The sequence below is a fragment of the Pseudomonas lactucae genome (genome assembly GCF_036688725.1).
GTDB lineage: Bacteria > Pseudomonadota > Gammaproteobacteria > Pseudomonadales > Pseudomonadaceae > Aquipseudomonas > Aquipseudomonas lactucae.
Window position 1 is genome coordinate 1 of record NZ_JAQQPT010000031.1, and the last position, 57,671, is coordinate 57,671.

At 54.7% G+C, this 57,671-nt stretch carries 42 protein-coding genes and 15 pseudogenes (1 of these 57 running past the window's edge); 32 read left to right on the forward strand and 25 right to left on the reverse strand.

Features of this window, described 5'->3' with window-relative positions; translation table 11 throughout:
• Both V6M90_RS27525 and V6M90_RS27530 read right to left on the reverse strand, forming a co-directional pair.
• On the reverse strand, positions 1–182 hold a 182-nt coding region (locus V6M90_RS27525; protein ID WP_332847444.1), incomplete at its 3' end, for a hypothetical protein.
• Positions 143–383: pseudogene (locus V6M90_RS27530) on the reverse strand (transposase domain-containing protein); the annotation flags it as partial. The pseudogene V6M90_RS27530 and the gene V6M90_RS27525, both read right to left, overlap by 40 nt.
• Before the next feature lie 1,549 nt (positions 384–1,932).
• Between V6M90_RS27530 and V6M90_RS27535 the strand changes: the two are divergent.
• Together V6M90_RS27535 and V6M90_RS27540 are read left to right on the forward strand one after the other, a co-directional pair.
• A complete protein-coding gene (locus V6M90_RS27535; protein WP_332847445.1) occupies positions 1,933–2,616 on the forward strand; it encodes a response regulator transcription factor in 684 nt (227 codons plus the stop codon).
• A gap of 117 nt (positions 2,617–2,733) precedes the next feature.
• Entirely contained in the window at positions 2,734–3,825 is a 1,092-nt protein-coding gene (locus V6M90_RS27540; RefSeq protein ID WP_332847493.1) for an IS630 family transposase, read from the forward strand.
• Positions 3,826–3,910: 85 nt separating this feature from the next.
• Here V6M90_RS27540 and V6M90_RS27545 read toward each other — a convergent pair whose 3' ends face one another.
• From V6M90_RS27545 to V6M90_RS27555, 3 genes are all read right to left on the reverse strand, one after another.
• Positions 3,911–4,108, reverse strand: coding sequence for a hypothetical protein (locus V6M90_RS27545; RefSeq protein WP_332847446.1), 198 nt, complete (start codon positions 4,106–4,108; stop codon positions 3,911–3,913).
• Positions 4,109–4,258: 150 nt separating this feature from the next.
• Positions 4,259–4,657 carry a hypothetical protein gene (locus tag V6M90_RS27550; RefSeq protein WP_332847447.1) on the reverse strand — a complete coding sequence of 133 codons (399 nt, stop codon included), beginning with the start codon at positions 4,655–4,657 and terminating at the stop codon, positions 4,259–4,261.
• 124 nt (positions 4,658–4,781) lie between these two features.
• The gene (locus tag V6M90_RS27555; protein WP_332847448.1) at positions 4,782–5,078 is read right to left on the reverse strand and encodes a hypothetical protein; all 297 of its coding nucleotides are present in this window, start codon (positions 5,076–5,078) and stop codon (positions 4,782–4,784) included.
• A 1,009-nt stretch (positions 5,079–6,087) separates the two neighbouring features.
• Here V6M90_RS27555 and V6M90_RS27560 point away from each other — a divergent pair.
• A complete protein-coding gene (locus V6M90_RS27560; protein WP_065939436.1) occupies positions 6,088–6,525 on the forward strand; it encodes a hypothetical protein in 438 nt (145 codons plus the stop codon).
• A gap of 294 nt (positions 6,526–6,819) precedes the next feature.
• On the opposite strand, the gene V6M90_RS27565 is transcribed toward V6M90_RS27560, so the two are convergent.
• Positions 6,820–7,299, reverse strand: a complete 480-nt coding sequence (locus tag V6M90_RS27565; protein ID WP_332847449.1) for a hypothetical protein — start codon at positions 7,297–7,299, stop codon at positions 6,820–6,822.
• Between the two features lie 1,316 nt (positions 7,300–8,615).
• A pseudogene (locus V6M90_RS27570) lies at positions 8,616–9,505 on the reverse strand (LysR family transcriptional regulator).
• 115 nt (positions 9,506–9,620) lie between these two features.
• Here V6M90_RS27570 and V6M90_RS27575 point away from each other — a divergent pair.
• The 4 genes and pseudogenes from V6M90_RS27575 to V6M90_RS27590 all read left to right on the forward strand — a co-directional run.
• A pseudogene (locus V6M90_RS27575) lies at positions 9,621–9,815 on the forward strand (muconolactone Delta-isomerase); the annotation flags it as partial.
• 62 nt (positions 9,816–9,877) lie between these two features.
• Positions 9,878–10,783 carry a catechol 1,2-dioxygenase gene (catA, locus tag V6M90_RS27580; protein ID WP_332847494.1) on the forward strand — a complete coding sequence of 302 codons (906 nt, stop codon included), beginning with the start codon at positions 9,878–9,880 and terminating at the stop codon, positions 10,781–10,783.
• 309 nt (positions 10,784–11,092) lie between these two features.
• Positions 11,093–12,433: an MFS transporter gene (locus V6M90_RS27585; protein WP_332847495.1), complete on the forward strand. Its 1,341-nt coding sequence runs from the start codon at positions 11,093–11,095 to the stop codon at positions 12,431–12,433.
• 70 nt (positions 12,434–12,503) lie between these two features.
• Positions 12,504–13,760, forward strand: coding sequence for an OprD family porin (locus V6M90_RS27590; protein WP_332847450.1), 1,257 nt, complete (start codon positions 12,504–12,506; stop codon positions 13,758–13,760).
• A gap of 13 nt (positions 13,761–13,773) precedes the next feature.
• On the opposite strand, the gene V6M90_RS27595 is transcribed toward V6M90_RS27590, so the two are convergent.
• Entirely contained in the window at positions 13,774–14,019 is a 246-nt protein-coding gene (locus tag V6M90_RS27595; protein WP_065939440.1) for a DUF2790 domain-containing protein, read from the reverse strand.
• A 107-nt stretch (positions 14,020–14,126) separates the two neighbouring features.
• Between V6M90_RS27595 and V6M90_RS27600 the strand changes: the two genes are divergently transcribed.
• A complete protein-coding gene (locus V6M90_RS27600; protein WP_065939441.1) occupies positions 14,127–15,074 on the forward strand; it encodes a LysR family transcriptional regulator in 948 nt (315 codons plus the stop codon).
• A 250-nt stretch (positions 15,075–15,324) separates the two neighbouring features.
• Here V6M90_RS27600 and V6M90_RS30295 read toward each other — a convergent pair whose 3' ends face one another.
• Complete coding sequence (locus V6M90_RS30295; protein WP_408637338.1) at positions 15,325–15,603, reverse strand: helix-turn-helix domain-containing protein; 279 nt, start codon at positions 15,601–15,603, stop codon at positions 15,325–15,327.
• Between the two features lie 102 nt (positions 15,604–15,705).
• Between V6M90_RS30295 and salA (V6M90_RS27605) the strand changes: the two genes are divergently transcribed.
• Entirely contained in the window at positions 15,706–17,001 is a 1,296-nt protein-coding gene (gene salA / locus V6M90_RS27605) for a salicylate 1-monooxygenase (protein ID WP_332847451.1), read from the forward strand.
• Positions 17,002–17,139: 138 nt separating this feature from the next.
• Here the strand turns inward: salA (V6M90_RS27605) and V6M90_RS27610 are convergent, their stop codons facing one another.
• Positions 17,140–17,304 carry a hypothetical protein gene (locus V6M90_RS27610; protein ID WP_168166812.1) on the reverse strand — a complete coding sequence of 55 codons (165 nt, stop codon included), beginning with the start codon at positions 17,302–17,304 and terminating at the stop codon, positions 17,140–17,142.
• Between the two features lie 705 nt (positions 17,305–18,009).
• Between V6M90_RS27610 and V6M90_RS27615 the strand changes: the two are divergent.
• Both V6M90_RS27615 and V6M90_RS27620 read left to right on the forward strand, forming a co-directional pair.
• Positions 18,010–18,234 (forward strand): annotated as a pseudogene (locus V6M90_RS27615) (HVO_A0114 family putative DNA-binding protein); the annotation flags it as partial.
• A 5-nt stretch (positions 18,235–18,239) separates the two neighbouring features.
• Positions 18,240–18,608, forward strand: coding sequence for a hypothetical protein (locus V6M90_RS27620; RefSeq protein ID WP_332847452.1), 369 nt, complete (start codon positions 18,240–18,242; stop codon positions 18,606–18,608).
• 136 nt (positions 18,609–18,744) lie between these two features.
• On the opposite strand, the pseudogene V6M90_RS27625 reads toward V6M90_RS27620, so the two are convergent.
• A pseudogene (locus tag V6M90_RS27625) lies at positions 18,745–19,507 on the reverse strand (IS5 family transposase); the annotation flags it as partial.
• Between the two features lie 187 nt (positions 19,508–19,694).
• Between V6M90_RS27625 and V6M90_RS27630 the strand changes: the two are divergent.
• The 3 genes and pseudogenes from V6M90_RS27630 to V6M90_RS27640 form a co-directional block, all read left to right on the forward strand.
• Positions 19,695–19,883 (forward strand): hypothetical protein, encoded by a 189-nt coding sequence (locus V6M90_RS27630; RefSeq protein WP_332847453.1) that lies wholly within the window; start codon positions 19,695–19,697, stop codon positions 19,881–19,883.
• Between the two features lie 349 nt (positions 19,884–20,232).
• Positions 20,233–20,436, forward strand: a pseudogene (locus tag V6M90_RS27635) (IS5/IS1182 family transposase); the annotation flags it as partial.
• Positions 20,421–20,998 (forward strand): annotated as a pseudogene (locus tag V6M90_RS27640) (chromosome partitioning protein ParB); the annotation flags it as partial. The pseudogenes V6M90_RS27635 and V6M90_RS27640, both read left to right, overlap by 16 nt.
• 50 nt (positions 20,999–21,048) lie before the next feature.
• Here V6M90_RS27640 and V6M90_RS27645 read toward each other — a convergent pair.
• Entirely contained in the window at positions 21,049–22,842 is a 1,794-nt protein-coding gene (locus tag V6M90_RS27645; RefSeq protein ID WP_332847454.1) for a rhamnogalacturonan lyase B N-terminal domain-containing protein, read from the reverse strand.
• Positions 22,843–23,071: 229 nt separating this feature from the next.
• Between V6M90_RS27645 and V6M90_RS27650 the strand changes: the two are divergent.
• The 3 genes and pseudogenes from V6M90_RS27650 to V6M90_RS27660 all read left to right on the forward strand — a co-directional run.
• Positions 23,072–24,000, forward strand: a pseudogene (locus tag V6M90_RS27650) (IS5 family transposase).
• Between the two features lie 405 nt (positions 24,001–24,405).
• Positions 24,406–24,663, forward strand: a complete 258-nt coding sequence (locus tag V6M90_RS27655) for a DUF2958 domain-containing protein (RefSeq protein WP_332847455.1) — start codon at positions 24,406–24,408, stop codon at positions 24,661–24,663.
• Between the two features lie 383 nt (positions 24,664–25,046).
• A pseudogene (locus tag V6M90_RS27660) lies at positions 25,047–25,451 on the forward strand (TrbI/VirB10 family protein); the annotation flags it as partial.
• 2 nt (positions 25,452–25,453) lie between these two features.
• Here the strand turns inward: V6M90_RS27660 and V6M90_RS27665 are convergent.
• Positions 25,454–25,531: pseudogene (locus V6M90_RS27665) on the reverse strand (Lrp/AsnC ligand binding domain-containing protein); the annotation flags it as partial.
• Positions 25,532–25,593: 62 nt separating this feature from the next.
• Between V6M90_RS27665 and V6M90_RS27670 the strand changes: the two are divergent.
• Positions 25,594–26,740 (forward strand): annotated as a pseudogene (locus V6M90_RS27670) (IS3 family transposase).
• Positions 26,741–26,950: 210 nt separating this feature from the next.
• Here V6M90_RS27670 and V6M90_RS27675 read toward each other — a convergent pair.
• Positions 26,951–27,355: a PA0061/PA0062 family lipoprotein gene (locus V6M90_RS27675; protein WP_065939453.1), complete on the reverse strand. Its 405-nt coding sequence runs from the start codon at positions 27,353–27,355 to the stop codon at positions 26,951–26,953.
• Between the two features lie 678 nt (positions 27,356–28,033).
• On the opposite strand from V6M90_RS27675, the gene V6M90_RS27680 reads away from it, so the two are divergent.
• On the forward strand, positions 28,034–29,059 hold the full coding sequence (locus tag V6M90_RS27680; protein WP_332847456.1) for a LacI family DNA-binding transcriptional regulator: 1,026 nt from the start codon (positions 28,034–28,036) through the stop codon (positions 29,057–29,059).
• Positions 29,060–30,291: 1,232 nt separating this feature from the next.
• Here the strand turns inward: V6M90_RS27680 and V6M90_RS27685 are convergent.
• A pseudogene (locus tag V6M90_RS27685) lies at positions 30,292–31,451 on the reverse strand (IS3 family transposase).
• Positions 31,452–31,550: 99 nt separating this feature from the next.
• Between V6M90_RS27685 and V6M90_RS27690 the strand changes: the two are divergent.
• A complete protein-coding gene (locus V6M90_RS27690) occupies positions 31,551–31,775 on the forward strand; it encodes a hypothetical protein (protein WP_141696531.1) in 225 nt (74 codons plus the stop codon).
• 186 nt (positions 31,776–31,961) lie between these two features.
• On the opposite strand, the gene V6M90_RS30300 is transcribed toward V6M90_RS27690, so the two are convergent.
• Both V6M90_RS30300 and salA (V6M90_RS27700) read right to left on the reverse strand, forming a co-directional pair.
• Entirely contained in the window at positions 31,962–32,159 is a 198-nt protein-coding gene (locus tag V6M90_RS30300; protein ID WP_408637342.1) for a hypothetical protein, read from the reverse strand.
• 182 nt (positions 32,160–32,341) lie between these two features.
• Positions 32,342–33,625, reverse strand: a complete 1,284-nt coding sequence (gene salA, locus V6M90_RS27700) for a salicylate 1-monooxygenase (protein WP_065939458.1) — start codon at positions 33,623–33,625, stop codon at positions 32,342–32,344.
• 139 nt (positions 33,626–33,764) lie between these two features.
• Between salA (V6M90_RS27700) and V6M90_RS27705 the strand changes: the two are divergent.
• Positions 33,765–34,652: pseudogene (locus V6M90_RS27705) on the forward strand (LysR family transcriptional regulator).
• 500 nt (positions 34,653–35,152) lie between these two features.
• On the opposite strand, the gene V6M90_RS27710 reads toward V6M90_RS27705, so the two are convergent.
• From V6M90_RS27710 to V6M90_RS27725, 4 genes are read right to left on the reverse strand one after another with little or no spacing between them, the layout of a single operon-like run.
• On the reverse strand, positions 35,153–36,193 hold the full coding sequence (locus V6M90_RS27710; RefSeq protein WP_332847457.1) for a FecCD family ABC transporter permease: 1,041 nt from the start codon (positions 36,191–36,193) through the stop codon (positions 35,153–35,155).
• Positions 36,190–37,098, reverse strand: a complete 909-nt coding sequence (locus V6M90_RS27715; RefSeq protein WP_408637343.1) for an ABC transporter substrate-binding protein — start codon at positions 37,096–37,098, stop codon at positions 36,190–36,192. The genes V6M90_RS27710 and V6M90_RS27715 overlap by 4 nt, the downstream gene beginning before the upstream one ends.
• Before the next feature lie 52 nt (positions 37,099–37,150).
• Positions 37,151–37,930: an ABC transporter ATP-binding protein gene (locus tag V6M90_RS27720; RefSeq protein WP_065939461.1), complete on the reverse strand. Its 780-nt coding sequence runs from the start codon at positions 37,928–37,930 to the stop codon at positions 37,151–37,153.
• Positions 37,930–40,005, reverse strand: coding sequence for a TonB-dependent receptor (locus V6M90_RS27725; RefSeq protein WP_408637340.1), 2,076 nt, complete (start codon positions 40,003–40,005; stop codon positions 37,930–37,932). Before V6M90_RS27725 ends, V6M90_RS27720 begins: the two co-directional genes overlap by 1 nt.
• Positions 40,006–40,334: 329 nt before the next feature.
• On the opposite strand from V6M90_RS27725, the gene V6M90_RS30305 reads away from it, so the two are divergent.
• From V6M90_RS30305 to V6M90_RS27760, 7 genes and pseudogenes are all read left to right on the forward strand, one after another.
• Positions 40,335–40,604 (forward strand): His/Gly/Thr/Pro-type tRNA ligase C-terminal domain-containing protein, encoded by a 270-nt coding sequence (locus tag V6M90_RS30305; protein ID WP_083236387.1) that lies wholly within the window; start codon positions 40,335–40,337, stop codon positions 40,602–40,604.
• Between the two features lie 398 nt (positions 40,605–41,002).
• Positions 41,003–41,200 (forward strand): hypothetical protein, encoded by a 198-nt coding sequence (locus tag V6M90_RS27735; protein ID WP_332847460.1) that lies wholly within the window; start codon positions 41,003–41,005, stop codon positions 41,198–41,200.
• Between the two features lie 326 nt (positions 41,201–41,526).
• Positions 41,527–42,498, forward strand: a complete 972-nt coding sequence (locus V6M90_RS27740) for a CobW family GTP-binding protein (RefSeq protein ID WP_332847461.1) — start codon at positions 41,527–41,529, stop codon at positions 42,496–42,498.
• Complete coding sequence (locus V6M90_RS27745; protein WP_332847462.1) at positions 42,491–43,513, forward strand: WD40 repeat domain-containing protein; 1,023 nt, start codon at positions 42,491–42,493, stop codon at positions 43,511–43,513. Before V6M90_RS27740 ends, V6M90_RS27745 begins: the two co-directional genes overlap by 8 nt.
• Positions 43,514–43,538: 25 nt before the next feature.
• A pseudogene (locus tag V6M90_RS27750) lies at positions 43,539–43,909 on the forward strand (hypothetical protein).
• Positions 43,910–43,912: 3 nt separating this feature from the next.
• Positions 43,913–44,095 (forward strand): DUF1289 domain-containing protein, encoded by a 183-nt coding sequence (locus V6M90_RS27755; protein WP_332847463.1) that lies wholly within the window; start codon positions 43,913–43,915, stop codon positions 44,093–44,095.
• Between the two features lie 243 nt (positions 44,096–44,338).
• On the forward strand, positions 44,339–44,710 hold the full coding sequence (locus tag V6M90_RS27760) for a histone-like nucleoid-structuring protein, MvaT/MvaU family (RefSeq protein ID WP_083236389.1): 372 nt from the start codon (positions 44,339–44,341) through the stop codon (positions 44,708–44,710).
• A gap of 878 nt (positions 44,711–45,588) precedes the next feature.
• On the opposite strand, the gene V6M90_RS27770 is transcribed toward V6M90_RS27760, so the two are convergent.
• The 3 genes and pseudogenes from V6M90_RS27770 to V6M90_RS27780 form a co-directional block, all read right to left on the reverse strand.
• Positions 45,589–47,082: a methyl-accepting chemotaxis protein gene (locus tag V6M90_RS27770; protein ID WP_332847464.1), complete on the reverse strand. Its 1,494-nt coding sequence runs from the start codon at positions 47,080–47,082 to the stop codon at positions 45,589–45,591.
• A 114-nt stretch (positions 47,083–47,196) separates the two neighbouring features.
• Complete coding sequence (locus tag V6M90_RS27775; protein ID WP_332847465.1) at positions 47,197–48,027, reverse strand: ABC transporter ATP-binding protein; 831 nt, start codon at positions 48,025–48,027, stop codon at positions 47,197–47,199.
• A pseudogene (locus tag V6M90_RS27780) lies at positions 48,024–49,510 on the reverse strand (ABC transporter permease); the annotation flags it as partial. The gene V6M90_RS27775 and the pseudogene V6M90_RS27780, both read right to left, overlap by 4 nt.
• Positions 49,511–49,937: 427 nt before the next feature.
• Here V6M90_RS27780 and V6M90_RS27785 point away from each other — a divergent pair.
• Positions 49,938–50,762, forward strand: coding sequence for an alpha/beta hydrolase family protein (locus tag V6M90_RS27785; RefSeq protein WP_332847466.1), 825 nt, complete (start codon positions 49,938–49,940; stop codon positions 50,760–50,762).
• Here the strand turns inward: V6M90_RS27785 and V6M90_RS27790 are convergent.
• Complete coding sequence (locus tag V6M90_RS27790) at positions 50,731–51,933, reverse strand: MFS transporter (RefSeq protein ID WP_332847467.1); 1,203 nt, start codon at positions 51,931–51,933, stop codon at positions 50,731–50,733. The genes V6M90_RS27785 and V6M90_RS27790 overlap by 32 nt on opposite strands.
• A gap of 250 nt (positions 51,934–52,183) precedes the next feature.
• Between V6M90_RS27790 and V6M90_RS27795 the strand changes: the two genes are divergently transcribed.
• From V6M90_RS27795 to V6M90_RS27805, 3 genes are all read left to right on the forward strand, one after another.
• On the forward strand, positions 52,184–53,218 hold the full coding sequence (locus tag V6M90_RS27795; protein WP_332847468.1) for an ABC transporter substrate-binding protein: 1,035 nt from the start codon (positions 52,184–52,186) through the stop codon (positions 53,216–53,218).
• Positions 53,219–53,337: 119 nt separating this feature from the next.
• Complete coding sequence (locus V6M90_RS27800; RefSeq protein WP_332847496.1) at positions 53,338–55,542, forward strand: TonB-dependent receptor; 2,205 nt, start codon at positions 53,338–53,340, stop codon at positions 55,540–55,542.
• A gap of 11 nt (positions 55,543–55,553) precedes the next feature.
• Positions 55,554–57,671, forward strand: partial view of an exo-rhamnogalacturonan lyase family protein gene (locus V6M90_RS27805; protein WP_332847469.1) — the 5' portion only. Its footprint extends 636 nt past the window's final position; only the first 2,118 of its 2,754 coding nucleotides appear in the window; the start codon lies at positions 55,554–55,556; the stop codon falls past the right edge of the window.

The following is a 57,671-nucleotide window of genomic DNA, read 5'->3' on the forward strand; positions in this document are numbered from 1 at the left end:
TCTGTTTCATCATCGAAAAACTCGGCGACTGGTGTCTGGAGATTTTGCCAAATCAGGAAGTCTTTTTCAGAGTTTCCCAAGTTGATGGTTTTTCCGTCGATCTCTGAACCTTCGTATGCGATCCATAACCCCCACCTACCCATCAGTGGTTTAACCGCGGCATTTCTGTCGAGCAGTTCCACGGCAACAAGACTTCATAATCTCTAAGCGATGAAGCCAGGTAGCCGCTCCAGTGCGTGGCGCAGCCACGTATAGGGCTCCTGGCCGTTTTTCAACCAGGTTGTAGATCTTCGCGCTGGCGGTGGGCTGGTATTGCTGAATAACAATGCTTTGCGTCCGGTCACAAACGGCTTGATCGCTCTTTCAGCGGCGTCGTTGTGTACGCCCTGACAAGGCGTATGAGTTTAGTGGGTGCGAATCCCACTCGGCTACTATCGCTCCGGCCGAAAGCACTTTGGAGCAGTTCAGGAGTCAACGAATTTGCTGAAGTATCTGAAGAAAAAGCTTCTTTAGGAAGTCAGTGACCGTGCAGGCCGTAGTGCGCAGCGAACACCGAGCAGGCCCCGAAAATGCCTTGCGGTAGCCGACCCGCCATAATAACGGGGAAGGTTGATAGTGCTGAGGGATCGAACGTCAGACGAACTTGGCACTGCCGCCGGCGTAGTGGTGATGGCATGTACAGAAGATATCTCATACGAAACAGGGGAAGCCTGCCAGGGTGAAATGGTCGTTTGGCCATACAAACAGAGCGCCCGTGAGGGATGGCGCTGGCTCGGACAGGTGGCGGATGGGCTCGTAGTACCATTGAGGCCGGGTAATGCCGGAGCAGGAAAGGAGCGCTGGTCCAAGAGAGGAACAAAGTGGTAAGAACGATTGGATTGGCGCCAAGCCTACTAACCCAGGTGAGTACTGGTCATCGCCTACCAACGTTGCCGCGTAAAGCGAGGAAGCCACGGTGTGGATGGTCAGCGATTCGAAGACATTGAAGGCATGGGGCCTATGGAGCGGCTGGCTTAGCTACGCGAGGAACTGAGGACGGGTGGTGCAATCGTCCTGGTGAAAATTTGCCGCACATCGTCCATACAGCCGTCATCACGCGGGTTTAGGAACTCCTGATCAGCCACTGCAATCACTAGAATTAAATAATCGGGCTCGCCTGAAGGAAAGCCTTGGTTTGATCTACTTCACACATGCGAAACGGCTCGCAAACAATCTGTTTTGGATGTTATCCTATAACAAAAATGCGCAATGGAATTTTTTTCGGGAGGATGAAGCAGCTATTTCTCAAAAACCGATATATCAAGGGGCTGGCACGTTCAAACCACTCCAGACCATGCCTCTTTCGGTAGCGCGGTTGTGGTGTATATCGAGGCAGGATTCCCTATGTGTAAGAGGCACATCGTGAAACCACTCTCACTGCCTGGGAACTGTTCAACTGGCGCACCATCTGCCAAGGCCCGTTGAAAACAGCGTTGGTCATTGACCGAAGGGGCCCGACGACATTGGTCTATGACCTCGACCAGAATCCTGAAGATGTCCATGATTCGGCGGGCGATCATCCTAACAAGTTGATAACCTTAATTAAATCCCCTATGGAGGAATGCCAGAAAGCAACTCAGAACCCCACCGGCTTAGCGAATTATACCGAACGCGGTTGTGCGCGTTACCTTAAAGCTATTCTTCCTGTGGCAATGGGGCCGAAGAAAAAGTAGTTGGAGCGTACGTCCATTTTGGCCATTGCGCTTTTGCGGCAAGTGGATTTTCATATCCGCGGATATAAGCGTCTCTTTAAATGTGAGTCATTTGGCTACAGAAAACTCGAGTTGAGACGATCTAGGCTAGCGTAAGCGCTGACTGTATCGCAGTGGCAGTTGCAAAAGCTAGGCAAAAAATTTTACGTATGAGCGACATGCCAAGCTAACAGGTAATCTTATGAACCACATTTTGACAATCGAAGATGACGCGGTAACCGTTCGTGAGTTCGTCGCTGAGTTGAGCAGACACGGAATAGGTGTCGATTGTGTCAACAACGGCCGTGAAGGTTTAATTCGTGTCCTGACTGGGGATTACGATCTGATCACACTCGATCGAATGCTACCAGTGCTCGATTGCTTGTCCAGCGTAGCCTCATTGCGCACCATTAGTTTGTCAACGCCGGTTCCAATGATCAGCGCTCTTACCAATGTGGACGAACGCGCACGAGGCCTGCGTGCTGGTGGTGGTGACTCCCTTACTAAGCCTTTGACGTCGGATGAAATGTCCGCTCGCGTCGCAATATTGCTGCGGCACAAGATTACAGCCCACAAATTCGAAACCACCCTTAGCGTCGCTGATTTGGAGCTTGACCTGATTAGCCGCGAAGCCCGCCGCGCTGGCAAGTCAGTAAGCTTACTGCCAGCTGAATACAAACTGCTGGAGTTCTTGATGCGCAACTCTGGGCAGGTCCTAACGCGCATGATGATTTTCGAGGAGGTGTGGGGCTATCATTTCGATCCGGGCACCAATCTGATAGATGTGCATATCAGTCGCCTGCGCAAAAAAATCAACCCGCCGGGTCTCACACCAATGATCCGCACAGTACGAGGCTCAGGCTATGTCATTGCTGAGCCCCTATAAAAGCTAGACTATTTCCACAGGTTCTAGCCAAGTGCTGCCTAGTGGACTGAGCGGTTAATTCATTTATCTAATGGTAACGATATACTGTGCGTCCAATGTCATGGATTGGTTATGCGCATGGCCCGACCGACTTCCCCCTTCGCTTTAATGCCTTATTATCTCATCGCCCTGCAAGGTTGGTTGCGTATGAGTACGCTGGAACAGAGCCTCGCCCAGCGAGCGCGCATCCTGCTTCTACTGGCTGACGGATTGACGCCCAAGGCCGTCAGCGAGCAGTTGCAAGTCACGCCGCCAACGGTATTCAAGTGGCGAAAACGTTATCAGGAGGCGGGAATCGAAGGGTTGAGCGATCTGCCGCGCAGCGGCCAGCCACTCAAACTTGGGCCCGATAAAATCAACGAAATCCTGACACTGACCACCCGGCGTGTACCCCAGGAAGCCACTCACTGGAGCGTCCGTTTGATGGCCAAGTATGCGCGGGTCACCACGTGGCAGGTTCGGCAGGTCTGGGCCGCTTCCGACCTCAAACCCCATCGTCTGAAGACCTTCAAAATCAGCAACGATCCTCATTTCGCCGACAAGGTAGTCGACGTGGTCGGGTTCTATCTGAACCCACCGGATAATGCCCTGGTGTTGTCGGTTGACGAGAAAACCCAGATCCAGGCGTTGGATCGCACCCAACCGATGCTCCCGCTACGCCCAGGTCAAGTTGAACGCCGGACGCATGATTACAAGTGCCATGGTACGGCGAGTCTGTACGCGGCTTTCGACATCATGACCGGCCAAGTAATCGGACGGATTACCCAGCGCCATCGAGCCAAGGAGTTTCTGGCTTTTCTACAACAGATTGAACGCAGCACGCCAGCGGGACTGGATCTGCATGTGATTCTAGATAACAGCTCGACCCACAAAACGGCTGCAATCAAGCAGTGGCTGGAAAAGCATCCGCGTTTCAAATTGCACTTCACACCAACCAGCACCTCTTGGCTGAACGCCGTGGAAGGCTGGTTTGCACAACTGGAAAGACGAGCGCTATACCGGGGTGCCTTCACCAGCGTCGCCGACCTAAAGGTGGCTATCCGTCAATTTATCGAGTCTCATAATGAGCATTCAGCCAAGCCGTTCAAGTGGAATAAAACGGCTGAGGCCATCATTAGCTCGGTACATAAAGCGAAGCTGAGTGTGATAAAAAATAAATTAATGGATTAACCGCCCAGTCCACTAGGCAAAGAAACCATGTATTTCAGAAACTAATCTTTTTCAGGTTGATGGCTCCATCTCAGTGCAGGGACGTTCATACAGAATGTTCTGCTAAAACAGCACGTAGTCTCGTTACTACTTGCAGCAGCGCAAAAGCTTGGCCTCTAACCTCATCACCAAAGTTATTGTTTTTTGCAGTACTAAGTGTGTCCGCAGCCTCAAGTAAACTGATGATTTCGGCGTCCAGCACCAGCACCGACTTGAATACCTGGCGATTAACTGAATGCCCCATCGTTATTCCCCGTCAATTGTTAGCTTATTGATACGACTTTCCAAACAACTCTCATTGATGTTTTTTAGCTCTTCCCCGAAAGTCGAAAATGCCTTTTTTCTGTTGCGACAGCCAAGCGTGCTAACGGTGCAGTAGTTTAGAGGCTGCCTATTATTCAATGGTCGAGCTGAACTGCGTTATTTCCAGCTGACCGCACTCCTTTGCTTCCGGAAGGATCTCGGCTATTTGCTTGATTTGGACGATATGCGCATCGATTAGAAGCAACATCAGCTCACGCACCACTTGGCCAAATCGCTCGTCTTCCTGAAGTGGTAGAGGGAAAAGTCGCCTGACTGCTGAGTTCTTAGGTCGCCCGGAACACAGCCGAGTTTCAAAATGATGGGTTGTGTTGACGTTGGCTGATGAGACAGTCACTGTCAGATGGTCATATGCGGTCTCGGTGGTAGCATCTTTACCGGAATACACTTCCTTGCGAATAGCCACCGCTTCAATCTCAATGAGTAATTCATCACCATCAGGCTTGGCTGTGATGCGGGTCTGCTTTTTCATTTTCGCTCCTTTAGAACAACCGGTCCGCCCGGTCTGTTTTTACCGACTTAGCCCGGCGTTCGATACCAGTAACACTTTTTTGCTGCTCGTCACCGTCTGTTAGGAAGAATAGTGCCGCATGGTTTCATGATTTTTCTTCAATTTTCGGATCCCACCCCTGCCACCATTCGTTGTGCTTCCAGAAGTGCTCAGCGTAGGGGTTGGTATCACTGTGGTTGCCGCCCGCAGCAACGGCATATCCCTCGTCGTAAGGATGCTGATCGGATACCAGCCAGGGATGGATCAACCAACCTTCGACCTCTACCTTCGCCTTCACGGCTTCAAAGCTCTCGCTGGAAACCTTATCTACAAGATCTGTATAAGGGCGGTATGTCGGACCGTTAGCCTCACTGCGAGTCAACTCGAGAGATAGCTTGATCATTTGATTCTCCGTGAATTGGGGAGGCTCATTGGAGCCCGTGAACACGCTTGAGCTGCACACTCTTGGTGCTTGGAGCGCTGTATCGCGCAGTAGTCCACTCGTTTAATCGGCGTCTCAGGGCGTTTAACATCTAATTTCTGATCATCGATACTTTATCGGAGCCTAGGAGAATTTCTTAAATGTAGCTGCTTGATCTATAGAACCTAAGATGGTCGTCCTGGTTTTTTCCTTAATTTTGTAGACTTTTGTCACTATGGTAAGGATGCAGGCTGCTGTACCCAAACCTATTTCCGCCGCCCACATCAGGCCCAGCAGTATCGAGTGGTCAGTCGCGTATTTTAGGGGCACTTTTGCTGAGCTGTTGCAGCGACGAAAGAGCAATACCCGCAATATCCAGACCAAGGCATCCACACATAGCCAGGCGAGGAAGATTATATTTGGATGCAGGTAAAGCGCTACGGCACAGATCTACATCGTGTTGCACCCGACGACTAACAGTGCTTGTCCGGACGTGAATGAGCCTGCTAAAAGTCTCAGTCGGGTATTGGTATCTAAGCCTTCACTATCACGAGTAAACCAAGCGATAACAGATGTCTCTGGAACGGCGTATTTTGTGGTGGTAGACATTGTAGTCGCGTCTCTAACTACCCGAAAGCGGTACAATGGCATCACATGCTCTTAGTGTCGTCAATAGAAAACCGATCAGCGTGAAAAGGTTTGCCCTGTAACCAGACACAGGATGCTGATGAGACCGAACGTATAAAAAGAAGTGAACAGAAAAAGAGCTCCTAATCGTGTAGTGAGTTAAATTTTATTTAACTTAAAACTCGAATAATCTTAATGTAGATTGCACTTGCAGCTAATGCTTTATATTGGTACGGATTTTTGAATCCGAACGCACGCCGATGCGCATGTCCGGCAAGATTGGAGTAATCAAAAAGGGAATAAAGAAAGGCCAGCGTGAAATTTTTCTGATCTCCAGATTTTATAGAAGGTATGAAGACGAACCATGATTACCCCCACGGATTTCAAGAGAGCAGCCGCACAGTTCATACAGTTCTCAGGTGATATGTGCTTACAGGTAACAAAAGTCGTTACGTCAGTAGAGCAGGTGGAGAAAGCACACGATGAAGTCACTAGCGCGATATTGAATACTTGTGTTGCGCAGGACCTGGACAACGTCGTAAGACAAGCTTTAATGGAACGCATCCTACGGCGGGAAATGATTTTATTATTGGCAGCCGTTGATCGAATGAAGAGAGCATTGGTGGTATCCATCACCATACTCATCAAAAGAGGAAGATCCGCCTTATGTAAGAATCGTAGAATGTTTTTAGATAGATACCAAGATTATCCGGAGTTAGAAAATGCTCAAGCCCAGCTAGTTGTGAGCCTGGATCTGCTTAGGATTATGGAGCATCGGCTGAGCTTTAATAAGACCTTGTGATTGATTCTTTGGCCTCGGTCAGTCAGGCAAAAAGCGAGTATCAAGGCCGTGCGGAGTAAGATTGATACAAAAAAGTTACTAACAGATTTTTTGTTGTAGTAGCTTGGGTGCCCAAATCTTTGTAGTAATATCTGCAAAAAAATCTGAAAGTTTGTAAAACCTCAACAAAAGGCTATTTCTTTAGCACTTTAGCGCATTCACTATTTTGTGACTCCGGAATTTTTTAATCGATTGCTTTCAGTAGGCAGCTAACCTGCCTGGACGTTGGCTTTATAATATGTTGGATGTTATAGCTTATGTCCTAGTTCGGTTTAAGTTTTTTTGGACTAACGTGATTTCTGTGTTGAACAAGTCTTTGTCCAATTCTTCAAGTACGCTGATGCATTTAGCTAGCGTGTTTTTGAAGTTATTCATTGATTTTTGGCAGGAGTCCTCGTGCAGTTGTCCATGTGTATTTATATCATTTGCTGTTTGTGTCGTAAAGATATTTGTAGCTTGGATGACGGACGCTAGCGTTATATTGACCATTTCTTTTAAACTGGTTAGTGCGTCTATGAGGTCTTTCAGCTCATGCTGAATCATCTCGGTAGGGCTGGGGCCACTTACTTCTGAAGTAATGTTAGACGTTCGGGCAATAGACTTTGCTGAAACCGTAAAAGGTTTTTCTAACGTGCGTATTGAGAAGATTATCGAGTCAACCTGCAAGCTTAATTTGACTGTCAAGTCTTCGTATTCTGACGCGATGCGGTTATAAAAATCTTCAAGCTTCTTCACAATTGTTGCCCTGTCGAAATGTCACTTGTCTGTAACCGAAGATTATTGCATCAATCTATGGAAAGCCATATCTCCCAAAAAATATCTGCGTGTTATTTTAACCGTTCGTTTTTTTCTAGTCCGTGCCCTGTTACCGTTGGATCTTGGAGACGCAAAACAGGTCGAAGTCCCTTTGAAATAATGATGCTCTCGCTGATTGACTGCGATAATTCCTTCGGTCATAAAATCTTCATAATAAAAGACTATTAGGTTACGCTAGCGGTTTAGACTGTGATGCGCAACGCCATTAGTAACGTTTTGATACAGTGACTCGTCTTGCTGATCTTTCAGCGCGCATGATTTAAAGGGTTACCAAAGTGCGGGCCAACATTCGCTTACGATGCACCACTTTGTCAGGTGGTTAAATTGGCCTTCATGTGTTATTCCCATCGAATACATAGGTTGTTACAGTTGGACGGGGAGTCGTGGGGCCATCTTTCACTCTTTGAGCCCAGTCCCATTAATTCGAGTTGTAGGTTGATTTGAAAGCCTGCGCACCGATTGCTGCAAGCCGCTTGACCAGGTGATGAGAAGCGCTGGCGAATATTTGCTACCTGCACCTGCCGCACCTGAAATTCGTAAATGTTCGGTCCGCCCGGGAGGGAGTGTATTGAATGTTGTGCTCCGTGCCAGTGCGCCGCCGATTTGCCTACGGTGTCCAGGTCGCATTGGCGCAACCCCGACAGCTGACCTCCTCGTACAAAATCTGCCCACCCAGGGAAAACCGGCGGCAACTGATTGCCCAGCCCAGCGACATGCAGCACACAGGTTCATCGGAGCGCCGTTGCTCTGTCGCACATTTCTCCAGTTCTAGATGAATTCCGCCATTTGATATGAGCGTAAAAGTTGCCGTTTCCCATCTCGATGTCGATTTCCTGAGGCAGCACGTGACTGTTCCCTTGAGCGAGTCAGGTTGTGGCCCGGTAGGAAAATTTTCCACGTGGCTGCCAGAGGACGCAGCTTGTGGACGAGTCCGACTTCTCTAAGACCGAACTGAGCTCAAGCGCAGCAAGAACCCCTTGGGGTGCTCCACTCTAATTATCTCGATCAATTCGTCCCTACAAGAGCGCTCGTCCAAATCTGAACCAGCAGCATGCGCTGCTCGTTGAGCCAGATCTCGCCTTTGTTGATGTAGAGTCGGACCTGTTGGTTAGGTTCTTAGGCGTCGGAGTAGGTCGCTAAGCTTTGCGTGTTACAGCATGTGCTACGCCCTGATGTGTCGTTGTTTGAGATGAGTTCCGCCACAGGTGAATCCCAGTCTTAACCAACTGTAACTTTCAGCTCCTTTGTACCCCTTCTTCGACCTGAAGCGCTGCGTCACCTTTTTTCAAAAGATCGAGACACTGCTGTAGCACCGCACATGCGTCGCCAGTACGGTGGCTCAGGACGATCAGGGAGGTGGCACTATTGTCCAGCAGCTGATTGTACTGTTGTCGCAATGGAGCCGTTGCACTGACGCAGGTACTAATGTGATTCCAATACCAGCGGCGACCAGACCTTACGCTGTCTGCATTTCGTTGGCCGTTTGTGCAACTCTGATCCGCAAGCCTTGGTCTGAAAATATGCCCAATACATGGTGGGTATAACTGCGGCGTGGAGTATCTGGGTAGAGTACGAAAGCTTCGGATGCAAGCTGCTTCAGAGTGACAGCGCCACTTAACAGTGGATGGTTAGCGGGTAGAGCCGCGACCAAGGGATCCTAGAATAATATTTGTTGTGAGATGGCTGGATCATCAATAAAAATTCGACCGAAGCCGATAACAATACGGCCACTCTTTAGGGCCTCCAGTTGCTGCAGAGTGATCAGCTCCAAAACATCTCCGAGATTACGCAACTGACGAATCAGCGCTGGTAGGGCTCAGTAGAGCGTGTAAGGGGCAAAGCCAATTCCGAGCCAGCACTTCTGACCAGCGTCGACACGCGGTGTGTCGTCACCAATGCATGCGGATTGTTCGAGCAGCTGATTTGACTGCTCTTGAAAAAAACGCCCAGCCTCGGTCAAGCGCATGTGGCGGGAACGCTCCAGCAGTGCTACCCCCAGCTCATCTTCGAGTTGCTGGATCTGCCGACTCAACAGTGGCTGGGCAATATTCAACCGTTCAACAGCGCGTGTGAAGTTGAGTGTCTGAGCGAGCACGCGAAAGTAAAGTAAATGACGAAGCTCCACGATACCTTTAAGGTATTAAGCGAGACCTATTCAATATTGGACGGTGCAATTCACTCCCGTCACTCTCCGCATAGCAACAAACATAAACGCAGACGGAATCCTCCATGACTGTCATCGTTTGCAGCAGGAAGGCACGTGGCGACATCTTTGGCGTCTCGCAGGATTGTACGCCAACGTTAGCATCTTTGATGTGGCTGACAATCAGTCGTTACATGACACGCTGGTGCAATTGCCTCTCTATACCTCTACGGAGATTGAGGTCACGCCGATTTGCAGACATCCGTCGTCTATTCATGCAGACGACCGCTGAGGTCATCCGTCTTGACGGTACTTGCACCGATAAGAAAAGATAATATTGATGAGGGTAAAGATATGGCCGTTCGTATCTTGCAAACTATCGAAGTCCAGAAATTTCTTGAAAAAGCCTCAGGTTTTGACCAGGTAGGCGGGAGCCCGCGCGCGAAAGCTATAGTGCACCGGGTTCTGACTGAATCGATCAAAGTTATTGAAGACTTGCAGGTCACCCCCGAGGAGTTTTGGAAAGCCGTCAATTACCTTAATGAGCTCGGCAGCCGTCAAGAAGCCGGTCTGGTGGTAGCGGGCCTTGGGCTTGAGCATTATTTGGACATGCTGATGGATGCTGAAGATCAGCAGGCTGGCCACGTCGGTGGGACGCCTCGCACGATTGAGGGCCCGCTTTACGTCGCTGGCGCACCGGTTTCAGAATATTATGCGCGCCTGGACGACGGTCAGGATCGAGGCACAGTGCTCTTCATGACCGGGCAGGTTCGGGACACCACTGGCGCGCCTATTGCCAATGCCGTCGTTGATGTCTGGCACGCCAACTCCGGCGGTACTTATTCCTACTTCGACCCTTCGCAATCGGAGTTCAACTTACGTCGTCGGATTGTGACCAACGCCGAGGGGCGTTACCGGTTCCAGAGCATCGTACCTTCTGGCTACGGATGCCCGCCGGATGGCCCGACTCAGCAATTGCTAGATCAATTGGGGCGCCACGGTCAGCGGCCGGCTCACATCCACTTCTTCATTTCGGCCTCTGGCCATCGCCATCTGACGACTCAAATCAATCTGGCAGGTGACCAATACCTGCACGACGATTTTGCGTATGCAACCCGAGACGAGCTGATAGCCGAGGTCCATTTCAGTGAAGATACGAACGGAGTTCGGGCTGATATCGAATTCGATTTCGTGCTACAGGCTACCGCATCGGAAAAAGATCAAGTGCGTCCTGAGCGAGTGCGAGCGTTGGAGGGGTGACCCTATTTTTCGAAGTCGCTGTCGTAATTAATCAACGCAAACAACCAGACTCTCACGGCGTGGTAAATGCCTATGTTAACGCCGGCGCTATTTGCTGCCCTGAGCTGAGCAACAATGTGCTTTATCTGCCCGTTTCGGCGTTGGCTAACCTGGTGATTTACAAATGCGCGGCCAGTGCTTTACCTAGGCGGTTCAATTGTGATGGTTCACATGACCTCAACTGCATCAGTCTTTTCAAAAACAACCTTGGCTTCTCGACGGCTTGGTCGCGGATTACGCACTCACAACAAAAAGAATGAGAACAATGCAATGCGGACAATCGATGTTCATTCGGTAATCGACGGCGCCCGTTTCGGGCGCTTCCACGGTCTGATCACGGCACTTTGCGCGTTGCTCTTGGTTTTCGACGGCTACGACCTGTTCATCTACGGTGTCGTCTTGCCCGTCATCATGAAAGAATGGGGGCTTACGCCTTTGCAAGCCGGCGCTTTAGGTAGCTACGCGCTGTTCGGCATGATGTTCGGCGCGCTGGTTTTTGGCAGCCTGGCTGACAAAATCGGACGTAAAAAAGGCATCGCTATCTGCTTCGCGCTGTTTAGTGTTGCAACGGTCATTAATGGGTTTGCAACCAGCCCGGCGGAATTCGGCATCTGTCGATTCATCGCGGGGCTGGGATGTGGTGGGTTGATGCCCAATGCGGTTGCGCTAATGACCGAATACGCGCCCAAAAGGATGCGCAGTACTCTTGTGGCGTTGATGTTCAGTGGTTATTCCCTAGGCGGGGTTGTATCTGCCGGTGTCGGCATTTTTATGCTTCCGCATTTTGGCTGGCCCTCAATGTTCTTCGCTGCCACGCTGCCTTTGCTGCTACTTCCGGTGATCTTGTCGCTTCTCCCTGAGTCGATTGGGTTTCTCATCCGAAAGGGCCACGTTGATCAGGCGCGAACATTACTTGCTCGGCTCTCGCCGGAAAGCGAAATCACTTCTGATGATGTGCTCCAGATCGTCGAGGCGAAAGGCAAGGGCGCCTCGGTGGTGGAGCTTTTCAGCGGCGGGCTGGCAGTGAGGACTGTGGCGATGTGGGTGGCTTTTTTCTGTTGCCTTTTGATGGTCTTCGCTCTGAGTTCATGGCTGCCGAAGCTGATGGCTAACGCCGGCTACAGCCTGGGTTCAAGCCTTTCGTTTCTGATGGCACTGAATTTCGGAGGGATGGCTGGCGCGATTCTTGGCGGATGGCTGGGAGATCGTTTGAACTTAACAAAGGTCGTGGTGGGTTTCTTCGTGGTGGCATCAATTTCGATCAGTCTGCTTGGCATTAACAGCCCAATGCCAGTTCTGTACCTGCTGATTTTTATTGCTGGCGCGACGACGATCGGTACCCAGATTTTGCTATATGCCGGCACGGCGCAGCTTTACGGCTCGCACACGCGCTCCACTGGTCTGGGCTGGGCTTCCGGCATCGGTCGCAACGGCGCGATTATCGGCCCGATACTCGGCGGCGCGTTGATGGCTATCGACTTGCCGTTGCAACTGAACTTCATGGCGTTTGCGATCCCTGGTGCCGTCGCCGCTCTGGTCATGATCGCGTTCGCTTTGAACGAGAGCCGCGGCACGCAAACGATGATCCCGTCAGCCTCGGCTGAGGGTTGATACATCTCTGGAAAAAAACGGCGCGCCCATGCGTGGCCAGCCATTGTCGATAATAAATACGAGCGACGACATGACGCAGCAGACCACGCAGCGTTTTTTGCTATCTCTATTGGGTGTGCCTCTAGCAGCGTCAGCGGCGGATAGCGGCTTAGTCGAGGGTTCGAATGCGACCTTGCAAGCGCGCAATTACTACTTCAGCCGTGACTTCTCCGACATCGTTGGTGCGAACCAGCAGTCAAGGACTGAGGAGTGGGGGCAGGGCTTCATCCTCACATTCAAGTCAGGATACACGGCAGGCCCGATAGGCTTCGGTATGGACGCACTGGGGACCCTAGGCCTCAAGCTCGACAGCAGCCCGGACGTAGCCAACACAGGGTTGTTGCCCGTTAAGGAGGATGGAGGAGCGGCCGATGACTACAGCCGGCTGCGCCTGACGTTTAAAACCAACGTCTCTCACACGGAGCTGAGGGCCGGTGAGTTGCAACCCAATCTCCCGGTGCTGGCATTCAGCGACATACGCCTGCTGCCCCCGAGCTATCAAGGCGTGAACTTAACTTCGAACGAAATTACTGGATTGACCGTGCAAGCAGGTCACCTCACCAGCACCAGCCTGCGCAATGAAGCGGGTGACGAAAAAATGATCGCAATGCTGGGCTATATTCCTCAACGTCAAGCTAACAGCGACGCCTTCAACTATCTAGGCGGTGATTACAGTTTTAACAGCAATCGCACCAGTGTCAGCCTATGGCGTGGACAATTGAAAGACATATATGCCCAGAACTTTGTGGGCCTGAAGCACAGTCAACCCGTCGGGGATTGGGTGCTGGGCGCTAATCTGGGGTACTACGATGCCAAAGCGGATGGCAGTAAGGAACTCGGAACAATAGACAACCAGGCCTTTTTCTCCCTGTTGTCAGCCGAGCATGGTGGTCATACGGTTTATGTGGGTTATCAAGGCATGTACGGGGACAGTGCATTTCCCCGAGTATTCGCCAACATCTCCCCGTTGGGTAACGAAGTACCCACTTACGAATTCGCCTCCATCAATGAGCACTCGTGGCAGGCGCGGTATGATTACGATTTTGCTGCGCTCGGCGTTCCTGGACTCAGGACGACGGTACGATATATAAGCGGCGACAATGTTGACACTGGCGCAGGCTATGAAGGTAAGGATCGCGAGCGAGACCTAGATATCGGCTACGCGTTTCAGAGCGGCATGCTCAGCGGGTTGGGTATTCGCGTGCGGAACGTCATGGCAAGATCAAATTACCGCAGCGACATTGACGAAAATCGCCTGATCTTCAGTTACACGTGGAAATTACTTTGAGTGAAAGTGATGGTCAGACACCTCCCTCGCAGGTCCCCATCACGTTGTACGTAACGCTGTGGGTGATGCCTTGGCTGTCGACGTAAGTCATGGTCGCCGGTTCCACCTGGCAACTGCCAGGCACGGCCGTGACTGAGACGACATGCTGGATGTCCAGCGAAATTGGGCTGGCCGACAGTTGGATTTGTTCGCCGCTGCCCGCTGCCAGCGCCCCTGTCGATGTAAAGAGAATAGAGAGGCTTATGATTTTTATGTTCATGATGAAATCCTCTGGGTGTATGGCTCATTTTACCGAACCATCAGCCGTGATAAATGCAGCAACCCGTGAAGCACTTATACCTTTAACGTAGCAATCGAGAGGCATAGGTGGATTTGCTCAATGGCATGCTGGTGTTTACCAGAGTAGTGGACAGCGGAAGCTTTTCAGGAGCCGCTGAGGTTTTGAATTTATCGGGGGCTCAAGTTTCACGATTGATTGCTGACCTAGAGCAGCATCTGGAAACCCGACTGCTTCAGCGCACGACGCGCAGATTGAGCCTCACTGAATCAGGCGAACGTTTTCTGTTGCGATGCCGCGATATTCTTGAAGACGTTAGCGAGGCCACGGGCGAGGCACGGGGTGCTCATCTCAACCCCATCGGACGTTTGCGCGTCCATTGCATGAGCGGCCTTGGGGTATTACTGACGCCGTTGATAGCCCGATACAGCGAGCGCTACCCAGCCGTCTCCATCGAGTTGAACCTCTCTCAACATAATCCCGATCCGCTTGAGGAAGGCCACGACATCGTCATATCGATCGCGCATACGTTGCCCGATTCCGCATTTGTCAGCCAGATCATAGGGCAGATATTCAGTGTGACCTGTGCGGCTCCACAATATCTGGAGAATCGGGGCGTGCCATCGCATCCGCAGCAGTTGGAAAGTCACAAGCGCTTGCACCTACAAGACTTTCAGGAAGACCACTGGGTGTTCAAGACCGATGAAGGCGACGTGTCGGTGCCACCGGACGGTGCATTCCGGACGAATGTGGCCGACGCGATGGTCAAGGCGACGCAGGAAGGGATGGGGATAAGCCTGCTCCCTTTTTTCAGCGCTTCCCAGGGGTTGCGCGATGGATCATTGAACAGAGTGTTGCCTCACTACAAGTTGCGAGAACGCAACATATTTGCCATGTACCCGTCTCGGCGGTTTCTGGATGCCAAGGTTCGTACCTGGGTGGAGTTTCTCCAGGCGCATCTCCCTCAACTGTTCGCGGAGCACCTTGAGGTCATTGACAACCCTTTGTACTGGGCCATCCCTGAAACGGTCTGCTGATCCGCTCGAAGTCAGAGGAAACCTGACTTCGTCTGTGCAGTTGTCCGGTCGAGACAGGAAACAAACCACGGTGGAATCGTGAAGGTCGATGCCGCCATACTCCGCCGTTTATACGGTGTGCCCGGATCGCGGGCTAATAAAACGCGCCACTCCAGCTGTGCTGAGACTAGCATCGGCATGATTAGGTTTCACCGATGTCGATGAATATCATCGCGAACGTTTCTCTTTGAGTCTTGGCTTGAAGTCATCGTTACCATTCAGCGCAACAACCTGCGGTCCGACTCCACGAGGAATTGGCTCGGGGCTCTGTTCTGCATAGGGGCTTGGCGGTTCGTCTGGCCAACAGATCAGCCCTAAAAGCCGTGCGAAGGCGCTTCATTGCGTTGCTGACGGCGGGAGGGGTCATGCTTAACTTGTCCGCAGCGAGCGAGACACTGCGACCAAGCAGTAGCTTGTGAAAAATGACCAGTTGATTCAGGCCGATGCCGCGAGGATTGTGTGGTCGTCGCTGCGGACTCAGCCCTCTCATATTCAGTCCAGTGATAGCTTGTATGCTTTTAAGACCATTTATCAATAGCTCATGAGCGGAGCATCATCGGGGGGCAAATAAAAAAAACACGAGGTTTAGCCCATGAATAGTTCAAAATCTGCTTTGCAAATCAGTGTCGTAGGTGGCGGTATTGCCGGGGTGGCCTTGGCGCTCGATCTTTGTCGTCACGCTCATCTGGAGGTAAGGTTGTTTGAGTCAGCTCCTGCGTTTGGCGAGGTCGGAGCCGGTGTCTCCTTCGGCGCTAATGCTGTCCGAGCGATAGAAGGGTTGGGCATTGGCGCTGCTTACCAAGCTATAGCCGATCGCACGCAAGCACCTTGGCAAGATATCTGGTTCGAGTGGCGTCGTGGAACGGATGGGGGCTACCTGGGCTCAAGTATTTATGAAGGGGTAGGGCAGTCCTCAGTGCACCGCGCCGATTTTCTAGATGTGCTGGCCACAGAACTGCCGCTTGGAATTGCGCAGTTCGACAAGCGCGCTGTCAGCGTTGAACAATCGGTCGGCCAACGCCCGCGAGTGACTTTTTCCGATGGCACATGCAACGAATGTGACGTCCTGATTGCTGCCGATGGCATCAAGTCTTCAATCCGTGATCACGTATTGAGTGGGTTGGGTGCCCCGTTAGTCGCTCCCCGCTTCAGCGGCACCACCGCTTATCGCGGCATGATCGACAGCGAAACGCTGCGTGCTGCTTATCGCGCCCAAGGCATAGATGAGCACCTTGTAAATGTCCCGCAGATGTATTTGGGGCTTGACGGTCACATCCTTACCTTCCCGGTTAAACAAGGGAGGCTCATCAACGTAGTGGCCTTTGTCTCGGACCGCACCCATCCGAATCCCAAATGGCCTGCCGATAAATCCTGGGTAAAGCCTACAACGCAGAGCGAGATGCTCCAGGCATTCTCTGCTTGGGGTGATGCAGTGCGAGTGTTGCTAGAATGTATCCCGCACCCCACGCTTTGGGCGCTTCACGATCTGGCTGAATTGCCTGGTTACGTCCACGGGCGTGTTGCACTAATCGGAGATGCTGCCCACGCCATGCTGCCTCATCAGGGGGCAGGTGCAGGGCAGGGGCTGGAAGATGCCTGGTTGCTCGCTCGCCTTCTGGGAGACCCGCAAGCCGTTGAGACCGCCCCTCAGGACCTTCTCAAAATCTACGACGCCATACGCCGCCCACGCGCCTGCCGAGTTCAACGCACGTCGTGGGAAGCCGGGGAGTTGTACGAGTTTCGCGATCCCGTGATCGGTGACCACGAGCCCCAACTCTCCTCGACGCTGGCAAGTCGTTTTGATTGGGTTTGGGGTCACGACCTACACAAGGATCTGGAAGATGCCCGACGCCTGCTGAACTGGAAAGCGACTCCACCAGCCCTGTGACGTCGCGCTATTGAGCCGTGGCGACAAGGACCAGTGAAGCGCAGGATTCATCATGACTTAGTGATTTCCATGCCCGATGATATCCAACGCCTGCAGAGTGAGGCCGCGGGGCTCTAAGACGCGAATGGCAGCATTCCATCATAAGCATGTGCTGCTGCCATCTTGCCGGAAAGCATCAAGCTTATTGATGAGTGGGAGATCAGCGACGATGATTTCTGGGTTGAGGATGATTAGCTGATTCGACTCGGCGCCAAAGGTGAAGCCAGGATACTGATGGGAAGGCTTCAGACTGGAGAATTTCATCGACCTGCTCCACGATGAGAAGGAAAAAGTGGCCTTCGGGAGGATTGCGCCCCCTCGGACTATCAAAGGCTCGTTATACGAAGCCGGTGCACCTCTGTGCGAGGAGTACACCCAAATTGACGATCGCAGCTAAGATGGGTAAGGAGGTCTCTGTATTGCCAGAGAAAGCTCGGCAAGTCGGGCCAGCCCATTTTCCGCATATTCACTGCAAATGGTGGCCGCCTGCTCTCTCCGAAGCACACGGTTCGGTCAGGTGGGCTTTGATAAAAACATATTTGACTGCTTAGTTGATTTACGGTCCTTATATTCGCTGGCCAAGTTCAAAATAGGTCATCATCACGCTTATCGGCTGTTTCCCATGGACTGCTCTTATCACAAGGAGCTGGCTTATCGCGAACGCGTTTCTAGTCCCCGTGATCAATCCATGCGACGCCGACCAGCCAGCCGCAGACGAGCGGCACCAACGAGAACCTGCCATCCAAGTTCGTTTTCACGCCGCGTCGGAACCATTAAGTAATGCGCTTGCACAGCTGGTGTCTTACACTTCATCTGATTGACGCCCTCGCAGTGCTTCCTGATGCGTGCGATGCCGCTCTGGCAGAGTTGAAACGGATTTGCACGAACGGTAGCAGAACCGAGAAATGAGCGCTGCCGATGTATATCCAAATCGCAGTGTTCTGCCAGCGCCACGGCCGTGGTCGCGATCTTGCTGCTGTAATCTCAGACGATAACCGGCACTTGCTGCGCTTAATCCACGAGAAACATCCGAAGTCACTAACAGAACTGGCTGAGCTTAGCGGACGTAAGGTTCCGAATCTATCGCGTACCTTGCGTCTGATGGCGGATTACGGTCTGGTCTCGTTGCAGCGCAATGTCCGGGATGTCCAACCGACTGCATTGGCGACCGATTTTTTGGTCGCGTTGGATTGATGAGCATGAACATGAAAGGGAACAAGATAGCCAGGATGTGGGTGGTGCGCGGCGACGGTGGCAGCCTGTACGAGGATTTTCGGGCGAGGGGTTTCTCAGCCGTGGGCTGGAATCAGTTGGCCGCACATGCCAAACCTGGAGTCGGAGGTAAACAGTTGATCGCTCTGTACCCGTCTGCTGAACCTCAAGCAAAACAAGGGATGTTTATTTCGGGCGAATCTCAATTCTGGCGGTTCTTCAATGATATACATGATGGCGACTGGGTCGTAACCTATTCGCCCGCTAGTCGACTGTATTTAATTGGCAAGGTCACCGGTCCGGCCGATCACTACGCCGAGAGGGAGCAGCAGGGCATGCCTTTAGCAGGCCGTTGAAAAATTCAGCCCTATCTCCCCCAACCCGCCAAGCTTGAGATTTTTCAGCCGCTCAGGCTTGGCGCTGCCCTTTATCCCGCCTCAATCAGCGGGTGTTTTGCCAGTTCCAGCGCAAATATTCGCCTTTGGGCGATTTCTAGGCATGCGACCCACGCCACCAACCTGACAAGCTCCCAAACGGATCAAGTTGTATACCGAAAAGCCCAGCAGCAACTGGGCGCTGAGCTTTTCACGGCCAATCAGCTTGGTCTTGCGCAGGCCGCCCACGGTCTTTAACCAGCCAAATCCTTCCTCGATTCTTTTTCGTATTTTCATGCTGACGCCATAACCCGGATGGCGGGTCTTACGGCCATCAATCGCGCTCTTGATAGCCTTTCTCGAGACATGCGGTGTCACCTTCAAATCGCGCGCCATCTGGACAAAAAATTTCTGGTCGTAGCTTTTGTCCGCCCCCACGGTACTGCCAGGTTTGGCCGTGCGTTCAAGCATCTTCTAGGCAGCACCACTTCGGCGTGTCCATTGAACTCGGTGCATTCAACATCCACGATCAACACATTGCGGTTTTCCATCAGCGTGTGGGCCATATGGGCCAGGCGGCTGCCATCGGATGGGCTCTTACGAGCCAACCGTGCCTGGGAATCGGTGGTTGATTGGTGAGTCTTGTTGCCGCGCTTCTCACCCTTGAAATCGAGGTAGTTGTTGCGAGGGCCACCCTCTGGCGGCTCATCGTTCGGCTTCTCGCCATCGTCCTTTTTGACGAAGGATTTATGCGAAGCCCAAGCATCGATCAGTGTGCCGTCCACACTGAAATGCTCATCGCTGGCGTACTGCGACCACTGGGCCAGCGACTTGATGCGCTGGAAGAACAGGCGTGCAATATCCTGATTAAACAGGAGGTCGGGATACGCTGTTCAAGCGTCGTGTAACTACAGGTCATTTTGCTTGAGATCGGGTCCACGCATCGGCTCGGTCTTCCGCTGACATTGAGGAACATGACGGGGGAGTTTGCCAGAATCCAATTCGTTCCCGTTCTGGTCTTTTTCAACGGCCTGCTGGTGGCAAGCGCAGGAACTGCCACGCGATAACTTGGGCACCAGCACCAAAAACAGCCTGGGTTCACCCCTGACCCTGTTCGAGATACCGTTCAACGCTGCCGCTGAAGTGATGGCTGCGCTGAAGGGTAAGCCGGCACCAGCAGTTGAAGGTGAAGTCGAGGAAGTCAGTGATTCGCGCCGTACTGCACCGGGGCGGGCACTGGGCGGTAACCGAAAGTAAGAACATGCGTATTGGAGCAGGCATCACTCGCGAAGGCTGGGTAGCAATTCCGCAGGCAGCATATCCCGAAGATCAAGAAAATTGAGTGTTGCTGATCTGTACTTTTTCGCAACCTAAAGACTATGCTGCCTGCGTCCCGGGGTGGCCGCCGTCGGGCTCGCGGGCCTGCGCGCTCCGCTTGCCGACAGCAAGATTTCGAGGGTGCGGGGCAGTCTTGCTGTTCCCTCTACAGTAGTCGGCCCTGCAAATCCCCCGTGCTCCGCATGAACACTCGCTCCATGGCTCTTTGCGGTCCACCGAATCCCCCAGGATCCGTTGTGCAGGCAGCTGATTCCTGAGGGGTTTGCGCATGGCCGATACCATCGACACGGCTGATTTCTTCCGCCCCCGCCTGGCCGAGATGATCGACCTTCGCCACCCGCTGGCGGTGCTGGCGAGCCGGCTTGCCTGGACGCAGATCGAAGCTGCAATGGCCCCGTACTTCGCACGCCGGGTACGCGCGAGTCGCGTCCTAGAACATGACGATCTCTTCGGCCCGTCGCTGCAGATCGCCCCAACGAAGACATTGCCGCTGACTTCGGCGTGTCCCCGCTGGTGGTGCAACGCCGCTTGAAGTTGGCCAACGTCTCGCCGCGCCTGATGGCCGACTATCGGACTGGTGGCGTGACGCTGCAACAGTTGATGGCCCTGACCATCACAGGCGACCACGCCGTGCAGGAAGCCGCGTTCTACGCCGCGCCCGATTGGCAGCGCAGCGCATTAGCACTGCGCGAACGTCTGACGGAACACGAAATCGACGCATCGCACCCGCTGGTGCATTTCATCGGAATGGATGCCTACCGGCGGCGGATGGCGGCATCCGCCGCGACCTGTTCGCCGACGACGATAGCGGCACCTATCTGACCAACGCCGCGCTGCTGGAAACACTGGTGCGCGGCAAGCTGGACGAACTGGCCGAAGGCTGGGCGTGGGTGGAAGCCGTGCCGCACTTGAGCTATGCCGAACGGCACGCGTTCCAGAACGCACCGTGCCAACGCCGCGAACCGAGCGCCCGCGAAGCCCGCCGCATCGCATCGCTGCAAAACTGCCTGAACAATATCGACGCCGAACTGGAGGGCGACACGCATCAGCGAGATAGGACACTGCAGCACTAGTTGCTCGTCTATCAACGACGCGGATCTGCGGACATTACCTTGCAGCGGGGCGCCGCGGGAACCATGTCGATCGCGTCGTAGGATAGGCCAGGACTGAGAAAGCCGCTGCCACGTATGCCACTGGTGACCGAGAGGGTAAGTTCATTGCGGCCGACGCGGAGCGCGGACGCTGGCAGGGTGATGGCATAGATCCTGTTGTTTCCGCGGTAGGTGCCGACCGTCAGCGTACGCGTCTTTGGCTGTGGCGTTGGCGCTTGTGGTGGCGCCTGCCATCCGTTGACGGTGACTGCCGGTCTCGCATTGGCGAAGGCTGTGGTGATGCCGATGCGAAGCGTCATGGTGCAGATCTGTGTGCGGGTCAGCGTGAAGCGGATCGGCAACGCAGAGTTGACATCGATCCACTGATAGGCGGGAAAGCCGGTCGCCGCCTTCGACTGACCGATCTCGAACGGTGGAGCCGACCACGATGCCATCCGGACATCGGAGGAATGCATGGTTGTCACTCGATCACCGTTGAGAAACTCGGACGGCGTACCGTCCCAGTCGCCGATACGCCAGACCGCCGCGTCGCGCGCGGGATCGTGGTCGATCCGGAGTGCGGGAAGAGACATGGTCGTTCCCTCGCGCACCTCGACGTTGCGCACCGCCACCTCGCGTTCGTTCTTGTAGACCGTCAAGCGATAAGTCCCGGGCAGCATGCCCTCACGTGCGAAGGCACCGGTCTGCGGCTGAGCCTCGGTCCAATACTGCGCCTTCCCGTTGGCGAAGCCTACGGTGTAGCGAAAGGCCGCATCCATGCCGTCGAGTCCGACGCCGGCGACCGCGCCCCGCGCGCCGGGAGCGACGTACCCTATCAGGCCCATGCGGCCGAACCAGGACGTATCGAGCGGATCGGGCATCCTGCCCGTCGTGAACGCCAGAGCGTAGCTGTCGAGGATGTCGGTCCGGAATGGTTCGGTCTGCGCCTCGCCATAGTTCACGATGTAGGTAAGTTCCTGGTCCGTATCCGTCCCCTGATCGAGCAGGCTGCGGTAGAACGGCCCACCCGATCCGCCCTCATTGTCGTCGCGTACCATCCACACTGCGACGCCCGGCCCCCTCGCGCCGAAGAAGTGCCAGTCCTTCAGGCGCATGTTCGAATAATGCTTAGACCGCGTCTGGCCGTCGGGGCGCGCGAAGACGTCGTGACCCTCGACGAGACGATCGGTCCCCGACAAGTTTGAAGGATCTGGTCCATCGGGCAACGCCGCGCGCCGGATCCGAGCGATGTAGCGCACCATGCCCAGTTGTGGTTCGCGCGTGAAGTAGGTCGCCATGAAGATCGTCGCTACGCCGCGCTTCGCAAGGTAGTAGTGGACGAGATCGCCAGCCTGTACCGTCACCTTGATGTAGTCGGCATCCATGCGTGCAGCCGTGACGCTTGCAGTCGTTTGCCCCGCGTACAGATCCGTAAAGCCGATATTGACCTGGCTACCCTTTGACTGATCTTGGTACTCGACGCCGTGCCAGCGCATTGACACGATGTCCCCGGCCCCCTTGCTGGATCCGCCTGCATCCGGGCACCGGATCTTGAAGACGAGGCCCGCGCCGGTGTCCACCGTGATCGATATGGCGTCTTTGCTGAGGCCGAAGGATGACGCTGCGACTTGCGAGGCAGAAGTACCGGTGTCCCGGCCGTGGGCCATCGCTGATGACGCGAGGATCGCCAGCGCCGCAACGGACGACGCGAGCAGGAGAAATGCGCTTACTGCAAGCGCCCGCGCGCCAGGGAACCGTGGCAAGGTAGTAGGCGAATCGTTCGACATGTTTTCAAACTCTTCATAAGTTACGCGACAAGCAACTCAGGTCGCATGGCGGCAGCCAGCGCTGTTGTGTTTCAGACCGATGCACATTTCGGAAATACTAGTGCAGTGTTGAATCTTGAGTGAGCCCAAATGAACGCACCTGCACTAATCCTCTATCACCAGAAGCAACGCGCTGGCCTCTAAGGACACTCTGCATAATCCGACCCACAACCTGCTTGCGATCTAAGCCATGAAGCAAACCGATTTGGGCCTGAACCTGACGACCAAGCGCACGCGCAAGCGGGAGTTTCTCGCACAGATGGAACGCGTGGTGCCTTGGGCGGCGCTCGTTGAATTGGTGGCGCCTTGCGCCCCCTAAGGCATGAAGGGCGGCCCACCCTTTGCAGTGGAGACGATGTCGCGCATCCACTTCATGCCGCAATGGTTCATCCTCAGCGACCCAGCGATGGAAGAGACCTTGCACGCCGTGCCGTTGTTGCGCGAGTTCGCCAGCCTGGACTGGGACCGGCTGCCCGACGAGAGCACTATCCTTCTATTCCGCCACCTGCTGGAGCGCCACAAGCTGGCCGATCAGATCCTCACGCTGGTCAACGACTTGCTGAGCAGCAAAGGCTTGCTGCTCAAGGCCGGCCACGGTGGTCGATGCCACGCTGATCGCTGCACCGAGTTCGACCAAGAACAAGGACGGGCAGGGCGCCCCTGAGATGCACCAGAGCAAGAAGGGCAACCAGTGGTTCTTCGGGGAAGGCCCACATCGGTGTGGATGCCGACTCGGGCCTGGTGCACACCGTGCGAGGCACGGCGGGCAACATCAACGATGTGGTCGAGGCCAAACAGCCTCTTGCATGGGCATGAGAGCGATGTGTTACCAGGGCGCAGCCAAGCGGTCTGACGCCAAGCCAGTCCGCCATGCGCCCGGGTAAGTGCAGGGCACTGGACACAAGCAACGAGATCGATGCCTTGGTCGACCAGGTCGAGAAGCTCAAGGCGAGCGTGCGTGCCAAGGTCGAACACCCGTTCAGGTTGATCAAGCGCCAGTTCGGCCATGTGAGGGTGCGCTACCGCGGGCTGAGGAAGAACACCGCGCAACTGGTCACCATGCTCGCGCTGTCGAACCTGTGGATGGCGCGCGAAAAATTGATGCCTGCGCAGGCATGAGTGCGTCTGCTGCACAGGCAAATGGGCTGCACGGGAGCGAACTGCTCAGAATGAACGCCCAGCGCCTGCTGCTACTGGCAAATCGGCGCATGTGAGGCAGCGAACGAACCATTCGTAGGCGAATGCGCGCCAAGCATCATATTAATCAGACCATCCTTAGCGTTCTTGTTTTCCGTATTTGTGCCTTTGAGGAAGTCTGCATCTGAGGATTTCGCCAGAACCTGGGAGCCACATTTGTGCCTTTCCTGACAACCACAACTCTAGGGATCTGCGTTTCTGTGCATGGCCTGATTCAAGAACTTGTGCATCCATGCTTGCGCACGAAATCGCATGTCCGGCTTGGTGGTTCCGTGCTTCGCCGGAAAAACGTGTTCGCGCATTCGTAGATACGCGGGGTTCCCCGCCGTGACCCAGTCGCTCACCACCGCCGACGAACGCGCACGGCTGCTGGCCGCGCTCGACCCGGCCGATGGCGATACCGCGTGGGGGCTGATCGACCTTGGCATCGGTATGCCCGCACTCGGGACGGTCAAGTTGTCCGACCTGGCGGGCATCGTCGGTCCGCAGCAGCGGCCCATCCAGCGTTACCTGTATTTCCGCGCCTCGCGGCCGTTGTCGGAGTACGCCCGGCTGGCGCAGCGCGATGGTTCGATCCCGGACTAACGCACCACCTGCGTCTTGCTGCGGTCCATCACGCCCAGGCCGTTAAGGCACATTGTGTCTTTTTGAGTCTGAGTCAAGACGGTTGCGGTATGGATAAGCACTCTTGCACCAAGCGGGTGCGATCTTGGCCGAAACAGACAGGATGCGTGGCGCGGCATGCGGCACGGTGTCCTATGCCGCAGCCCCATTTCAGTGCTACGTGGCCGTCGCACTCGGATCGTCCGCGTAAGGATTCGGAGTCAATCGGTATTGACATGCCTTTTTACCGCTCAAGTGTATGTTTTTTCTGATGACGCTCTGATGTCGTAGATCTCGCAGCTGGCGCCCTCCCGACGTTTGTGTTGAACAGGAGGTTGCATCATGGCTGACCGAAGCGCCGATTTCTGGTAATGCCTGCCTCGCCGTATCAGGTGATGGCCGGAACGGTGATCGCGGGTGCACTGACGACGGGCATCAAGTCGGACTTGTCGGGCGATGTGATCGCCACTGTATATGACATGGCCACAGGCAAATTCATGCTGATCCCGCAGGGGGCAAGCCTTCTGGGAAAATCAGCTATGGGCAGTGCCGGGTTCAAGTGGTATGGAACTGCATCATCTGCCGGACACATCCTCGCCGACGCACCGATCCGGCCGGCTAGTTCGGACTGGAGGACGGTGTGGACTACCACTCACCGCATCGTCTCCGGCGCGGTGCTGAAGACGCTGCTGGGCGGGGGCACAGAACTGGCTGCCCCGGAGAGCCGCCAGCACGGCAACCGCATCGTCATCGCCGAGCGCGACAACGCCTACAGGAAGCGCACCAGGTAATCGTAGCTGCCGCTGATCAAGTGGCACTCCAGCACTTCGTCGATGTTGCGGATGCTCGATGAATCGCCCCGGGTTTCGTAGACACGCCCATGCCTTAAACTGAGGCCAATCAGTAGGTGCCATGAGCAACCCACGTTATCCCGAAGAATTCAAAATCCAAGGGGTCAATCAAGTGACCATAAAGAAGCTGCCTGTCGCTAATGTGGCGGTGCGTCTTTGCGTGTCATAGAATCTATGCCTGTATAAAGCGCTACAGTAAACCTCAGGCAGAACGGCAGCAAGACGATGATCAGCACGCGGAACTGCGGCGTCTGTGAGACGAACTCAAGCGGGTCACCGAAGAGCCAGACATCTTAAAAAAGGCCGCCGCGTACTTTGCCAAGGAGTGCGGTTGAAGTACGCCTTTATCAAGCAGCGAACCGGCGACTATTCCATTCGACGGCTTTGCCTGAAGCTGAAAGTCCATCCCAGCGGTTATTACGCCTGGCTGTCTAAGCCACAATCTGTACGCGCCAAAGACGACCAGCGACTGCTGGGTTTGATCAAGCATTCCTGGCTGGAGAGCGGCGGCGTTTATGGCTATCGCAAAGTCCATGACGATCTACGCGAAGTCGGTGAGGATTGTGGTCGGCATCGTGTGGCGAGGCTGATGCGTCTTGAAGGTCTGCGCTCTGAGACAGGGTATCGACGCCGTCCTGGCAAATACGGCGGTAAGCCAGCGGTCACCTCAGCCAATTTGCTGAAGCGCCAGTTCGATGTCGTAGAACCCAACAAAGTTTGGGTCACCGACATCACCTACATTCGTACGTATGAAGGCTGGTTGTATTTGGCGGTGGTGCTGGATCTGTTTTCTCGTCAAGTCGTTGGCTGGTCAATGAAGGCGCAGATGACCAGTGATTTGGCTATTGATGCGTTGCTGATGGCGGTTTGGAGGCGTAAACCGAAGCAAGAGGTGATGGTTCATTCCGGCCAGGGCAGCTCACTACAGCAGCTCCGACTGGCGCAGCTTATTTTAAGGCGAACAATTTGGTTGCCAGCATGAGTCGCCGAGGCAACTGTATGACAACGCCGTGGCCGAGAGCTGTTTCCAGCTTCTGAAACGGGAACGGATCAAGCTGAAAATCTGTTCCACGCGCGAAGATGCTCGTAGCGATGTGTTCGATTACATCGAGATGTTCTACAACGCAAAACGCCGCCATGGTTTCAACAATCAACTGTCACCGGTAGAGATTGAAAAGCGTTACGCATTGAGCTCGCAAGGTGCCTAGAGAATCCGGGGCGATTCAGGATGACCTGTCTTACCCGACCACTGAAGGTTCTGAACCTGATAAATGTTCGAGAGCCACTCATCAACGACGACCTTGATAGATGGATAAAGGTCTGCAGTTAGCTGAAGGTACACGTTGCTATATTTGGGGGGCTTAGTGCCACTCACAGCCCCCCGTCTCAACTATGGCGAGCTCAGTTGCATACCACACTTAGCCAGGCATGCAGTCGAAATCGTCAGTCGACGCTAACTCCTTGCCGCGACCATCCATTAGAGATGCACGCAAAGTAGTGCCCAAGCTGGACTCTACCAAGGTGTAATGTTCACCCGCATTGAAATTTTTGTACTCGATTTGGCCCTGGCAGTCCTGCTGGTTGTCGTCTCCTGGCTCTTCCTTGAAGAAAGTCACATCTAGGCGATGACCACCCGGGAGCACTTCAAAGTAGCGCCCGTCGTTCACGGGTTTGCCGTCCACACGCTCAGCCAGCAAATTATTCGGCGTTTCCTCTTGCAAGCTAATCCACGCTTTGCTCGGGTCAGCTTTCGGAATCGCGCCCGCACACGCTGACAACAGCAAGGCTGCACCCAGGACTGGGATCATGAATAGTGGTTTCATGGCACACCTCCAGAATCAATGAATAGATAAAGATTCGACAGCCACATTCTTAAGGTGTAGCTCTCGTAGAACAAATGAATACACATGAAACGATTTTCAGCGTTTAGCTAAATATTCTTTAACCTGATTGAAAAGTTTGGTTAGCTCGTCCCCTAACCGCCGCAGCAGAGCAGCGACGTTACGGCGAACGGCGTCAACCGGACAGATGTGAATCACGGATCGCGCATGGAGACGTGTGTGTACGGAATCACCTAGAACATGTACTTGAGGCCTTAACCATCACAAAACTTTCTGTGCGATGGGTGCACACGCAGAAGTTTGAAAAAATGAAAATTTTGTCAGTTAGAACCTCGTTAATCGATTGTTAATTTTGCAAAGAGACAGTGGGCGCGAACCCACTCGTGGAGCATAACCATGAGACAACGACCTCGTAGTATGGCGACTCATTGATTCTGGTTGCAACATCAGCCTGACAGAAGCCGGTGCAGTATCGGTGCCGCATGCCGCTGACCATCGATAATGCACAGGGCTAGTTGCGATTTTAAACAATGCTTTGTGAGGTGTACTAACATGAGCAGATTTTTTTCCAGTTCAGCGCAGAATAGTGATTTTTTAACTTCGACTCAAGGGAAATAAACATTTTTAATTTACTCCAATTACCGTAGCGGTGATTTCGTCATGAATGATACTTCTTATAACAGGAAAACACTTTACGAAGTAGCTAAACTTGCCGGCGTAAGTCTCAGTACGGTAAGCCGCGTATTAAATGAGCGAGGCGGTGTCTCTGATGCGAGATGTCGCGCGGTAATTTTGGCTGCTAAGTCCTTAGGCATAAAGCGAACTCTTCCATCTGTCGTCCATGGTTTGCTCAGAATCGATTTGGTAATCGTGGACAGTCCTACGCACCACTTTCGTTGTTTAACGGAGGCGTTTTTACAACAGGCTGAACTGCTTCGGTCACGTCTGGTGCTTCAACGGTTAATTTGGCGCGAAACAAAGCCAGAGCAGCTTCTGGATTTTATCCAGAACCCAGAAGCACCCCGCCAAGGTCTAATAGTTGTTGCTCACGATACGGATATTGTTCGCACCGCACTCATTGAACAAATTGCGAAAGGTGTTCCAGTTATTTTACTGACTAGCGGTATTTCTAAGCTCAACGCTGCCACCTACGTTGGTGTTGATAATTTCCGGGCAGGACGTTGCGCTGGAAAACTAATGATTAAATGGCTGGGATCAACAAATGGGAAAATTTTACCAATCACTAACTCACTTGAATTTCAAGCACACCAGCAAAGATTGAAAGGGTTTCTGTCTATTGTTCAGGAAGAATCCGTTGGTTTGCACGTCGCCCGAGCCGTGGAATGTTTCGATAATGACTTACTCACTTTCAAGGCGGTTTTAGCAAACCACAAAAAGAATCAGGAGGTGGTCGGAATTTATAATACTGGCGCCGGGACCTTGGGTATAAGCAGTGCTTTAGATAAGCTTAATATCCGGCCCGTGTGGGTTGCCCATGAGCAGAGTATAGAGAATATTCAAATGCTTGACCGCGGGATTTTATCGGTTGTTATTGACCAAGACCCTGAAGTGCAAGCTCACGCTGCCATTCAGCACTTACTGTTCGCTTTAGGTGATTTAGAGAAAAAACCAGTTGTTGCCCCTAAGCTTCACATTATTTTACCTGAAATGATAGAGCGAAATTAATGACTCGAATCGGTCATTTTTTCTGTGGCATGACTATTGATAGCTATCATAGACTCCCCATACACCAGTGAAATTAGAGCTTAAACAATTTTTGATGCTTTCCGTGGAGTGGCAGGTGAAGCAGTTTGCATATATAAAAACGGAAATAGGCGGTAAAGCCCGAACAGCTAGGCAATATCATCTAGATATGATCTTGCACCAATTTCCTGACTCTAAATGCAGTGAGGGCGTAGTCATTGGTAAATATGCTTAATCAGCGTGCCAAGCCACTACTTCTTTGAGCAGGATATATAGATCTCCGAAGCCAGACATCTATCCGAATTGCTAATAAGTAGGGGCTCATGATTTCTTTCGAGAGTCTTTGATGTGGGCAACCCTACCACTTTTACAGTACCTAAGTCTTATGATTACTTTATTCACACTAAAATAAGAGTTGCTTGGTCCTCGATGTTTATACTTTTATCTACGAAAATTTTTTACTGCAATATTTGAATATGATCACTCAAATATGTCGTCAGATTGCGATTGTTTTCAAAACTACGTTGAAAACAACCCCGGCCGAGTCGGCATATAAAGTCTGTAGTTTTGCAACTTAAAAGTGAAGGCGGTTTTATGGCGAGCTTTAATTTCGGACTTTTGGTTACCAGGCTTATATCTTACGTTCTCGCGATAAGTGCTGCATCCCTAATAATATTCGTATGCCAGGAACTTATGATTGGCCCTATTTTTTCGACGAGTAAATTGTCCCCCAAAAAGCTACACACAGTAACCTCCCAGCCCCTTAAACAGTGGCTTTCGTTAGCGTCACTCACCTTACTCGCCTTTGTCTTGGGCTTAATGTCAGCAGGAGCATTTTGGTTGGCCCGGATGGAGGCAGACGATAAGGCTCCTTAGAGTTGGATCGCTGGCCGTGCTCGCTATTTTTTTGGAGACTGCCAAACGTAACTTGTCGCCAGAGTAACCCGAGTACATGGACCGAAGGTGCTCGGAGCCCAACTTCACCTAGGAAGTAGCTGATCTTACCGAGCGCTCAAGTCAGCAAACAGAGCGAACGACGGAGATAATCCAATCCCTGTATCAACATGCGAAATAACAACTACACTTAGCGAATTATCTTATTAGAAGCTAAATTTTGGGCAGTACCAAATCTCGTTTCACCAGCGACCTAACTAGCAGCCGAGCATAGATCCCTAACACAAAGTAGCAAGCGCCTTGGGTTCGTCATGTAGTGGTCAATTGATCCCGGACACTACGTTAAGTTTTTTCGGCCTGAGCCGGTGGCAGCCCACCATTAAATTGGTGCGGTCGAATCCAGTTGTACCGGTGCATCAAAAAATGGCTGATATCCCGCTGAGCTTGTTGAACCGTCGTGTAGCCCATGATCGGTATCCACTCGGTTTTCAGGCTCCTGAACACCCGTTCCATCGGCGCGTTATCCCAACAATTTCCTCGCCGGCTCATACTCTGACTCATGCGATATCGCCAAAGGCGCTGGCGAAAACTCCGACTTCCATATTGCGAGCCCTGGTCGGAGTGGAACAGCAGACCTGAGGCTTCCCTCGCTGTTCGTAAGCCATGTCTAAGGCCTTGATGACCAAGTCCGCATCCGGCTTTCCCGACAACGCCCAGCCCACAACACGGCGGGCAAAAAGATCTAGCACAACCGCCAGATACTGCCATTTCCCTTGAGCCCAGATGTAAGTGATATCGCCACACCAGACGTGGTCAGGAGCGGGCACATCAAACTCCCGGTTCAAAATATTAGGAATGTCGGGCCGCTCGACCGTCGCCTTTTTGTAAGCATGCGATCCCGGCTTTTTGCTGACCAACTCCAGTTCGCGCATCAGGCTGCGCACTTTGAATCGCCCGATCTGCTCGCCGTCGTCCTGCATCATGGCCATGATGCTACGGCTACCGGGAGCACTGCGGCCTTGGGTGAACAACTCGTTCACCCGACTGCGCAATCGAAGGCGTTCTACATCCGGTGTGCGGCGCCTCAGGCGCCGAGCGTAGTAGCACGAGCGGGTCACTTCAAACACCTTGCACAGCCAATCAACCGGCTCGTGGATGCTCAACTGGTCAATCAGCGCGAACGCTCGAGATCTTCCGACATCAAGAGCGCGGTAGCCTTTTTTAAGATCGACTTTTCCCGCTCAAGGCGAGCAATTCGGGCTTCCAGCTCTTGGATTTTCTGCTGCTCCGGGGTCAGCGCTTTGCTCTGCGGGGTGACGCCCGTGCGTTCTTGCTGCACCTGGTCGACCCATCGGCGCAAAGCCGACTCGCCGACACCAAGCGAGCGGCTGGCCTCAATGAAGCTGTAATCCTGCTTGAGAACGAGGTCGGCAGCCTCGCGTTTGAATTCAGGGGAAAAGGTACGGCGTTGCTTGGTCATCAGACACCTCTCTGTGGCGAGCATTCTCGCCTAAATGGGTGTCCGGAATCATTAGACCAGTACATCATGACGTATATTCTTGTTAGATTAAGGTGAAAAATGAAAGCGCTGCCTGATTTAGAACTCCAGTATGAAAATCTTATCGATATACTTGCCAAGCACACAGGCAATGATATTGCCCTTATTGAGGCAGTTAATAAGGACTTGCGCGTATTGTTTTTTGCACAGCGAAATCTTTACGCTGTAATAGAGAGTTTGGAACAAGCTTCCGCGAGCAATCGCCAATCCAAAGTTAAGTTTCAGATTATTAAAATACGACTATAAAAATTAAAGTTCCGCCACTTTAAGAATTTTTATTCCGGCTGGTCGATGTCTTAAGAATCCGCTAAACGAGCTCGTTTTACTTTTACGACACTGATGGTTTTTATTAGCAACACCACTGCCATGCCTAAATGGGTTGCCCCCAAGGAACAGCATTGATGAGTATTCGAAAAGACCTGACATCGGTGGTCATCTATGCCATGCATGCGGACGCCTTTTTGGTGTCAACCCTCGTGCTGCCAACCCAGCTGGCCGTTCGTCGACACGTCGTTGAAGTCGACAGTCAGCCTCGGCATCCTTCGCATCATTGAGCAGGTCGAAAAAATGCTCCAAGCCCTGTTCCTCTGCAAGCAGCCCTGCTTCGTTACGCTCACCAAACCGGTTGATATATTCGACCCCGGCTCAGAATTCATCGTCAGTTATCTCCTGTCTTCGATGTTGCAGGATACGCAGCACGATGTATTTGTTGCGACGGTTGCCTGAAGCGTATGCGGACAGTAATGGCAATTACACCCGTCGCTTTATAGTGAGTTCAGATCGCCAGGCTAAGGTACTTGTGTCAAATACAGTCATGTTACTTCAGCCCAGCCGAGCAGTATGTGGGCCTGCGCAAGATCTGCCTGCATATCGTGATCCCATAACCAATCAAAGCGTCTGGCCAGGCTGGTCGACAGATGAGGCTCGCTGTCTTCAACATGCGGATCTCGAAACTCATAGAGTTCACAAGCCTCCCGAGACGTGCGCTGTACACGGCAAGCGCGAGGACGACGGATCGCGTCATAAACCTGCAGAACCTCCTGGGGGTTGCTTTGCAACACCCGCTTGTCTCCCAATACTCGCGCGAGTAGCCACGCATCTTCAAGCCCTTGACCAGCCCCAGCGCCCTGATGAGGCAGCATGGCATGAGCAGCATCACCGATCAGCCCGACACGCCCGTGTGTATAGCCTGCTAGCTGGTCCAGCTCATGAAGCGCCCACAGAGTTGGCGCAGGAATGCACTTAAGCAATACACGTACCGCATCTCCCCAATGTGCGAAGGCGTCCAGCATTTGCGCCTGGCTGGTGGTTTTGACCCAGGGCGTGTCTTGCGGCCAGACAGGATTGGGGACTGAACGATCGGAGACGAAGGCCACCACGTTAATCAACCGGCCTTTTTTGACAGGGAACGTGAGGATATGGGCGTCTAGCCCCAGATACATTTGTGGGATATCGATCAGGTGCTGATCGACGCAGGCTGCACGATACGCGGCGCGCAGTTGCTCACTGTCGATCATGCCGCGATAGGCGCAGGTGCCACTGAATCGAGGTGCAACCATAGGCTCCCCAAGCCCTTTGAGGACATAGTCACGCAACGACGATTTGATACCGTCTGCCGCAATCAGTAGATCACATTCATGGTTGGTACCGTCGGTGAACTGAACGGTGACTCTGTCCTGCACCTGCTTAACGCTCTCGGCGCGCTTGTTAAAACAAGCAATCTCTTTCGGTATGTGCTGAGCCAATGCATCGAGGAAATCGGCCCGGTGCACAGACGACTGTCCCACGCCATAAGCGATGCTAACGCCGAGATAACCGGCATCAATACCCCGACGCCATTCAAACCAAATGTCCTCCCAGGGCTGCGGGTTACGATCAGCGATGCGCCTGTAGCTACCGCCGATCCCCAAGCCTTCTATGGCACGCACGGCGTTTGCACCGAATGACACAACGGCACCCACCTCACCGAAGGCTGGTGCGGCTTCAAATAACTTCACCTCCAGGTGCGGATGACGGCAGAGTTCGAGAGCCAAGGCCACTCCAGCGATACCGCCGCCGACGATGCCCACTTGCAAGACAGAATTAAGGCCAGTCATGGGAAAAACCTAAGTTTTTTTGTGGTAGCCCTATCCTGACTATTCACAAAAAATTGATAAATTCCCTGCCAGACATACAAGCTATCACCAAGCTGAATAGACTCAGGTTTTCGTCAGCCTCTCACACCTAAGAGCCAAGGTGACTCTGCGCGAACTTGATCTGAACCTATTGGTGACCTTCCACCAATTGCTGGTAGACCGAAGCGTCTCGGTGGCGGCCGACAGTCTTGGCTTTACGCAACCGACGCTGAGCAACGCGCTAAAGCGTTTGCGGACCACGTTCAACGACGAATTGTTCGTACGGACCTCCAAGGGCATGCAGCCCACTCCATTTGTCGCCCAACTTGCCGAGCCGGTCTCCCAGGCAATCGGTCTGCTCCACGGAGCAATCAACCGTCATGATGAGTTCGATCCCGCGACGAGCCAAAAACGATTTGTCCTAGCGATGACAGACATAGGTGAAATTTATTTCGTGCCGCGCTTGATCGACGCACTACCCAAGCAAGCGCCTGGCATATCGGTGAAGACGCTACGTAGCAATACCGAGCTCTCCGAGAACATGGCCAGTTGCGAGGTGTATCTGGCGGTCGAGTTGCTGCCTCACCTGCAAGCCGGATTTTATCAGCGCCAGCTGTTCCACCACCGTTACGCATGTTTATGCAGGAAAAACCACCCGCTCACGGAGCAACCGATAACCCGCGAGGTTTTCTGCCAAATACGGACCTGTGCTGATCGTCGCCGACAGCACAGGTCATGGAGAAATAGATACGCATATGCAGCGTGCAGGCCTGCGGCTTGAGATTCGCTTGGTGCTGCTGTCGGGCATATCCTGCAGAACACTAACTTGATCGCCACCGTTCCGGAGCGCTTTGCCCGCAGTTGCTCGGAGCCCTTTGGCTTGAAATACCTTCCGGTGCCACTACCGTTGCCCGAGATCGCCATCAACTTATTCTGGCATGTCAAATACAACCGCGACCCGGCCAACAAATGGTTCCGACAACTGATGTTCGATTTGTTCAGCGATTAAGGCGCGCTGGTCGGTTATTGCTTATGTGCAGATAGCTTGACCAAGTCGCCCAGCACATAGCGCACCTTTGAGCTGGCTGTGCCTCGATATCGACGCATGGGGTTTCATAGCGATCTACATCTCGATCCGGGTGCCGAACTCAATCACACGGTTAACCGGCAAATTGAAGTACCTCAGGCTTCCGTTTGCATTCTATTGTCGCAAGGCAACTGGAAAGCCCTGCCGGCTCGTTGCGCAAAATATGGAATTGATAGATGGCTGGCAAGATGTGGGTTCCCCATCTGGGAAATGACGAGATGTTTAGCACAGCGACTATATCTCAGCCTATGTCTTGACTGTAGGGGCTGGATAGATGACTTGGTCGGGCGATTACAGCGCGTCAGCGCTACGCAGCGTTAAAGCTGTAATCCAGACCTTGGCCGTAGCCGAGCGTTCGGGCACAAGTTCGCGTTGGGCCAGCAATGAATGGACGGGCAACTTGCTATGGCGCTGGTCGCTGCTTACTTACGGCGCATGAGCAGGACAAAGAAAAAACCACCAAGCAGCGCTGTAGGAATGCCGATGGGCAGGTCCTGCGGAGCGATCAAGGTTCGTGCGATGACGTCGACCCACACCATCAGCAAGGCACCGACCAAGGCGGCTACGGGTAATAGACGGCGGTGTTCAGCCCCGACTAGTCGGCGCGCAATATGCGGCACCATTAGCCCCACAAAGCCGATTGAACCACTGATCGCTACCAAGACCCCCGTCATCAAAGAGGCAATTAAAAACACTAATAGCCTTACATTGGCCACTTGTAAGCCTAGGCTGATGGCCGTCTGGTCGCCCGCCATCAGCGCATTCAAAGAGCGCCCAAGCCCCTGTAGGGCTATCCAACCGAGCAACACCGTCACCAAGGGCACTGGCAGCATTTCCCATCGTGCCAGGCCAAGGCCTCCCAGCATCCAAAACAAGACCGAGGTGCTGGCTCGCTGATCGCCTAAAAACAACATCAGATTTGCGAGTGCCATCATCACGAAGGACACGGCGACACCGCCTAGCAACAGTCGCTCGCCGTCTAGGCGACCTTGGCGACTGGCAATCCACAATACCATGCACAGGCTAGTCAGAGATCCGGCGAACGCTGCCAAAGGTAGAGTCAGCATGCCCAGCGCCTCTCCTAAATGCAGTACGACAATCACGGCGCCAAGCGTTGCACCCGATGTCGCACCTAACAAATGCGGATCAGCCAACGGATTTCGCGTTACCGCTTGTAGAGCACTGCCTATCAAGGCCAATCCGGCTCCAACCAGCGCCCCCAGTAAAACCCTGGGTAAGCGAATAAGCCAGACGATGACTTCCTGGCTGGTTGCCCAGGAGTGCGGCACTTTTACCCACCCGAATAACTTGAAAACAAGTATTTCGGCAACGTTGGACAACGGTACCGAAGCGGAGCCGAAAGTTACGCTTATAAGGCAGGACAGAAGCAACAACACCAACATACCAATCAGCAGAGCACCATAGCGCCCAGGGCGTTCAGTGAACCATTGCGCAGCAGTCATCGCCGGGGGCCGTGAAAAGCAGTCGCCATGATTTCAATCGCTTTGACATTCTGAATGCCGGGTGTCACCGCTACATAGGGTAATACCACGAAGCGCCTATTGCGCACCGCGTCGATGGACTGCAAGGCGGGATTGTTCTCGATAAATTTCTGTTTCTGCGCCGCGATCACCTCACCATAGTCGACAATAACGATAACCTGCGGATTGGCGGCGACCACCGACTCCCAGTTAACATGGGTCCAACTGGCCTCAACATCCCCCATTACATTGCGTCCACCTGCTGCGCTGATCAGTGCTTGGGGCATTGCCAGGCGACCCGCTGTCATCGGACGATCTTCACCGCTGTCATAAAGGAACACTTTCACCGCAGGCGCGTCGGCTATTTTCTCCTCAGACGCTGCGACCCGGTTCTGCATATCCTGAACCAAAGCGTCTGCCTGGCCCTGCACGTCAAAGATTTTCCCCAGGTTGTAAAGGTCGTTGTATAGATCGTTCAACGTCGCTTGCGCCCTGGGCATGATTTGCGCGCAGGACTCTGTCAGTTCATAGGTCTGAATGCCCAGCGGCGCAAGACTCTCCGGAGTGACATCACCGCCCAAGCGCATGCCATAGTTCCAGCCAGCAAAGTAGAAGTCAGCATTCGCACCGAGCAGGGTTTCAAGCGACGGGTACTTCGTAGCGATTTCGGGGAGTTTACCCAACAGGTTCAGCAGTTCCGGCGTTGGTTTATTCCAACCGCTGACACCACTGTAGCCAACCATGTGGCTCTGCAAACCCAAGGCAACCATCATCTCAGTCAGATTGACATCGTTGCTAACCGCACGCTGAGGTGGAGCTTGGAACGTAACAACACGGTTGCAGCTTTTTATCGCGACGGGATATACCGTAGCGTCTGCGTACGCCATTTGGCAGCCGATTATCGCCAGAAGAACTGACCATACGAACAGGCTTTTCATGTTAGGGGATCCAGGTGATACGAGGGTGGTGGTGAACAGGGTGGGCGTCGACCAAGGCGCGCGCACCGAATACCTGGCCGAGCAGTTGTGGGGTTAGTACTTCCCATGGAGTGCCTTGGGCAATCAGCCTTCCATGATTAATAACGCACAGTCGATCGCAGAATGCCGCTGCGAGATTCAGGTCATGAATACTTGCTAAGGTCGCCACACCAAGCCGCTTAACCATCCCTAGTAGCTCGAGCTGATGACGCGGATCCAGGTGATTGGTCGGCTCGTCGAGCACCATTAATCGGGGCTGTTGTACGAGCGCCCGTGCAAGTAGGCAGCGTTGCTTTTCACCCCCTGAGAGCGTTTCAAAGCGATGTTGCTCGTAACCTTTCAGGCCTACTGCAGTGACCGCATCGGCCACCAGAGCTCGATCATTGGCATTGTCGGTGGAAAAGAACCGTTGATGAGGTGCTCTGCCCATAGCAATCACGTCAAACAACGTCAAACCGAATGCGTCAGGAAATTCTTGAGCCAGTACCGCCACACGTCGCGCACACCAGCGAGGGCTGCGCGACCACATGTCATGATCGCCTATCGCGACGCCCCCCTGACGGGGACGACTGTAACGGAACGCGCAGCGCAACAAGCTGGTCTTGCCACTGCCGTTGGGCCCGATCAAACCTACAAACTCGCCGGGCTTTACCTGCAGTGTGATGTCTTTGAGGGCAAAATGTTCGTGCGCGCACGAGGGCCCTACCTCAGGGGACCATGACAGACTTTCTAGAGCCAGCATTAGAAACTGACGTCCGCAGTTACGAGTAATGAGCGCGGTTCGCCAAGGATCCACTGCTGTCCTTCATTGTATTGGGTGGCTGCATATTGGCGGTCGAACAGATTGCGTACTTGCAGTCCTAGCGTCGTGTTACTGAGCGCTTCCCATGACACGCTGGCATCGATCACTGTGTACGCGGGCAGTACGTTGCTGTTGGCAATATTCGCATAACGCCTATCAACATAGCGAAGTCCTGCACCCGCTTGCACATTTTGGCTGATCTGTTTGTTTAGCCATACATTGGCGGTACGCCGCGGCACATCAACCGGATGATTACCGTCGTGCGACACTGCGGCGCCGTTGACGCTTTGATCGAATTGATCGTATCTGGCCCGTACCACCGCTGCGTTGGCCATGAGACTCCAGTGATGTGGCAGTTGCATCTGCAGGCTTGCTTCCAATCCCTTCGAGGATTGCTGCCCGACCTGCTGGGTCAGGTCGGGATTGGTGTCATCGGCAGTAAGAAGCTTCTTCTTGACGATGTGATAGGCCGCCAACGTCCACTCGACACGCTGATTCCAGAGTGCTTGCTTGAAACCGATTTCCGACTGGCGCGCCGAAGCCAAGTCAAACTGCTGCTGACTGGGGCTAAGGGATACCAAGCTACTGACACCATCGGTGCTGGTGGAATATTGGCCGTAGACAGAACTGTCAGGGGTCAGTGCATAGACCAGCCCTACCTTCCAATTATTGCCGATCAAGTTTTTACTGGCGCGGCTGCCGTCGCGCAGGGCGTCGCGGTCGATATCAACGTAGTCGCGGCGTACACCCGTGACCAAAGCCAATTTTTCTGTCAAATGGGTACGGTTTTCGCCAAATACTGAGGTTTGACGAGTAGTACTTTTGAAGAGAGGCAAGTAATCCGAAGCGCTTTGGAATCCTGCGTACTGGGGATGGTAAAGATCAACGGGATCGCCCTTAGCGTTTACATCGTCATAAGGCGAATTGTTGGTCAACTTGAAGCGAATACGGTTGACGTCAGTGCCCACCACGCTTTGGCTGTCCAGCCCGAACACACTGTGCTTGAAGAAGAAGGTCTGTCGATCTCCTATCTGCTCCTGGGTGTGCTTGATGCCATAGTAACCGCTTCGAGTGAGCTGCTGCGCGCTGGCATCCCAATTGAAATTTTCCGAGTTCTGCCAGCGGCGACGAGACTTGAGGTAATACAGTTCGTTGCTCGCAGTCACGTTATCGGATAATCGCCATTCAATGTTTAGGCGCGTCCATTGATCATCGTACTGTTGCTTATTGTTGTTGATGTTGTAGTTCTTTTCCCGCAAACCTTCGTGATATCGGCCGTTGATGAGGGGTATCCCGAAATAATTCATGGGCCGTTGATTACCGCTGTCGTGGGACAGAGTAAACGCAAGGTTCTCGTCTGCTTGCCAACGCAGCGCACCACTAAAATAGGTGCTGTCTGACTCGCCCCGGTCGATCCAGCCGTTGCTGCGCAACTGGTTGACGTTCAAGCGGTAACTCAGCTGGTCGGTCAACGACCCGCCACTGTCGAGAGCCGTCTGTTGGGAATCAAAAGATCCGTAGCCTAGGCGAAGGTGGTTTTCAATCTCGCCTTCGAAAGGCTTTTTAGGAATAACATTGATAACTGCCCCTGTGGCTCCCTCCCCATAAAGTACCGAAGCCGGCCCTCGCAGCACATCGATGCGCTCAATCGACCATGTATCGACAGGCATGGTGATGGTGCCCATAGCACTGTACATCCGCGTCCCGTCATAGAGCTGCATCACTGAGCCTTGCCCGGTAAACCCCCGCGCCGATAGTGCCGTTCCCCCATTTCCTGGGGTTCCGACTGTCGTGACACCAGTACTGCGCGCAACGGCCTGCTGGACGGTTTGGTCGCCGCGATGACGCACCTCGCGCCCAGTCAACGAACTAACGCTGCCTGGGGTCTCGAGGGCATTCAGCTGGAGACGAGAACCAGCATTTGTTAACGTTTTGAGACTGTCAGGCTTGCGCTCTGCAGTTACTGCGCTAATTGTCAAAGGACTGAGTTCCAAAGGATCGTCGGCGTGAGCCATGACTGACCCCAGTACGCAGGTGCCCGAAAGTAAGCATCGATAGGTCACTGGAAGAATATTCATCATTGGGAATCGCTGTCATCGACCAAAAATCAAATTAAACGTTATGTTATAACGTTTATTTGTGGCGCGCTACTCGCTCAGTTTTATTCTCAGGACGAGGCCATTCGCGTATGGACCACGCAGCACATTGCTTGCACCGGTTCATCGAATCGCTTGCGTTGAACCAGGGTATCGAGCAATACAGCGGCCTGTTCCCGCAGTAGCTTGCGACGCAACAGGCTGCCCTGCTGACCATCAGCGAAGGGCAGAATGACTAAGCCCGTCAGGTGATCGCCACGATCAAACGCGCTGGCCTGCGGGTCAGCTTGGATCTTCGCAACGAGACGATCGGCTATAAGATCCGCGAAGCCTCCCTGAAGAAAGTGCCCTTTCTTTTGGTGATCGACGAGCAGGAAAAGGCCGAGGGGTGCGTCACTCTGCGTATCCGCGCCTGCGATAATATCGGCAGCCCGGTGCTGAATGAATTGGTCGCGCGCCTGAGTACCGAAATGCGTATGCCCGGCAGGAGCGGTCATGCTGATCCGCAAGCTGCTTAAATTCGAGAGCGCGCATATCGTGCCTGGATGCAGCGGCCAACGCTGTTCGGCCACTTACGAGGTCGAAGTATTGCTGGGGGGGGGGGCGGTGCTTTGGATCACGGCCAGATGGCTTACGACTTCGGCTTGCTCAGGGCTACGGCGGACGACTTTTATCGACGCCTTCGATCATGCCTTGACGCTCTGAGATAGCAATGACCCGGACTATATCGCGCAGTGCTTTCGCCAAGACGTCCATAACCCGCGCATGGGCACGTTCGAACTGAGCCAGATCGGGTTCTTCGCGCAGGTCAAAATCGAATGGGCCATCCCCCGCTGATATTCGTCAAGATGCTCACTGGCGAACCCTATAGCAAGCGTCCGCTTGTCTGATATTAACTTCTAACGGTCACAGGACCATGGTCATCGCGGTGGTCATCGTGCGGATGGTGCAGATGGCCATCTATCAGGTAGTCAACATGATCACCATGGGGCACCGGCTCATGGCCGCAGCCTGGACCGTGGATATGACCGGCGGCGTGGCCGGCGCCCTGATGGCTTGGCGTGCAGCGCTCGGGGTTGTGAGCGTCACCACCAGGCTGTGCTCGTCGACATGATCACCGTGCATATGGTGCAAGTGGCCGTCGTGTATGGCCATCGTGCTAGATCGCCATGTGACCACAGCCCGCCTGATGTTGGTGGTTGTGATCGGGAATGCCTCGTACAAGTACCCATGTTCAGCGCTTCTCCGATTGTTTCCCAGCAAACAAGGCTAGTTCGGGAAAGGGCTAAGCGCGAATCATCCCCCTGCCATTCGTCGATGCAAGCAGCGTATGCCCAGGCTGGCTCAAGCCGCGTAACCGCTCGTAACTTAGCGACACTTGGGTCGAATTAGGTGCTATGAAAAGGTATAACATAACAGAGCCATTCAGGAGGCACCCTTATGCGCAAAATCCCAGTGACAGTTCTGACCGGCTATTTGGGCGCGGGCAAGACCACCCTGCTCAATCGCATCCTCTCCGAGCAACATGGCAAACGCTATGCCGTGATCGTTAATGAGTTCGGCGAACTGGGCATCGACAACGACCTGGTGGTGGGTGCCGATGAAGAAGTGTTCGAGATGAACAATGGCTGTATCTGCTGCACGGTGCGCGGCGATCTGATCCGCATCATTTCGGGCCTGATGAAACGCCTCAATCGCTTTGACGCGATCATTCTGGAAACCACCGGCCTGGCCGACCCGGCTCCGGTGGCGCAGACCTTCTTTGTTGATGATGAGGTGCGCGAGAAAACCGCGCTGGATGCGGTGGTCACGGTTGTCGATGCCTTTCACCTTCCCAGACAACTGGCCAATAGCCCGGAAGCCGCCGAGCAGATCGCCTTCGCCGATGTCGTGCTGCTGAACAAGGTCGATTTGGTAAGCGCAGAGCAGCTTGCCACGCTGAAACAACTTATCGCCGGAATCAATTCGTTTGCCAAGATCCTACACAGTAATCATTGCGATGTAGCGCTGGATCAGTTGCTCGACCTCGGCTCCTTCGATCTGGAACGGATCATGTCAATCGAGCCCGGCTTCCTCACGGAAGACCATGCCCACGAGCATGACGACGCGGTGAAAAGCGTTTCGCTGACCACCGACACGCCCCTCGATGGCGATAAATTCGATGACTGGATCGGGACGCTGCTGAGCACCCAAGGCACCGACATTCTGCGTTGCAAAGGCATCCTCGACCTAGACGGCATCGATCAGCGCTATGTTTTCCAAGGTGTGCATATGCTAGCGGACGGTGCCCTGACGCAACCGTGGGGCAGCGACGAGCCACGCCAGAGCCGCCTGGTGTTTATCGGACGCAATATCAATGAGGCAGCCCTGCGCGCCGGATTTGCCAATTGCCAAGTCCTGAACCATGACTAAAACCCAGTCGTTTATCGAAGAGCTAGGCGAAGTCTGGCAACTGACCGACTACGTGGTAGCCTGCTGTTTCGATGGTGCAGGCAATCTTGCAGTCGCCCAGGGTGACGGCACAGTGTTTGTCGTGCCCGCCGATGGTCAAGCGCCTTTGACCACTCAGGCGCACACCGGCGCTTGCCTGAGCCTATGCGCAGCACCAGGCCAAGGCTTTCTCAGCGGCGGCGATGATGGGCTCTTTTTAGCCATCTCAGTGGACGGCAGCATCGACCAGCTCGGCCATTATTCGGGCCGCTGGATTGAGCACGTGCAAAGTCACAGCAATGGATTGATGGCCTGCTCAGCAGGTAAACAGTTGCAGTTGATCAAGCCCGACCGCAGCACCTTGACCATTGAGCATCCAAGCACCGTTGGTGGCTTAAGTTTTTCCCCCGATGGGCGCCAGATTGCCGTCTCGCACTATGGCGGTGTCAGCGTGCATTGGACATTGGTCAGCGATGCCAAACCTAAGGTTCTGAAGTGGACGGGGTCGCACCTGGCGGTGACCTGGAGCCCAGATGCCCGTTTCGTACTGACCAGCATGCAGGAAAACTGCATTCGTGGCTGGCGTCTGAAAGAGCCACAAGACCTGCACATGAGCGGATACAGCAATCGAGTGAAGTCCTGGTCATGGCTACACGGCGGACGCTGGCTCGCCACCAACGCGGGGAATTGCGTGGCCTGCTGGCCGTTCAAGAAACGCAGCGGGCCAATGGGCGAAACGCCAATCACCCTGGGCTTTCGTGAGAATGGCGTGGTCAGCTCAGTTGCGGGTGACCCGATGCTGCCATTGGTCGCAGTCGGCTTTGAGGACGGTCTGGTGTTGATTGCCGAACTTGATGAGAACTCCACCACAGAACGCGCCGTGATGATTAAACCCCCAGGTAACGGTGCAGTATCGAGCATGGTTTTTGCGCCGGATGGCACGCGCCTAGTGATCGGTACGGCCGAAGGCTTTGTCGGTATTATGCCAGTGGCGTGAAAACGCCCACATCAAGGATCAACACATGCTTTTGAGTAAATGCGAGCAGGCCGTCAGTGAGCGTCAGTTGACTGCTTGCCTGACTCAGGCTTGCGAAACAGGCCAAGCGGAAATAGTGGGGTTTGTCTGGCTGACTCATCAGTTGGATTACTACAATTTCCCCTCCAGCCTAATGGTGACTTGGGTTTTCGACACCCAGATCATGGAGAGCACGCTCTTGCCAATGGCCAGGGCGAACGCATGGCTGAACTCACCGCCGAGGCGTTTAGCGAAGCAGGCATTAGCGTCAGCGCGGTGTCGGCTCATCTGGCTTTCGACAGTGAAGAGCAGTGCCAGCGCGTTGATGCGGGTAACTGGCAGCAACGTCTGGCACGCAACCATCGGGCTAGGAATTAAAACGTGGCTAAGGACATAGAGAATCCGTGTATTTCTGTTTGCCAGCTAAGTGGCGAACTATGCCTGAGTTGTGGGCGCACCAAAGAAGACATTCTAAAATGGAAACGGATGAAACGCCCAGAGAAGATGGCCGCAGTACAACGCGCAACGCTGCGCCTGAAAAATCTGCAAAAGAAGAATGCATGACTCTTGGTTATTAATTTCCTCCGATAAATTTAAAGAGGTTGCGAGAAGTAGACCGAAATATCCGGACAACGTTCCGACATCAGTTTAGGGCTCACGCCAATCTAGTCGTGGGCGCTACGGAATGTAGTGGCCGTTTGGTAAAAGTAGATTCGCCCTTGTTGACGGCAGTAAGGGTGAAAAAATATGCTAATAGCTTAGCATTGCAGGATTGATTCCTCTTTAACTTAACCTGAAGGAATTCACATGTCTCGTTTAGCTGAGTTTCGTAAGCTTGAACAAAAATTGGCTGACCAGCTCGCAGAGCTTGAATCTATGAAAAGTAATTCAGGCCTGAAAAGAGAAATGGAATTTGAGGGTAAACTTCGAGCGTTGCTTGGCGAATACAGATTTAGCTTGAAGCACATTATTAGTATTCTGGATCCAGAGGCTGGCCGTGGATCCTTGATATCAATAGCTGCACCTGTAAAAGCAGTCCGTAGAGCTCGCGTTGTAAAAGTTTACAAAAATCCAAACTCTGGTGAGCTGATCGAAACTAAGGGGGGAAACCATCGGCGATTGAAAGAATGGAAAACCGAATTTGGTGCGGATGTTGTGGAGTCGTGGCGTACTCATTAGAAACTATTGACTACTAAGGCTCTGCAAGGGCTCTAACGAAATGGTCAGCCATTCATTAGTACCCCGTTATATCTAAACGGATCGGGGTTCTCACTTACTTGAAGGAACCTTCTTGTGGGTAACTTGGAGCTGCTTAGCCTGGATATTGGAAAAGAACCTTTCATCTCATTGGGCACTATGCAAAAGGCCATGAAGTACTATGCAGCAAATTGATCACCATCGTTTGCTTGCGTTCGCAGCCAAACTAAAGTCCAGCACCATGATGATAGCGTCCTGTGGTCCACACTGGCTTGCCAGGAAGTTCATGTTCTTCGGGCGTCAAGCTAAATTGATTGCACCCTGTATGTGAAACATAAACGCTCCATAAACCCCGCCTAGTCAAAGGCGGGCAGAGCGTTTAGCCATACACCTGGGGCGTGCAGTTCCATGGCAGCAGCGCTTCGTAATCCTCAACTGATGTCGCTTGCGGCAACCGCTCAATGTGTCACTGGCCGAACAGCAGATCGCCTGGTACCGAGGGGGCAAGCCATGAGACATTTAAGCCCAAAAGCTCGGCGCCTGTTAGCCGCTACAGCATTCGTATTCGGCGCGTCAGCATTCGCAGCATAGGGAATCAATGCCACCTCCACCCAGCTCGTGACGGACAACCGCAGCCAGCGATCAATCAAGCTTCTGGGATCGGCCAATGGCGACATGTTCCTTTCAGCGATTGACTTGTTGAACAGCCAGAAATTGCGCTATACTTGAACTTTAAGGAAAAGTATTGCCACGTTCTCAACTAAAGCCTTGGAGTACGTTGCAGCTGCTAGAAACAGCCTAGCGGGTGGTGCCCGATCCTGCAGCGCCGATGCGAACACCACCTGCGACGGCATGCATTATTACCGAAACGAGCGCCCCAGGGCGTCTAGGCTCACGGCGATAGACGGTAAGCGCTGGCTGCTAAGGGCCAAGGTCTGGACATCGTCCGCAGTGTTTTGTGCGATGGACTGCACAGACTGCAAGTGCTCGACAATCTCGAAACTTGCCGCGGCCTGTTCTCGGGTAGTCTTCGCGATGCGCCCGTTTATTTCATCGATCCGGGATATATCGATGCCCACCGCGCGCAACATTGCTGCTGCCTGTTGGCTGTCTGCAACGCAACGTTCCACGCCCTGATGGCTGTCATGCATCGCCGCGACGGCTTTGCTGCTACCTTGCTGCAGGTCTTCGATGATCTTCTTGATTTCCCGGGTGGAAATGGCCGTTCTCTGCGCCAGACTGCGGACCTCATCTGCCACGACGGCGAAGCCCCGGCCTTGCTCGCCAGCACGGGCGGCTTCAATGGCCGCGTTGAGGGCCAACAGATTGGTCTGGTCAGCGATGCTGCTGATAACTTCTAGAACAGTACCGATTTGTTCCGCCTGGCCCGCCAGAACTTTCACTGTTTCGTTCGTACCCTTAATACTCGTTGACAGCTGAGTGATCTCAAGTTGGGCACGATTGACGCTTTCCTGGCCCTTGGTAATTTGTGCATTGGCTTGGCAGGCATGTGCGACGGCGCGCTCGACATGCACACTGATGTGCCCCATTGCGTCGCCCATTCGTTGCATAGAGCCGGTCATTTGCGCGATCTCCGTCAACTGGTGTTTGGCGCCTTTCTCGAGTGTATCGCTGGCCGTGGCCAGCTCCTGGCTCAGTTCACCCAGGCCATGGGAGTCGCGCACGACCCCATTCACCAACCCGGTAATCTGCATCAAAAATTGATCGAAGCGATCTGCCAGCGAGACGTGCATTCTGGCCTGGGCTCCCTCACTGGCACCATCGGTGAGCTGCGTGGTGGCCGTCAGCATCTTGTCCAGCATGTCCTGGCTCTCGACTGCTTCTGCCTGACTATGCAGGGCTAGATAGAGCAGGGCTGCCGTTTCCATGACAACATAAAAGGCATGCACGAACACCATCGTCCAGTCGCCATGATGGTTCATCAGATAGACAGGAAAACCCTGCTGTTGCAGCGCTTGAAAAAGCAGGTGGTGAATCGCGATGGTTGCCGCCGCGACCACGATCGGCAGCCAATCACGGTAAAAGGTCAGCACCGCCAGCAACGCAAAAATACCGAAGTGCGCTTCAATGATCCCCTCGGCCTGATTGATATGCACGGCTGCCATGACCATCAAGCCGAGCCCCACACAGCAGCGCATCAGCCGCGTACCGCCCATTACCCGATACAGCAGCGTCAGTACCAAACTGGTCCCCCCGCCGATCACAAACGCCTGGATAAACGTGCCGTGCCAAAATGCTAGGCCAATAGCAAAGAAGAACATCAGCCAAATCAGGCTTAACATGATTCTGTCGGCTTTACGGTAGTGCTCATAAAAACGGGGAATGGACGACATATACGCTTACTCCAGGTGATCGCGCCAGCATCGCTAGCAAAGGGCACTAAGGGAATCGTTGAACAGCGAATTAGTTAAATGACAACCAAAAAAGCAGTTTTCGGCACTCTCACGTCATATTTGAGGGGAGGCTGTAAAACTGAATAGTAAGCATGGACACCCATTCACGGCCCTCAAAAGTGCTAATAATTTTGCGTGATGCATGTCAACACATGAGACGACGAGTTTGCGAGGCAACGTTCCGGCCAAACCAACCCTACGCAAGTCGATGTCGAGGATCTCTTTGATGCGGCCAGGTCGAGGTTCCAGCACCACCACGCGATCAGACAGATAGACTGCCTCTTCAACGTCATGAGTTACCAGCACCGTGGTTATCGGCGTGCGCTGGCGGATTGCGTGCAACTGATCCTGAATGCTCTGTCGGGTCAGCGCGTCCAGAGCTCCGAAGGGTTCATCCAGCAGCAGTAACCGCGGGCTGGTCACAAGGCATCGAGCAATCGCCACCCGCTGGGCCATACCGCCAGATAGCTGATGCGGATAGGCGCGGCTAAAGGCCTTCAGGCCCACCAGTTCAACCCACGCGGTAATTCGCTGCTGTTTCTCATCACTGGACAATGCTTCGCTAGCCAGGGCCAGGCCGATGTTTTCTTCTACGTTGAACCACGGGAACAGGCGGTGCTCCTGAGACACGATGCCGCGCCCGCCGCCAATGCCACGCATTGGGGCGCCGTCGATCTGGATATCGCAGCTGAACGCTGGGTCAAGGCCGATAAGCATTCTCCGTAAGGTGGATTTGCCACAGCCACTTGCGCCGATAATCGCGAAAAACTGGCCATCGGCTATGTCCAGACTCAGGTCGTGTATGGCTTCAAAACTGCCTTTGGCCAAGTTGAAAGACTTGCCGACATGGCTCAGGCGAATGGCAGGGCGCAGTGAACTGTTCATTGGTATCTCCAGCGTGTCGCGCGTTGTTCCAGGCACAGGCCGAGGTGGTTCAGGGCGCTGCCGGCGATGCCGATCAACAGCATGCAACTGAGGATGAGGTCAGTGCGTAGAACTTGTTGAGAGCCGATCATGAGGCTGCCGATACCGCCGTTGGACGGCATGAAATATTCAGCGCCGATGGTGCCGAGCCAGGCGTAGATAAGCCCGAGGCGCAGACCATTGAAAATCGCCGGTGCCGCACCTGGCAGGATCAGCCAGCGCAGGCGTTGGAACGGGCTCAAGCGCATCACTTGGGCGGCCTCGTGCAGAGGTAAGCCACCCCACGGTAAGTCGCGATGAATAACGGAAAGAACGCTGCCATGGCGACAAACGCCCATTTGGCCGTTTCACCCAGACCGAACCACGCGCTGAGCAGCGGTACCCACGCGAAAATCGCGATCTGGCGCAACGCGCTGAAACTTGGCCCCAACACGCGTTGAGCCAAAGGCAGTGTGCCTAGCAGCAGACCGAAGATGACCCCGGCCGAACCGCCCAAAGTCAGCCCGCCCAGCGTCCGGCCCAGGCTGGTGCCAAGCGCCAGTGGCAACTGCCCGCTGATAAGGTCGTCGAACAGTGTGCCTAGTACGTTCGGCAGTGAGGCGACCAACTGTGGGGCCAGCCACGCCTGCCAGGTTGCGGATTGCCAGAAGATCAGCAGCCCGACCGGCAGCAACCACGGAACCAGGCACTGCCAACCGGTTCGCGCGGTGCTTTTCAGCAGTTGCGCCAGCGCCGCATGGGGCCATAACACCCAGCGCCGATCCAGCCAATTGATGCCCCGGTCCATGCACGCACCCATGATGCCGATGACCAGAATGCAGACGAACACGATGTCCAGCATGAACAGCTGTCTGGTCCAGACCATGAGGTAACCGATGTCCTCACTCGACGCCAGTAGTTCCACGGCCAGCATTGCCGACCAGCCTGCCGACAACGCGAGGCGTACGCCAGCCATGAACGATGCCGCGGCGGCGGGCACGACCACTCGCATGATCAAGGTGGGGTTAGGCACCTGCAGCACCGCGGCCACGTCACGCAATCGGGGTTGCGCATCACGTACACCGGTCAGTGTGTGCAGGGGCACGGCTACGATCATGGCTTTGATCAGCACCGCCAGCTTCAAGGTTTCGCCTATTCCCAGAAACGTCATCAGCAACGGGATCCACGCCAGCGTCGGGACCTGCGCCAAGGCACTGAACGTCGGCAGCACCAGGCGTTCGGCGAAACGGCTCGCGCCGAGCCATGCTCCAAGCACGGCGCCAGCAGCGATGCCTGCCACCAAGCCCGCCGCGAGGCGGCCGAGGCTGATGATCAGGTTGCGCCATAATTCTCCAGTGGCCAGCTCGACAGCGCTTTGCCAGACCATGTCTGGTCCAGGTAATACCTGCTCACTCATCCAGTGGCGATCGGCGGCGCCCCACCACATGATCAGCACCAGCAGCGGTGCCTGTGTTGAAATGGGGTGATTACAGTTGTGGGGAACATGGTCGACCTGAAAAGGCGGTAAGCCGGATATTGTCCATTGCGTGGCGCGGTAAGCGGCAGCGCAAACCGCGAATAATTTTTATGCGTGGCATGCAATAGCGCGCGCAATGCAGCCAAGAGGACAATCCCTTGACCCCATGGGTGGCTGCCTTTGTAGCCGAACGCGCTTATGCCGTAAAATTCCTTATAGTCCTAAAAGCTACGCTAAATGGAATATACCTTTGCCTGGGCTTTTGAACTGCTGGCGGATATTGATCATACTGACGTCGCTGTTGATGAGCGATCTGCCTCAAGCGAGGGCCTCGATCGGCCATGGCATCGCCGTGGCAAGCAAGGCGCAGCCCGCAGCGCCAGAGTCATTGGAGTGAAGACACTTTGCCAGCGGCGTGTTGCGCCTGACGGACCTGAACTACGCAACGTCGGCCGACAACCCGACCCTGCCCCTGGATCTCTATCTACCGCCCAAACCTGACGCCGCAAGGCCTTTGATTGTCTATGGCACGGCGGCGGCTGGTCGGCAGATCATTCACGAGTATCGGGTGCCTTTGAAGATTTCCCGGCGGTGCTGGCTAACTTCGCTGCGCAGGGCTACGTCGTGGCTTCGGTCAATTACCGGCTCAGCGGCGCGGCGATATTCCCGGCGGCGCTCGACGACTTACGCGCCGCGATGCAGTTTGCACGCCCATCATGAGCTGTACGCAATCGACGTAAAACGCGTCGCACTGTGGGGCGGTTCGGCGGGGGCACAGTTGGCGGCGCTCGCAGCACTGGATTATTCGCCACAGGCCATCACTCAAAAAACCGAAATAAAAAACCCAATGTGCGCCACGGTGCTGGTCAGCTGGTTTGGTCTGTTCGACTTTGCCGGTGTGCTCGCTCGACCGGACTTAGCTGCCATTAATCAGGCTGCCCGGCAGTACCTCGGCTGCCCAGGCGACTCCTGCCCGACGCAACGCGTCAGGGATGCCAGCCCGATCAGCCACCTTGCCCACGTGCCGACATTGCTGATTCACGGCACTGCTGACCGGGTTGTGCCGTGGCAGCAGTCGCAGCAAATGGCGTCTGCCCTGAAGCGTCAGCAGGGGCAGGTCGAGCTGTTGTTATTGCCTGATGTGGGCCACAGTTTTGTGGGTCGTGACCAACCCGCGACGCAGGCAGCCAACTATCGGGCGCTGCGGGTCACTGAACGCTTTCTGACTGATCATCTTTAGGCAGCCCCCAGGCAATCAAGCCCAGCAACGGCAGGCAACTGGCGTACTCAAAGGTGCTGATCAGGCCCCAGTGATCGGCCAATACGCCAAGGCCTGCGGCGGCGATGCCGCTGATGCCGAAGGTCAGGCCGAAAAAACCGCCTGCCACCAGGCCTATGCGCCCCGGCAACAGCTCCTGAGCCATGAGCAGAATGGCCGCGAACGCCGAAGCAATGATGACCCCCACCAGTACTGACAAACCGACGGCTGTCACCAAGGGGACGTGCGGCAACAGCCCGGCGAACGGGCAGGCACCGAGTATCGACAAGGCGATCACCCGACGCCTGCCGATACGATCCACCAGCAGTCCGCCCAGTAATGTGCCCAGGGCGATGGCGAGCAAGAAAACAAATAAGTACAGCTGCGCGTCCGGGATGCTTATCGTGAACCGCTCGATCAGAAAGAAGGTATAGAAGTTGGCGACGCAGGCCAGGTAAACGTATTTCGATATCACCAGCAGGATCAGCAACAACATGGCCCGGGCTTTTCTACCGCGTGGCATCAGGCCAAGCACCGATGGCGCAGCCGTGTGCGTAACCGGGCGCTGCAAATTTGCCACCACGCCCTTGCGCAGCAACATGAATACGCCCAGCGCCAGGACTGCTAGACCGACTGCCAGGCTACCCAAGGGTATGAAGAGCAGGATGGCCAGCAGTAACGGTGCCGCCGCCGAACCGATGTTGCCACCCAGTTGAAACACAGACTGGGCCAGCCCCAATCGGCCGCCAGATGCGGCGCGAGCAGCGCGCGACCCTTCCGGGTGGAAGATCGATGAGCCAAGGCCGACCAGCGCCGCCACTAGCAGGAACTCTACAAAGCTGCTCGCATTTGTCAACAGTAGCATCCCCGCCCCCATGCAGCCCATCGCCCATGGCAGCAGTTTTGGGCTGGGATGGCGGTCGGTGTACCAGCCCACCAGCGGTTGGCAAATGGAGCCGATCAAATGGAATAACAGCGTGATCAGGCCCAGCTGCGCATAGCTCAACGCGAAGCGGGCCTGCAGCGTGGGATAAAGCGAGGGCAAAACCGCCTGGAATAGATCGTTGAAAGCATGGGCGACGGCAATTATCAGCAGCGCGGGAGCCACACGGGCGTGAGCGGCGAGGGCGGGCACAGCGGGCAGCAAGGGCATAAGGCAGTCAGGCGAAGGGTCAGGATCGGCCAGTAGATCGCAACCTCGATGGCTGGGCCAATGCATTTGGCTCAACTTATTTTTGCGTGTTTTACATAACCTCTAGGCAGCACGTAATTACTCATTTATGCCTTTAAGGAATAACCAAATCCGGTTTTAGTATTTATGGCTGACGCGATGGCTGTGGTTAAACGTCATCGCCTGCTGCCCAGACAGGGTCGGCAGTCTTCTATGGAGTTGGAAACCAAACATGCCATCGCGCCCTCATCTGCTTGCTTCGCTGCTGTCGGGTCTTGCTCTGAATCTGACCCTCACACTGGGCCCTTTGGCCCCTGCACTGGCTGCGCCGTCATCGGTGCAACTCAATATTGCTGTGTCCGATATTGGCGCCGGTGGATCGCCTGCCGGTGGCGGTCTGGTTGATGTGATCCATGCTCAACAACGTCTGGAAAAAGCGCTCAGTGCAGATGGCGTCGAGGTCAAATGGCACTTCTTCAAAGGCGCTGCGCCGTTGATCAATGAAGCCTTCGCCAATGGCCAGGTGGACATGGCCTACCTTGGCGATCTGGGCAGCATCGTTGGTAAAGCGGGCGGGCTCGATTCCCGAGTGGTAGCCGTTGCCGCCCGAGGTGTCGCCCATTACCTGGCGGTGCCGGTCGACTCACAGATTCAATCGATGGCTGACCTCAAGGGCAAGCGAGTAGGGCTGTTTCGCGGTACCGCCGCACAGTTGTCGTTCATTGGCGCCTTACAGACTGCAGGGCTGACCGAGAAGGACATCAGCGTGATCAACCTGGACTTTGCCGCCGCCAGCGCTGCACTGGCCGCCAAACAGATTGACGCCACCTGGGGCGGCATCAACGTGCTGGCGTTGCGTGAGCGCGAACAGGCCAGGGTGCCCGTCTCGACTCGGCACCTGAATGGCGCAGGTGAGTTGGCTGGCTTGTTGCTCGTCTCGCAGAAAATCATCGATCAGCATCCGCAGTGGGTCGACAAGATAGTTCAGGTCCAGCGCGAAGCCGCTGCCTGGGCAAGCGATCCACAAAACCGCGATGCCTATATTCAGCTGCTCGCTGATCAGGCGGCTTATCCGGCCAACTTACTGCGTGCCGATCTCGAAGATGCTCCGCCGCTGTCAGTGCTGTTGTCGCCAGAGCTGACCCCCGGCTTTACCGCGCAACTCAAGCAAGCGATTGCCAGTGCCATGAACGCTAGGTTGATCCGTCGCGACATAGGCGTGGAGCAATGGCTCGCACCGCAATTCCTGCAGCACAGTGCCCCTTGATCAACCCTTGATTCGCAACTTGCCGAGCGTCGTTGACGCGCGGCACTCGCCAACTCGTTCGCTGGAAATGCCTGATGAAACTTTACGCACAGCAAAAATACTTACCTTGGGTAACTGGAATGGCCTTGGGGCACACTCTGGTCATGGCTGCGACACCGGTCATGGCTGACGACAGCGACACTCGACTGGCCACAGTACAAGTTGAGGGCGTGCGCGAAGCCGATGCACAGCAGCCGCCATCATCGGTGCAAAAGTTCAGTGGCAAGACTCTGGAGCAGCAGGGCGTCTACCGGCTTGAGGATTTGCAGCAAGTGGCGTCAGGGCTGGACGTCTCCAGCATTGACGCTTACGACACGCGTATGACCATTCGCGGAGTCGGCGATGGCGGCGGCACCGAGATCAACATCGGTATGCCAAGCAGTGTCGGCCTGTTCCTCGATAACGTTTATCTGAGCCGTCCGGGCATGATGTCCAACGACCTGCTGGATATTGAAAGCGCCGATGTGCTGAGTGGCCCGCAAGGCACTCTGAAGGGGTTCAACACCACCGGCGGTGCGGTGGACATCCATACCCGTAAACCGACCTTCACCCCTGAAGGGTCGCTGCGCCAGTCCGTCGGCCAGCGTGGCTATACCCAGACCCAGGCGATGCTCTCCGGGCCGTTGACCGAAACGCTTGCCGGGCGCATCAACCTTTCGCACACGGAGAAGGGCGGCTACATCAAGAATGAATACACCGGCCACGATTTGGGCGGCAGCAATCAGGACGGCATTCGCGGTCAGTTTCTCTGGCAGCCAGTCGACGACTTCAGTCTGCGAGTGATCGCTGATTACAACAAGTCCACGAGTTATCCGGTGCTGGTGCTGGACAAAGCCAACGCGGTCAACGGCGCCGTGCCGTATCAGAACCGCGCCAATCTGGTCGGCGCGCATTTGGTGGGTGGTGGGTATAAGGTCAACGCCGATGACGAGAACGCGGCTTACGTAAAGCAAGGCGGCCTTTCGGCGGAGGCCAACTGGACGCTGGCTAACGGTTACAACCTGCGTTCGGTTTCTTCCTATCGTTACTTCGGCTTCCAGCCCAACAACACCGATACCCTCGACGTGCCGTTGTATGCCGGCAGCGGCGCCGATGCTCGGGACCGCATATGGTCCCAGGACATTCGTCTGGATTCACCCAAGGGCGAGCTGTTCGACTACGCCTTGGGGGCTACGTACTGGGGCGAAAATCTCGACACTTTCGCCCACGACTACTACGCACCGGGTAACCAGACCACCCAGTACTACGGCAGCGCGATCAACACCGGCAAGAACGTCAAACGCTGGGGTGAAATCGACGATACGGTGTTTTCCCTGTACGCCCAAGGTACGTTGCATGTCACCGATGAGTTCGACATCACCGCTGGCATTCGGGACAGCTACAACAAAAAGTCCGGCTCGTTTCGCCGGGTCAACAAGAACGACTTTGACTCTGGCGAGCTGAACCAATACAGCAACTTGCCGGCGGCGATGGTCAACCTCAGCTACTTCTTCCTGCCAAATCTGCAGGGTTACCTGACCGTGGCTTACGGCGAAAAAGCGGGCGGTCTCAACGTATCTCAAGGCGCGGCAAGCACCGCTGGCTATGACAGCCTATTGGTCGATCCGGAAGATACTCGCGGCGGCGAAATCGGGATCAAGAGCCATTGGCTGGATAATCGCATCAGTTTTGACATCGCAGTTTTCTGGTCCGAAGTGCGTAAATTCCAGACCAACGCCTACGACGTTGAAACCCAGAGCAGTTACCTGATCAATGCCGGGACCATGCGTTCTCGTGGCGTGGAGACAAACCTGACCCTGCGTCCACTGGATGGTCTGAGCGTCAATTTCAACGGCACGTTGCTCGACAATACCTTCCTGGACTTCAAGGGCGGCAAATGCCCTGCGGAAGTAACCCTCGCCCCGGGTGCGCCGATTTCATGCGACCTGAGTGGCAGCCGCGTGTTCCGTTCGCCCAAGGTCACGTACAACCTGACCAGCCGTTATGAATGGCAGACCTTCGATGCCTTGCAGGCCTTTGTCTCTGGCCGTTACTCCTACCGCACCTGGTCTTACGGCACAGTCGACAACTCCGAGTTCACCCGAATTCCGGGCTACGGTTTGCTGAGCCTATCCACCGGCCTGAGTGGCAAATACAACGAGGGCACTTGGAATGCCTCGCTGTGGGCGAACAACGTGACCGATAAACGCTATTACCGCGCGCTTAACACGGGCGATTACGGCTCGGCGTTCGGCATTCTCGGCGAGCCGCGTACGCTCGGCATGACGGTTGGCTACGACTTCTAAGGGCTGGGTTGATGAGTGAGTTCAAGCTAGATCGCCGCAGTTTTCTGCGCGCCAGTGTCGTAACCGCCGGTGCAGCGCCTTTCATAGGTCATGCAGCGACAGCAACTTCGAAAAAAAACGCCGACGCCGGGCTCAAAAGCCCGCTTGGCTGGCTGGGTAATACTGCGCCGAAGTCGTTTGCCGGCGTCACGTGGGGCACACCATGGCCGTGGGGCCAGGTGGCGGCGGGCAGTCAGTTCCAGATTCACGGCAGCGACGGCTCCACGCCGACCCTGCAAAGCTGGCCGTTGGCGTACTGGCCTGATGGCAGCCTGAAGTGGACCGCCCATGCCATTGCACCTCAGTCGCAAACGGTCGCCGAGCATTACGACCTGCGCCCGACTCGAACCAGCGCGGCGGACAACACCAGCCTGATCCAGGAAAGCGCTGATGCCATCCGCGTTGATACCGGGCTGCTGCAATGTGTGATCTCCCAGCAGGGCGCGAGCCTGATTCAAAGCGTCACCCAAAGGGGGCGCAGTGCGTTGCTCAACGGCCATCTGTTGCTCCAGGTGCAAGGCGACCCGGATCAGCCAGCCGAACCGCTGCGTCAGTACCGCAGCGAGGTCCAGCGCGTGGTGGTGGAGCAGCAAGGCCCGGTGCGTGCTGTTCTGGCGTTATACGGCACCCATCGCGATCAAAACGGCACGGCGACACTGCTGCCGTTCACGGTGCGCCTTTACTTTTACGCCGGCAGCGATGTGTTGAGAGTGATTCACACCTTGGTGCTGGACATCGACGAGCGCAAGGATTTCATCAAGGGCGTCGGGTTGCGTTTTGACTCGCCGTTGCACGCACAACTGCATGACCGGCATGTGCGTTTCATCTCGGCCGATGGCGGGGTGTTCGCCGAGGCTGTCAGGGGGTTGACCGGCCTGCGGCGCAACCCCGGCGACGGGATCATGCGTGCCCAGATCGAGGGCCGCAGCACTGGCAAGTTGACGGGTTTTGCTCCAGAGGTCGCCAATCGCTTGCAGTACATTCCAGCGTTTGGCTGCTATCGATTGCTGCAGGCGCATCCCGACGGGTTCCAGATCAGCAAGCGCACGTCCACCGGTCAAAGCTGGCTGCACAGCGCCACCGGTCAGCGTGCCGCGGGTGTGGGTTACCTGGGTTCACCCGACGGCGGTGTGGTGTTCGGCCTGCGTAATTTCTGGCAGAGCTATCCCGCGCAACTGGACATCGAAGCCGCGCACAGCGAGCAGGCGCAAGTCACTGTCTGGTTGTGGGCACCTCAGGCCGCGCCGATGGATTTGCGCAGCTATCACGATGGCTTGGGCGAGGACAGCTTCGTCAAACAGCGCGAAGCGTTGGAGATAACGTACGAGGACTACGAGCCTGGGTTCGATACGCCGTCAGGTATTGCCCGCACCAGTGAGCTGGAGTTGCAGTTTGTCGGGGCCACCCCGAGCGCGGTCGAACTGCAAAACATAGCCCGGCGTATTCAACAGCCGCCGTTGCTGGTAGCACCGCCCGAGCGTCTGCACGCGGCAGGCGTGTTCGGTCCGGACTGGGCACCGCCGGGTAAGTCCAGCGGGCGTAAACAGCAGATTGAGCAGCAGTTGGCCTGGTATTTCGATTTCTATCGCGACGAAGTCGAACAGCGCAAATGGTACGGCTTCTGGGACTACGGCGACGTGATGCACACCTACGACGAGCAGCGCCATGTCTGGCGTTATGACGTCGGCGGCTTTGCTTGGGACAACTCGGAACTGAGCACCGACCTGTGGCTGTGGTACTACTTTTTACGCACTGGTCGTCAGGATGTTTTTCGCATGGCCGAAGCCATGACCCGGCATACCGGTGAGGTGGATGTGCATCACATCGGCCGCTTCGCGCCCTTGGGGTCGCGGCATAACGTGCAGCATTGGGGGGATAGCGCCAAGCAACTTCGTATTTCCACCGCCGCCAATCGTCGCTTTCTGTACTACCTGACCGCTGACGAACGTGTGGGGGATCTGCTTGATGAGCAAGTCGAAGCGCTGCGTACCCTTCGAGAAGTGGTGCCTGGGCGCAAGATCGGTCAGCAAGCCGACGCTCGTGAAGGCTACGCCAGCATCACCTTTGGCACGGATTGGGGGGCGATTGCT

Excerpts from the sequence above, each read along its gene's own strand:
- V6M90_RS27555 (WP_332847448.1), bottom strand. The coding sequence starts at position 5,078 with ATGATCAAGCTATCTCTCGAGTTGACTCGCAGTGAGGCTAACGGTCCG.
- V6M90_RS27620 (WP_332847452.1), top strand. The coding sequence starts at position 18,240 with ATGAACATGAAAGGGAACAAGATAGCCAGGATGTGGGTGGTGCGCGGC.
- V6M90_RS27740 (WP_332847461.1), top strand. The coding sequence starts at position 41,527 with ATGCGCAAAATCCCAGTGACAGTTCTGACCGGCTATTTGGGCGCGGGC.
- V6M90_RS27550 (WP_332847447.1), bottom strand. The coding sequence starts at position 4,657 with ATGAAAAAGCAGACCCGCATCACAGCCAAGCCTGATGGTGATGAATTA.
- V6M90_RS27720 (WP_065939461.1), bottom strand. The coding sequence starts at position 37,930 with ATGCTGGCTCTAGAAAGTCTGTCATGGTCCCCTGAGGTAGGGCCCTCG.
- V6M90_RS27585 (WP_332847495.1), top strand. The coding sequence starts at position 11,093 with ATGCGGACAATCGATGTTCATTCGGTAATCGACGGCGCCCGTTTCGGG.
- V6M90_RS27590 (WP_332847450.1), top strand. The coding sequence starts at position 12,504 with ATGACGCAGCAGACCACGCAGCGTTTTTTGCTATCTCTATTGGGTGTG.
- V6M90_RS27775 (WP_332847465.1), bottom strand. The coding sequence starts at position 48,027 with ATGAACAGTTCACTGCGCCCTGCCATTCGCCTGAGCCATGTCGGCAAG.
- V6M90_RS30295 (WP_408637338.1), bottom strand. The coding sequence starts at position 15,603 with ATGAGAGGGCTGAGTCCGCAGCGACGACCACACAATCCTCGCGGCATC.
- V6M90_RS27745 (WP_332847462.1), top strand. The coding sequence starts at position 42,491 with ATGACTAAAACCCAGTCGTTTATCGAAGAGCTAGGCGAAGTCTGGCAA.
- V6M90_RS27595 (WP_065939440.1), bottom strand. The coding sequence starts at position 14,019 with ATGAACATAAAAATCATAAGCCTCTCTATTCTCTTTACATCGACAGGG.
- V6M90_RS27725 (WP_408637340.1), bottom strand. The coding sequence starts at position 40,005 with ATGGCTCACGCCGACGATCCTTTGGAACTCAGTCCTTTGACAATTAGC.
- V6M90_RS27540 (WP_332847493.1), top strand. The coding sequence starts at position 2,734 with ATGGCCCGACCGACTTCCCCCTTCGCTTTAATGCCTTATTATCTCATC.
- V6M90_RS27645 (WP_332847454.1), bottom strand. The coding sequence starts at position 22,842 with ATGTCGAACGATTCGCCTACTACCTTGCCACGGTTCCCTGGCGCGCGG.
- catA (WP_332847494.1), top strand. The coding sequence starts at position 9,878 with ATGGCCGTTCGTATCTTGCAAACTATCGAAGTCCAGAAATTTCTTGAA.
- V6M90_RS27675 (WP_065939453.1), bottom strand. The coding sequence starts at position 27,355 with ATGAAACCACTATTCATGATCCCAGTCCTGGGTGCAGCCTTGCTGTTG.
- V6M90_RS27790 (WP_332847467.1), bottom strand. The coding sequence starts at position 51,933 with ATGCCCTTGCTGCCCGCTGTGCCCGCCCTCGCCGCTCACGCCCGTGTG.
- V6M90_RS27680 (WP_332847456.1), top strand. The coding sequence starts at position 28,034 with ATGAATGATACTTCTTATAACAGGAAAACACTTTACGAAGTAGCTAAA.
- V6M90_RS27760 (WP_083236389.1), top strand. The coding sequence starts at position 44,339 with ATGTCTCGTTTAGCTGAGTTTCGTAAGCTTGAACAAAAATTGGCTGAC.
- salA (WP_065939458.1), bottom strand. The coding sequence starts at position 33,625 with ATGACTGGCCTTAATTCTGTCTTGCAAGTGGGCATCGTCGGCGGCGGT.
- V6M90_RS27545 (WP_332847446.1), bottom strand. The coding sequence starts at position 4,108 with ATGGGGCATTCAGTTAATCGCCAGGTATTCAAGTCGGTGCTGGTGCTG.
- V6M90_RS27710 (WP_332847457.1), bottom strand. The coding sequence starts at position 36,193 with ATGACTGCTGCGCAATGGTTCACTGAACGCCCTGGGCGCTATGGTGCT.
- V6M90_RS27800 (WP_332847496.1), top strand. The coding sequence starts at position 53,338 with ATGGCCTTGGGGCACACTCTGGTCATGGCTGCGACACCGGTCATGGCT.
- V6M90_RS27690 (WP_141696531.1), top strand. The coding sequence starts at position 31,551 with ATGAAAGCGCTGCCTGATTTAGAACTCCAGTATGAAAATCTTATCGAT.
- V6M90_RS27770 (WP_332847464.1), bottom strand. The coding sequence starts at position 47,082 with ATGTCGTCCATTCCCCGTTTTTATGAGCACTACCGTAAAGCCGACAGA.
- V6M90_RS27610 (WP_168166812.1), bottom strand. The coding sequence starts at position 17,304 with ATGAAATTCTCCAGTCTGAAGCCTTCCCATCAGTATCCTGGCTTCACC.
- V6M90_RS27560 (WP_065939436.1), top strand. The coding sequence starts at position 6,088 with ATGATTACCCCCACGGATTTCAAGAGAGCAGCCGCACAGTTCATACAG.
- V6M90_RS27795 (WP_332847468.1), top strand. The coding sequence starts at position 52,184 with ATGCCATCGCGCCCTCATCTGCTTGCTTCGCTGCTGTCGGGTCTTGCT.
- V6M90_RS27715 (WP_408637343.1), bottom strand. The coding sequence starts at position 37,098 with ATGGCGTACGCAGACGCTACGGTATATCCCGTCGCGATAAAAAGCTGC.
- V6M90_RS27535 (WP_332847445.1), top strand. The coding sequence starts at position 1,933 with ATGAACCACATTTTGACAATCGAAGATGACGCGGTAACCGTTCGTGAG.
- V6M90_RS27735 (WP_332847460.1), top strand. The coding sequence starts at position 41,003 with ATGGTCATCGCGGTGGTCATCGTGCGGATGGTGCAGATGGCCATCTAT.
- salA (WP_332847451.1), top strand. The coding sequence starts at position 15,706 with ATGAATAGTTCAAAATCTGCTTTGCAAATCAGTGTCGTAGGTGGCGGT.